General features: G+C 58.1%; 60 protein-coding genes (2 of these 60 only partly in view). 26 read left to right on the plus strand and 34 right to left on the minus strand.

Translation table 11 applies throughout. The features are described 5' to 3' along the window. From AB3X55_09105 to flgB, 4 genes are all read right to left on the minus strand, one after another. Positions 1-3,706, minus strand: partial view of a flagellar hook-basal body complex protein gene (locus AB3X55_09105; protein MEX0503739.1) — the 5' portion only. 470 nt of this gene lie to the left of the window's left edge; only the first 3,706 of its 4,176 coding nucleotides appear in the window; the start codon lies at positions 3,704-3,706; its stop codon lies off the left edge, out of view. A 78-nt stretch (positions 3,707-3,784) separates the two neighbouring features. After that, positions 3,785-4,480, minus strand: coding sequence for a flagellar hook assembly protein FlgD (locus AB3X55_09110; GenBank protein MEX0503740.1), 696 nt, complete (start codon positions 4,478-4,480; stop codon positions 3,785-3,787). Between the two features lie 17 nt (positions 4,481-4,497). Next, positions 4,498-4,914 carry a flagellar basal body rod protein FlgC gene (gene flgC / locus AB3X55_09115; GenBank protein MEX0503741.1) on the minus strand — a complete coding sequence of 139 codons (417 nt, stop codon included), beginning with the start codon at positions 4,912-4,914 and terminating at the stop codon, positions 4,498-4,500. Further along, positions 4,914-5,300, minus strand: a complete 387-nt coding sequence (gene flgB, locus AB3X55_09120; protein MEX0503742.1) for a flagellar basal body rod protein FlgB — start codon at positions 5,298-5,300, stop codon at positions 4,914-4,916. Before flgB ends, flgC begins: the two co-directional genes overlap by 1 nt. A 169-nt stretch (positions 5,301-5,469) precedes the next feature. On the opposite strand from flgB, the gene AB3X55_09125 reads away from it, so the two are divergent. Both AB3X55_09125 and AB3X55_09130 read left to right on the plus strand, forming a co-directional pair. Next, positions 5,470-6,603 (plus strand): hypothetical protein, encoded by a 1,134-nt coding sequence (locus AB3X55_09125; protein ID MEX0503743.1) that lies wholly within the window; start codon positions 5,470-5,472, stop codon positions 6,601-6,603. Continuing rightward, a complete protein-coding gene (locus AB3X55_09130) occupies positions 6,593-6,949 on the plus strand; it encodes a hypothetical protein (GenBank protein ID MEX0503744.1) in 357 nt (118 codons plus the stop codon). The genes AB3X55_09125 and AB3X55_09130 overlap by 11 nt, the downstream gene beginning before the upstream one ends. A 98-nt stretch (positions 6,950-7,047) precedes the next feature. Here the strand turns inward: AB3X55_09130 and AB3X55_09135 are convergent, their stop codons facing one another. The 7 genes from AB3X55_09135 to AB3X55_09165 all read right to left on the minus strand — a co-directional run bounded on the left by AB3X55_09135 (position 7,048) and on the right by AB3X55_09165 (position 11,241). Then, positions 7,048-7,476: a hypothetical protein gene (locus AB3X55_09135; protein MEX0503745.1), complete on the minus strand. Its 429-nt coding sequence runs from the start codon at positions 7,474-7,476 to the stop codon at positions 7,048-7,050. Between the two features lie 109 nt (positions 7,477-7,585). Further along, positions 7,586-7,894 (minus strand): hypothetical protein, encoded by a 309-nt coding sequence (locus tag AB3X55_09140; protein MEX0503746.1) that lies wholly within the window; start codon positions 7,892-7,894, stop codon positions 7,586-7,588. A 19-nt stretch (positions 7,895-7,913) separates the two neighbouring features. Then, complete coding sequence (gene flgM / locus AB3X55_09145; protein MEX0503747.1) at positions 7,914-8,210, minus strand: flagellar biosynthesis anti-sigma factor FlgM; 297 nt, start codon at positions 8,208-8,210, stop codon at positions 7,914-7,916. A gap of 36 nt (positions 8,211-8,246) precedes the next feature. Then, positions 8,247-9,050, minus strand: coding sequence for a flagellar basal body P-ring formation chaperone FlgA (flgA, locus tag AB3X55_09150; GenBank protein MEX0503748.1), 804 nt, complete (start codon positions 9,048-9,050; stop codon positions 8,247-8,249). Positions 9,051-9,054: 4 nt separating this feature from the next. Continuing rightward, on the minus strand, positions 9,055-9,504 hold the full coding sequence (locus tag AB3X55_09155) for a FimV family protein (GenBank protein ID MEX0503749.1): 450 nt from the start codon (positions 9,502-9,504) through the stop codon (positions 9,055-9,057). Then, positions 9,501-10,682, minus strand: a complete 1,182-nt coding sequence (locus tag AB3X55_09160; GenBank protein ID MEX0503750.1) for a flagellar assembly protein T N-terminal domain-containing protein — start codon at positions 10,680-10,682, stop codon at positions 9,501-9,503. The genes AB3X55_09155 and AB3X55_09160 overlap by 4 nt, the downstream gene beginning before the upstream one ends. A gap of 31 nt (positions 10,683-10,713) precedes the next feature. Next, positions 10,714-11,241, minus strand: a complete 528-nt coding sequence (locus tag AB3X55_09165; protein MEX0503751.1) for an LPP20 family lipoprotein — start codon at positions 11,239-11,241, stop codon at positions 10,714-10,716. Between the two features lie 389 nt (positions 11,242-11,630). Here AB3X55_09165 and flhA point away from each other — a divergent pair, with 389 nt between their 5' ends. The 5 genes from flhA to AB3X55_09190 are packed head-to-tail and all read left to right on the plus strand — an operon-like array spanning position 11,631 to position 16,922. Beyond that, positions 11,631-13,730 (plus strand): flagellar biosynthesis protein FlhA, encoded by a 2,100-nt coding sequence (flhA, locus tag AB3X55_09170; protein MEX0503752.1) that lies wholly within the window; start codon positions 11,631-11,633, stop codon positions 13,728-13,730. Between the two features lie 35 nt (positions 13,731-13,765). After that, complete coding sequence (locus AB3X55_09175) at positions 13,766-14,935, plus strand: hypothetical protein (protein ID MEX0503753.1); 1,170 nt, start codon at positions 13,766-13,768, stop codon at positions 14,933-14,935. A 41-nt stretch (positions 14,936-14,976) separates the two neighbouring features. Further along, positions 14,977-15,777, plus strand: coding sequence for a P-loop NTPase (locus AB3X55_09180; GenBank protein MEX0503754.1), 801 nt, complete (start codon positions 14,977-14,979; stop codon positions 15,775-15,777). Positions 15,778-15,779: 2 nt separating this feature from the next. Then, the gene (locus AB3X55_09185) at positions 15,780-16,502 is read left to right on the plus strand and encodes a sigma-70 family RNA polymerase sigma factor (protein ID MEX0503755.1); all 723 of its coding nucleotides are present in this window, start codon (positions 15,780-15,782) and stop codon (positions 16,500-16,502) included. 9 nt (positions 16,503-16,511) lie between these two features. Next, positions 16,512-16,922: a hypothetical protein gene (locus tag AB3X55_09190; protein ID MEX0503756.1), complete on the plus strand. Its 411-nt coding sequence runs from the start codon at positions 16,512-16,514 to the stop codon at positions 16,920-16,922. Positions 16,923-17,016: 94 nt separating this feature from the next. Here AB3X55_09190 and AB3X55_09195 read toward each other — a convergent pair whose 3' ends face one another. Continuing rightward, complete coding sequence (locus AB3X55_09195) at positions 17,017-17,796, minus strand: flagellar hook-basal body protein (GenBank protein ID MEX0503757.1); 780 nt, start codon at positions 17,794-17,796, stop codon at positions 17,017-17,019. A gap of 214 nt (positions 17,797-18,010) precedes the next feature. Here AB3X55_09195 and AB3X55_09200 point away from each other — a divergent pair, with 214 nt between their 5' ends. The 4 genes from AB3X55_09200 to AB3X55_09215 are packed head-to-tail and all read left to right on the plus strand — an operon-like array spanning position 18,011 to position 19,536. Then, positions 18,011-18,382: a hypothetical protein gene (locus AB3X55_09200; protein ID MEX0503758.1), complete on the plus strand. Its 372-nt coding sequence runs from the start codon at positions 18,011-18,013 to the stop codon at positions 18,380-18,382. Between the two features lie 13 nt (positions 18,383-18,395). Next, positions 18,396-19,025, plus strand: coding sequence for a tetratricopeptide repeat protein (locus AB3X55_09205; protein ID MEX0503759.1), 630 nt, complete (start codon positions 18,396-18,398; stop codon positions 19,023-19,025). 39 nt (positions 19,026-19,064) lie between these two features. Further along, positions 19,065-19,271 (plus strand): translation initiation factor IF-2, encoded by a 207-nt coding sequence (locus AB3X55_09210; GenBank protein MEX0503760.1) that lies wholly within the window; start codon positions 19,065-19,067, stop codon positions 19,269-19,271. Next, entirely contained in the window at positions 19,255-19,536 is a 282-nt protein-coding gene (locus AB3X55_09215; protein MEX0503761.1) for a hypothetical protein, read from the plus strand. Before AB3X55_09210 ends, AB3X55_09215 begins: the two co-directional genes overlap by 17 nt. Before the next feature lie 6 nt (positions 19,537-19,542). Here AB3X55_09215 and AB3X55_09220 read toward each other — a convergent pair whose 3' ends face one another. The 3 genes from AB3X55_09220 to ligA are packed head-to-tail and all read right to left on the minus strand — an operon-like array spanning position 19,543 to position 21,557. Next, positions 19,543-20,268, minus strand: a complete 726-nt coding sequence (locus AB3X55_09220) for a 4-carboxy-4-hydroxy-2-oxoadipate aldolase/oxaloacetate decarboxylase (GenBank protein MEX0503762.1) — start codon at positions 20,266-20,268, stop codon at positions 19,543-19,545. Between the two features lie 58 nt (positions 20,269-20,326). Next, positions 20,327-21,166, minus strand: coding sequence for a class III extradiol dioxygenase subunit beta (locus AB3X55_09225; GenBank protein ID MEX0503763.1), 840 nt, complete (start codon positions 21,164-21,166; stop codon positions 20,327-20,329). Further along, positions 21,159-21,557, minus strand: coding sequence for a protocatechuate 4,5-dioxygenase subunit alpha (ligA, locus tag AB3X55_09230; GenBank protein ID MEX0503764.1), 399 nt, complete (start codon positions 21,555-21,557; stop codon positions 21,159-21,161). The genes AB3X55_09225 and ligA overlap by 8 nt, the downstream gene beginning before the upstream one ends. Before the next feature lie 101 nt (positions 21,558-21,658). On the opposite strand from ligA, the gene AB3X55_09235 reads away from it, so the two are divergent. From AB3X55_09235 to AB3X55_09245, 3 genes are all read left to right on the plus strand, one after another. Further along, positions 21,659-22,579: a LysR family transcriptional regulator gene (locus AB3X55_09235; GenBank protein ID MEX0503765.1), complete on the plus strand. Its 921-nt coding sequence runs from the start codon at positions 21,659-21,661 to the stop codon at positions 22,577-22,579. A 136-nt stretch (positions 22,580-22,715) separates the two neighbouring features. Next, entirely contained in the window at positions 22,716-24,110 is a 1,395-nt protein-coding gene (locus AB3X55_09240) for a mannose-1-phosphate guanylyltransferase/mannose-6-phosphate isomerase (protein MEX0503766.1), read from the plus strand. A gap of 81 nt (positions 24,111-24,191) precedes the next feature. Continuing rightward, the gene (locus AB3X55_09245) at positions 24,192-25,370 is read left to right on the plus strand and encodes an aminotransferase (GenBank protein MEX0503767.1); all 1,179 of its coding nucleotides are present in this window, start codon (positions 24,192-24,194) and stop codon (positions 25,368-25,370) included. Here AB3X55_09245 and AB3X55_09250 read toward each other — a convergent pair whose 3' ends face one another. The 4 genes from AB3X55_09250 to AB3X55_09265 form a co-directional block, all read right to left on the minus strand. After that, the gene (locus tag AB3X55_09250; GenBank protein MEX0503768.1) at positions 25,371-26,171 is read right to left on the minus strand and encodes a class II aldolase/adducin family protein; all 801 of its coding nucleotides are present in this window, start codon (positions 26,169-26,171) and stop codon (positions 25,371-25,373) included. 29 nt (positions 26,172-26,200) lie between these two features. Then, positions 26,201-27,136: a ketopantoate reductase family protein gene (locus AB3X55_09255; GenBank protein MEX0503769.1), complete on the minus strand. Its 936-nt coding sequence runs from the start codon at positions 27,134-27,136 to the stop codon at positions 26,201-26,203. A 126-nt stretch (positions 27,137-27,262) separates the two neighbouring features. Continuing rightward, positions 27,263-27,577, minus strand: a complete 315-nt coding sequence (locus AB3X55_09260; GenBank protein ID MEX0503770.1) for a hypothetical protein — start codon at positions 27,575-27,577, stop codon at positions 27,263-27,265. Between the two features lie 31 nt (positions 27,578-27,608). Further along, positions 27,609-28,049: an SRPBCC domain-containing protein gene (locus tag AB3X55_09265; protein ID MEX0503771.1), complete on the minus strand. Its 441-nt coding sequence runs from the start codon at positions 28,047-28,049 to the stop codon at positions 27,609-27,611. A gap of 332 nt (positions 28,050-28,381) precedes the next feature. Between AB3X55_09265 and AB3X55_09270 the strand changes: the two genes are divergently transcribed. The 3 genes from AB3X55_09270 to gloB all read left to right on the plus strand — a co-directional run bounded on the left by AB3X55_09270 (position 28,382) and on the right by gloB (position 30,568). After that, positions 28,382-29,260 carry a sulfite exporter TauE/SafE family protein gene (locus tag AB3X55_09270; protein MEX0503772.1) on the plus strand — a complete coding sequence of 293 codons (879 nt, stop codon included), beginning with the start codon at positions 28,382-28,384 and terminating at the stop codon, positions 29,258-29,260. Positions 29,261-29,364: 104 nt separating this feature from the next. Beyond that, positions 29,365-29,805: a VOC family protein gene (locus AB3X55_09275; GenBank protein ID MEX0503773.1), complete on the plus strand. Its 441-nt coding sequence runs from the start codon at positions 29,365-29,367 to the stop codon at positions 29,803-29,805. Between the two features lie 7 nt (positions 29,806-29,812). Further along, the gene (gene gloB / locus AB3X55_09280) at positions 29,813-30,568 is read left to right on the plus strand and encodes a hydroxyacylglutathione hydrolase (GenBank protein ID MEX0503774.1); all 756 of its coding nucleotides are present in this window, start codon (positions 29,813-29,815) and stop codon (positions 30,566-30,568) included. A gap of 17 nt (positions 30,569-30,585) precedes the next feature. Here the strand turns inward: gloB and fni are convergent, their stop codons facing one another. From fni to AB3X55_09315, 7 genes are all read right to left on the minus strand, one after another. Beyond that, positions 30,586-31,638, minus strand: a complete 1,053-nt coding sequence (gene fni / locus AB3X55_09285; protein MEX0503775.1) for a type 2 isopentenyl-diphosphate Delta-isomerase — start codon at positions 31,636-31,638, stop codon at positions 30,586-30,588. Positions 31,639-31,644: 6 nt separating this feature from the next. Then, a complete protein-coding gene (locus AB3X55_09290) occupies positions 31,645-32,502 on the minus strand; it encodes a Brp/Blh family beta-carotene 15,15'-dioxygenase (protein ID MEX0503776.1) in 858 nt (285 codons plus the stop codon). Then, a complete protein-coding gene (locus AB3X55_09295) occupies positions 32,502-33,647 on the minus strand; it encodes a lycopene cyclase family protein (protein MEX0503777.1) in 1,146 nt (381 codons plus the stop codon). Before AB3X55_09295 ends, AB3X55_09290 begins: the two co-directional genes overlap by 1 nt. Beyond that, positions 33,637-34,554, minus strand: a complete 918-nt coding sequence (locus tag AB3X55_09300) for a phytoene/squalene synthase family protein (protein ID MEX0503778.1) — start codon at positions 34,552-34,554, stop codon at positions 33,637-33,639. The genes AB3X55_09295 and AB3X55_09300 overlap by 11 nt, the downstream gene beginning before the upstream one ends. Positions 34,555-34,572: 18 nt before the next feature. Beyond that, a complete protein-coding gene (crtI, locus tag AB3X55_09305) occupies positions 34,573-36,129 on the minus strand; it encodes a phytoene desaturase family protein (GenBank protein ID MEX0503779.1) in 1,557 nt (518 codons plus the stop codon). Positions 36,130-36,139: 10 nt separating this feature from the next. After that, positions 36,140-37,165, minus strand: coding sequence for a polyprenyl synthetase family protein (locus AB3X55_09310; GenBank protein ID MEX0503780.1), 1,026 nt, complete (start codon positions 37,163-37,165; stop codon positions 36,140-36,142). A gap of 101 nt (positions 37,166-37,266) precedes the next feature. Then, positions 37,267-38,055: a bacteriorhodopsin-like gene (locus AB3X55_09315; protein MEX0503781.1), complete on the minus strand. Its 789-nt coding sequence runs from the start codon at positions 38,053-38,055 to the stop codon at positions 37,267-37,269. A 521-nt stretch (positions 38,056-38,576) separates the two neighbouring features. Here AB3X55_09315 and AB3X55_09320 point away from each other — a divergent pair. Continuing rightward, positions 38,577-39,395 carry a lysophospholipid acyltransferase family protein gene (locus tag AB3X55_09320; GenBank protein MEX0503782.1) on the plus strand — a complete coding sequence of 273 codons (819 nt, stop codon included), beginning with the start codon at positions 38,577-38,579 and terminating at the stop codon, positions 39,393-39,395. Here the strand turns inward: AB3X55_09320 and AB3X55_09325 are convergent. Further along, on the minus strand, positions 39,380-39,994 hold the full coding sequence (locus tag AB3X55_09325) for a DNA-3-methyladenine glycosylase I (protein ID MEX0503783.1): 615 nt from the start codon (positions 39,992-39,994) through the stop codon (positions 39,380-39,382). The genes AB3X55_09320 and AB3X55_09325 overlap by 16 nt on opposite strands. A 32-nt stretch (positions 39,995-40,026) precedes the next feature. After that, on the minus strand, positions 40,027-40,764 hold the full coding sequence (locus AB3X55_09330; GenBank protein ID MEX0503784.1) for a sulfite exporter TauE/SafE family protein: 738 nt from the start codon (positions 40,762-40,764) through the stop codon (positions 40,027-40,029). 139 nt (positions 40,765-40,903) lie between these two features. Here AB3X55_09330 and AB3X55_09335 point away from each other — a divergent pair, with 139 nt between their 5' ends. Beyond that, complete coding sequence (locus tag AB3X55_09335; protein MEX0503785.1) at positions 40,904-42,541, plus strand: GMC family oxidoreductase; 1,638 nt, start codon at positions 40,904-40,906, stop codon at positions 42,539-42,541. On the opposite strand, the gene AB3X55_09340 is transcribed toward AB3X55_09335, so the two are convergent. From AB3X55_09340 to AB3X55_09365, 6 genes are all read right to left on the minus strand, one after another. Continuing rightward, entirely contained in the window at positions 42,538-44,517 is a 1,980-nt protein-coding gene (locus AB3X55_09340; GenBank protein MEX0503786.1) for an acetyl-CoA carboxylase biotin carboxylase subunit, read from the minus strand. The two genes, AB3X55_09335 and AB3X55_09340, sit on opposite strands and share 4 nt — an antisense overlap. A gap of 29 nt (positions 44,518-44,546) precedes the next feature. Further along, a complete protein-coding gene (locus tag AB3X55_09345; protein MEX0503787.1) occupies positions 44,547-46,079 on the minus strand; it encodes an acyl-CoA carboxylase subunit beta in 1,533 nt (510 codons plus the stop codon). Positions 46,080-46,184: 105 nt separating this feature from the next. Then, on the minus strand, positions 46,185-46,622 hold the full coding sequence (locus AB3X55_09350; protein ID MEX0503788.1) for a hypothetical protein: 438 nt from the start codon (positions 46,620-46,622) through the stop codon (positions 46,185-46,187). Further along, positions 46,615-47,427: an FAD-binding domain-containing protein gene (locus tag AB3X55_09355; GenBank protein MEX0503789.1), complete on the minus strand. Its 813-nt coding sequence runs from the start codon at positions 47,425-47,427 to the stop codon at positions 46,615-46,617. The genes AB3X55_09350 and AB3X55_09355 overlap by 8 nt, the downstream gene beginning before the upstream one ends. A gap of 108 nt (positions 47,428-47,535) precedes the next feature. Then, a complete protein-coding gene (locus tag AB3X55_09360; GenBank protein ID MEX0503790.1) occupies positions 47,536-48,105 on the minus strand; it encodes a TetR family transcriptional regulator in 570 nt (189 codons plus the stop codon). A 102-nt stretch (positions 48,106-48,207) separates the two neighbouring features. Next, positions 48,208-49,227, minus strand: coding sequence for a LacI family DNA-binding transcriptional regulator (locus AB3X55_09365; protein ID MEX0503791.1), 1,020 nt, complete (start codon positions 49,225-49,227; stop codon positions 48,208-48,210). 237 nt (positions 49,228-49,464) lie between these two features. Here AB3X55_09365 and AB3X55_09370 point away from each other — a divergent pair, with 237 nt between their 5' ends. The 7 genes from AB3X55_09370 to AB3X55_09400 all read left to right on the plus strand — a co-directional run. Then, positions 49,465-49,641 (plus strand): hypothetical protein, encoded by a 177-nt coding sequence (locus AB3X55_09370; GenBank protein MEX0503792.1) that lies wholly within the window; start codon positions 49,465-49,467, stop codon positions 49,639-49,641. 57 nt (positions 49,642-49,698) lie between these two features. Next, the gene (locus AB3X55_09375) at positions 49,699-50,847 is read left to right on the plus strand and encodes a TRAP transporter substrate-binding protein (protein ID MEX0503793.1); all 1,149 of its coding nucleotides are present in this window, start codon (positions 49,699-49,701) and stop codon (positions 50,845-50,847) included. 199 nt (positions 50,848-51,046) lie between these two features. Next, positions 51,047-51,559, plus strand: coding sequence for a TRAP transporter small permease (locus tag AB3X55_09380; protein ID MEX0503794.1), 513 nt, complete (start codon positions 51,047-51,049; stop codon positions 51,557-51,559). Between the two features lie 11 nt (positions 51,560-51,570). Further along, a complete protein-coding gene (locus AB3X55_09385) occupies positions 51,571-52,899 on the plus strand; it encodes a TRAP transporter large permease (GenBank protein ID MEX0503795.1) in 1,329 nt (442 codons plus the stop codon). Between the two features lie 12 nt (positions 52,900-52,911). Then, positions 52,912-54,219, plus strand: a complete 1,308-nt coding sequence (gene hisD, locus AB3X55_09390) for a histidinol dehydrogenase (GenBank protein MEX0503796.1) — start codon at positions 52,912-52,914, stop codon at positions 54,217-54,219. Continuing rightward, positions 54,212-54,973 (plus strand): SDR family NAD(P)-dependent oxidoreductase, encoded by a 762-nt coding sequence (locus tag AB3X55_09395; protein MEX0503797.1) that lies wholly within the window; start codon positions 54,212-54,214, stop codon positions 54,971-54,973. The genes hisD and AB3X55_09395 overlap by 8 nt, the downstream gene beginning before the upstream one ends. Next, on the plus strand, positions 54,970-55,521 hold the 5' portion of the coding sequence (locus tag AB3X55_09400) for a zinc-binding dehydrogenase (GenBank protein ID MEX0503798.1). The gene runs 432 nt beyond the window's last position; the window shows 552 of its 984 coding nt (coding positions 1-552); its start codon is at positions 54,970-54,972; its stop codon lies off the right edge, out of view. The genes AB3X55_09395 and AB3X55_09400 overlap by 4 nt, the downstream gene beginning before the upstream one ends.

Raw genomic sequence — 55,521 nt, forward strand, 5'->3', positions numbered from 1 at the left:
AATGCACCAGGTTCTTCGGGCTGACCAGCTTACCGGTCTTGTCGAAGGTCAACTCGCCTTCATCAATATAGAGCGGGTAATACCCCTCAACCATGTTTTCTGGCGGGTTGGTCACCACCTCGCCATTGGCATCGACATAAAGCGCCACGCCATCGGCATCTGTGGCCTGAACCAGATTGTAGATTTCCGGAACCGTACCAACACCCAGTGGCACATCATCAAGACCAAGACGCGCCGCGCCCTTGACCTTGATGGTCGAGTCCGCTCCGGTAGTGCCGGTTGCAAAGGTGAAGCTGTTGGTTTCACTGCTATAGGTCACTGTCACACCGCCGATGGTGTCACCGGTGGCCGGGTCGACAATCTGGTTGATCCTGGTCTGCAGCGCTTCGGCCAAGGTGGTGCCAACATAGGAGGTCGCCGGCACCTCGATGATGCCGCTGATGCCATTCACCGAAACGTTGAAGATATTGTCACCTGTCTGGGTCGACAGCTTGAAGACGTTGGTGAGAGGTTCGTTGGCGCTGGCCCCGACCGCGCGGGCAGGGGTGGCTTTCAGGCCGGTACCAGCAGAGAACAGGAAGCCGTTCTTCGTCTTGCCAACACCAAACAGCAGGTTATCGCCGTTGCCGATGATCGTGGCATCGACATCGTAGGCCTGAGCCACACGGGCACCGGTGGTTTCCGAGATGGCATAGCGTCCAACCTGAATGTTCGAGGCTTTTTGCTGTTCAGGTACGCCGATGGCACCATTGCCATCAATCGCCTCACCAGTTGTGCCACTGGAGATGGAGAAATTCTGGAACTCAGAATTGTAGGCCACCTTGATGCCATAGCGCTTATCGTTTGGCTGGATTTCCTCGCCAGTCGCCACAAAGGCGTCGCCATAGAGCACTTCACCACCACGGATTTGAACCCGCTGCGCGTTATCGGCATTGGTCAGACCCAGATTATTGGTACCAGTCTGGGTGGATGAACCATAGACCGAGAAGGAGTTGAAGTTACTGTCGGTACCCGAACCGAGAACCGTACGGTCAACCTCGAAGCTGAGCCGCTGATTGATGGAGTCATACCCCACATGTACGGGCGGATTCTTCTCATCAACCCAGTCTACAGACGATTTCGCAAGAACATCACTTGTTGCCGCGGTGGTGTTTACCGTCGCAGTGGTAACCCCGCCATCGACCGAAGAGCTGAGACCAGTTGCTGCACCCGCTACCAAGGTGAAGTCAGTGTTGTCGTCCCTCGACACAATCAACTTGGCAAGTGTTGCTGTCCCGGTATTGGTTGTGATCGAGGCGGTGTCTCGCCAATTGGACCCGCTGGTAGAATCGACAACATTTCCTAAAGCATCAAGGAACGTGAAAGAAAAGCCCTTCAAGTCGGTGAGTGCATCAAGCTTATCCCTGATGTCGTCCAGCTGCGCATTGGCATTGCCGGCACTGGAACTGAAGTCGGCAGTGGTGATGGTCAGGTTATTGGTGCCATCAGACCATGTCAGAGTGGTTGCACCGGCACTGCTAGATGTGCTGGCAGTAATCTCCATTGGCCGGTGAAGATTCTGAATGCCAAGAAATTCCAGGTTTGTTGCCAGCGTAGCCGGCGTGGTGGCAGCGGTCTCAGTTCCATTTTTGATCTTCCAGTCGCTGGCCACAAAGGCACCCTTTTCGGTGGCGGCGGTTGATCCCTGCTTTTCACGAATGACTATGCTCTGGCTGCTGTAGTCTTCAGCCGCACCCTTATAGACAGCGTGAGAGCCTTCGAAAAACGCCTCGACAGTCGGCTCGTTGTCAGACGGGCTGGTCAGCGCGAAGATCGAAGCAGATCCAGCGGCGATGCTGAAATCTTCATCGGCAACAGCCAACCCTGATGTGCTGACATCGATATATTTGTACCCATTCGCGTTGGTACCGGTCGATGAGATGACGAAGCTGCGGCCATTGAGGTCGCTGCGGAACTGGTCATCACCCGCCAGCGTGATCGAACGACCCTGTTCATAATTGGTCAAGTCGGAGTTCGGCGAGCTGTTCGTGTCGCCGATATAGATACGAAGACGGTTCTCGGTCGCCGCATACTCAATCAGGTTGGTTGCGTTACCGTTGATTTCATCAAGAACAGTATGGACGCTGAGTGCCGGGCGCTTGTTGTAAAATGAATGCACCATGTAGTGTGTGTCGGACGGGTCATCGACACGCTCGAGTTGCACCACTTGGTTATATTCATAGACCGAATTGATCTTTTCGCCGGTTGACTTGACGAATTGCAGTCCGCCAACACCAAGCGGGTCATCCGCGTACTGGCGGCCATATTCATTCAGCGTCTCGTTGATCCGAACCTGGGTATGCGCCAGAAACTCTTCCTTGGTGAAGTCCGGCGATGTACCGGTGATGGCGAAATCATCACCCATCAATTCAGTGACATAGCTGTCCGTGCCCAGAAGCTCGACCGAGATTTTGTTGGTCAGAGGCGTTACAGTGCCGTCCGCGCCAACCCGCTGGAAATCAAGCGTGATGGTATCATCGACATTCTGCTCGACCTGGAACTTGCGGTCATCGCCATAGGCAGCGTTGATCGCACGCTCAACCTCGGCAGCCAGCTGGTCGGCATTGTAGAGGCCGGGATTGATATCGATGCTGACCGGCTGGTCCGAATCATCGACATTCACGAGCAGGAAATCCTTGCCCCAATAGACATCAGAGCCGGTATTGCCAGCCTCTCGTGTGGCCTTGAACTGCATCGGATCGGTGACGATTTCGACAAGCTTGTCACCTTCCTCACCGAAGTCGAAGCTTGTCGATTCACCGCCGATTGATGCTGGCTGCGAAGGCACCAGGGTCTGCAGGTCATCCAGCTTGTAAAGCGGCGATCCCTTGCCCTCGATGAAGTAGTTGTCATCGGGGATGGATGTTGTCTGCTGGCCAAACCGGTCAACAAAGATCTGCTTGCCGGCATCGTCAACCGCGCTGACGAGATCCGGAGTGATGATCGTGTCATTGATCACCAGCCGGGTGTCGTATTTGTTTGTCGGGTCGTCGGCGGAGGCGGCCTGGGTCTTGATGAAATACACCGTGGCGATCGTCGGGTTACCGAGATCATCAAAGATGGTGATCGATGTCGAGTTGGTGAATGTCTCAGGGTCATTCGGATCGAATGCATAACCGTCCTGGAACTGCGGGCGGTCCGGCACCACGTCGGAGGCCGCATTCACGTTCACGCCAAGCTTGATGTTCGATGTCGCCTGCGGATCACCTGATGTCACCGGCAGCTGGAGCGGGACCGCACTGTCCAGATCCTTTGCCGTGACCGATCCGTCGGTGTTGACCGGATAGGTCAGCAGATACTGACCGGCCGAGTCGACAACATAACGGTCGTTATTGACGTTCAGTGAACCGTTTCGCGTATAGACCGTCTGGGCCGATGTCAGCGACGGCTTCAGGGCAAAGAAGCCCTGACCGGAAATCGCAAGATCAAGCGCGTTCAGCGAGGCGGCAATGTTACCCTGTGTGAACTGCTGTTTGATGCCCTTCAGGATCGTACCCGAACCAATTGACGACGAAGCGTTCTGCAATGGCGAGGTTGCGAAGATATCACCGAATTCGACCCGGCTTCGCTTAAAGCCGGTGGTGCCGACGTTGGCGATGTTGTTCGACGTTGCCGAAATATCGGCGGAGGAGCCGTTCAATCCTGTTAGTGCGGTATAGAATGACATTTTCTGCTCTCCCTGAGCCTCGCAAGGCTCGCTTCACTTCTCTGTTTGATCCTGTTGATCGTCAGTCTTTGTTGGTCTCTAGCGACGGAATTTGGACACGTCCGCGGCCCTAACTTCGCCATAATCGCGGACATCCAGCATCACGCCTGTGGCGGCGTCACCGGTTGAAGCCGCGAGAATTTCGGCAAACACACTTGGGGTCAGGCTTTCCATGCCCTTGCCCATATCGGCAAAGGCCTCGATACGAACGGCCTCACCACTGGCAAGCACCGATTCCGGAAGGTCGCTCCAGGCAAAGCCGACAAGGCCGGCCGGCTGGGCGCCAAGCTCCATCTGGTGAAGCACCTCACCATTTGCGTTGCTGAATGTCAGATTGGTAATGCCGGATGCCGAAGGCAGATCCAGCATGCCGTGGATCTGGCCGGACTCGTCAGGACGGGCATAATTGCCCGGGATCATGACCGAGCTGCCAAGAAGGTTGGCAGCTGTCGCGATCCGGAATTCTCCAAGCTGGTCGGCCATGCCGCTCAGCGTCGTATTCATGTCGGTGATACCTGTGACAGTCGAGAACTGTGCCATCTGGGCGATGAATTCGGCATTTTCCATCGGGGCAAATGGATCCTGGTTCTGGAGCTGGGTTGTCATCAGCTTCAGAAAATCACTCTGGCCAAGCGTATCCTTGCTGGCTTTCTTGCTGTCATCATCGCTGTTGACACCAATCTTTTTCAGAATGCTGTCAAGCTGCGCCTGGCTGGTTGGATCAATGGTGCTCATTCACGCTCTCCGTTGGCTTATTTGCCCATATTGATGGTTCGCATCATCAGGGCGCGAAGGGTCGTAACCACTTCAACATTGTTCTGATACTGGCGTTTTGCCTCCAGCATCTCGACAAACTCTTCTTCCACACTTACCGCCGCCGCATAGACAAAGCCGTCATCATCGGCCAGCGGGTGATTGGGCATGTAGGTTCGCTCTGGACGGCGGTCGGTTCTGGTGATTCCCGCAACCTCGGTTGTCGAAATCCCGGTATCCTTGACGTTTGCCGCATAGGTGGTTTCAAAAATCGGTTTCATCGCGCGGTAGGCGGTATCCTCCTCACCGCTGATGTTGCCGGCATTGGCAAGGTTACTGGCAATGGTGTTCAGGCGCACAAGCTGCGCCGACATGGCCCGACCAGCAACGTCGAAGATGTTGTTGATAGCTGCCATCACTCGCCCTTAATGGCGGACATCAACCCGCCGATCTTGTTGTTGAGGAATGTCAGAGTTGTCTGGTAGCGGATGACGTTTTCCGAAAATTCCATCTGCTCTACATTCAATTCCACAGTGTTGCCATCGCGCGAGGGGTTCACCGGCGAGCGATAGAGCATGCCTGTGGCATTGGCGTTCATGGCCACACGAAAATGACGGCCATCAGTGGCGCGCAGTGGCCCCACCTTCTCGGCCTTGTTGATCTCGGCCTGAAAATCCATGTCGCGCGCCTTGAAATTCGGTGTCGCGGCATTCGCGATATTCGAGGCAAGAACCTTGTTGCGCTTCGCCCTGACCTGGAGCGCAGTCGCATGGAGGTTCAGATAGTCACCAATGCCTTTCATCTAACTCTCCTTGTCAAGGGGCTGAAAACATTTCTGTTTCTCAACCGAAACTTTGTTTACGCCGACAGTCTGCGGGATCAAATCTGGTAAATAATTTAATCACCGCTTGACGACTTGCTGGCCCGTATTTTGCAATAACGATGCCAACTCAACGGCAGAGGATGAAAAAATGGTTGCATCCACCATAAGCAACAGCGGCGGCCCAGGTTCACCTACAGAACTGTCACCGGTGACCATCGCCGTGCGTGACAAGGTCATAGAGAAGTTCAAGGATCAGCCACTCAAGGAGATGAATGAGTCGCTCAAGATGCTGCTCGCAAACGAGCAGGATGAACAAAAGCGGCTTGGCATTCTGGCAGGGCGGGTCTTTATATTAAGGCAGCGCATTGCCGCCCTCGCCGAAACCGACCAGCAGCGAGTCGTTTCCACCGCATCCCCGGCACCAAAAGATACCGAAGCACCGGTTCAGGAAGACACAGAGGCCGGCGGCGATACAACAAGCGAATGGACACGGTTGCGCATCCTTGATGATTGTGAGGTCAATGGGGTCCGGTTCCCGAAAACGGTCATTATTGATGTCAAATCATCCGACGCGCAGCGCCTCATTGATAGTGGCAATGCCGAGCTGGTGGATGAACAGCCGCCTGGTGATGCCGCCCCGGATGCCGCCCCGGATACAGCTGGCGAAGCGGCGGGCGATGACGGTAGTGATGCATCGGCCATGCAGACCGAGCTTGAAAATGCCGAGACTGCTGTTGACGAGGCTGTTACAGAACCGGGCGCAGAGGACGACACCCGCACTGAAGAGGCAGATGCCGCTTCGACTGACACGCCGGCAGAAGACACACCGGCAGAAGAAGCCCCGGCAGAAGACGCCGCGGCCACGATGGAGGGCGAAGAAGCAAATGCCACAGAGGCAGATACCGCAGCCGAGCCACAAGATGAAGCCGCACAGGATACGGTTATCGAGACACCAAGCGCCGCCGAAGTCACGGCCGCGCTTGCAGCGCTTGGCTCGGGCGATGACAGTGCCGAAGACGCCGCCCAGACATCTGATGATACCGGTGACGGTGCCGATCCGGCAGCTGACGATGAAGCCGCGGCGGTTGCGGCAGAACTCGAAGCCGCCGCAGGTGCCATGACGGCGCCGTCGGCAGACCCGGATGCCGATGACACCGATGATTCAGGCAAGCCTGGCGGATGGTTTGAAGCCCAGCAGAATGCGGAAAAGGCCGCAAAGGCCGAGGCCGGCGACGATCAGGAGCCGGCACCGGAAGACGAAGGGCCAAAGGATGAAAAATAAACCAAAACCGGCAAGGCTGACATGCGCTGCCATCGCGCTTGCCGGTTTGGTGACTGCAGGATGTGATGACCTGTCCCGGTTCAAGCAGGAGCGCTATGAATGCAATTTCAACCAGCATGGGCTTGTTGAAATCGATATTCGGGACATGGAGGTCGGCACTGAAGTGGCTGTCAGCTTTACCGATGGTGCCAGGAAGATGCTGCTGACGGAAAGCAGTGACAGCAATTTCACGCTGACAAACGAACAGCTGGTCCTGCGTGTTGACCGGAAAAGCGGGACAGTGCGGCTGACGCGCGGGTCGCGCTATCTGAATATCAGCTGCAGCAAATCGGAATTTCGGATGTAGGAATTCCCCTGACGGGGACACAGATCATCTGACCCACACAAATGTCATGGACCGGGATCACGTCAAGCGTTATGTCAGGTGTGATGTCTGGCGTGATGTCAGGCCTTGCCACGACCATGAAAGGTGACGATTGCCTCTGCCTCTTCAAGCGACAGGCCGGTGGCATCGGCAACCGCTTCCTTTGTCGCCCCTGCCCTGGCCAGTTCGATGGCGCGGCTCATGCCAACCTCGCCACGGACATCGTCTGCAAGGCGCACAACATCCCGGCGCAGGGATTCCAGCGCCGCTTTGCTTTCATTCGTGGCGACAACCAGCTGTTCGCTGGCTTGCGTCATATCACGAGTGGCCTTTGCCTGAAGGTCGAGAAGCTGGTCATGTTCGTGAATTTGCTCTTCAAGGCGGGTCAGGCGTGATGACAGCCTGTTACGAAGCAACACGAGCTGCAGCCACATACCAAGTGTGATCACCAGCAGCAGGATGATCAGGATGTTCCCCGGCGTCAAAAGCTGGTTTGATTCGACCATCATGATCTCCTTATCCTCGCCCCAGGATTAACGCCCCAAGATGACTATTCCGGGCGCGACGCCACACCGGATGACGGCGCGGCTGTCGTCTGCCTCATCGAGCCTTGCCTCATCAAGGCACCCGAGACAGCGCCTCTTTCATATATTCGTCGAATTCGTCCGTCCAAACAAGCCTCGCCCTGGCCCGAGTTTCAAGCCTGGCAAGCGCCGTCGACAGACGTTGGATCACCGCCAGCTCTTCGGTTGACGGGCCGGCGGCCTTGAGATCGGTCACAAGCTCGGGCCAGCGTGCAGACATAAGCTGTTCGATTTCGGTATTTGCGGCAAGAAACTCGTCAGCATTGCTGACACGCGACAGCGCACGCTCAATCAATTGATTGAGCGTGCCCTCAAATTCCACAAGCTTTTCGTTCACAGTCATTGCGACGGCTGCCGCTGGCTCAGGCTTTCATTTCCCTGTACGCATCCATCAACGCTTCCGAAATGCGATCGACATTGATCGGATACTCTCCACGAGAGATCGCATCCTTGATCCGACGAACGGCCTCGGTGTTGACAGGTGGTGCCTCAGCGAGCTGTGCTACGGCTTTCGAGGACGCAGCACCGCTAACCTTAACGGTTTCTCCAGCTGGCGCTACCGGTGTCGGTGCGGCGCCGGCGCCCGAAGGACGTCCGTCTGCAGCCCGACCCTTGGTCAGCTCCATCCTATTGACTGTGGTTTTAATGGCGTCAACCATTTCATTGGCCTCCTCAGGAAGGGTAACGACGCAGCGTCAGCTATTTTTAGCAATCACCACGACTTTTTTTTCATCGATGACCTTGGCCATCACAGTCTTGCCGCTGCTAGCGTTCTGGACCTTGATCCAGTCGCCAAATTGTCCATTTTCAAGCGCATAGCCTACCATATCGACGCTAATTCCACCAGCGCCACTGGAAATCAGCACCTCGCTCTCTTCTTCAATCATGAAGGCGGGCATAAGATGGCGTGTCTGCAGGGGGCGTCGCGCTGAAAGTGGTGTTTTCATGCGTCTGCCAATCACGTCCGCAGCGGCAAAGAACACACCGCTGACATTGCGCGCCGGCACCGGAAACAAGGTGACATCATCGGGTGTGATCACATCTCCGCGTGCCATGCTGCGGGTCAACATGACGACATCGTATTCATCAGCCATACCGGCCTGGATGGCGGATTGCGGGGACACCCGGGTTCCTGTCAGCGACGAAATGGGTCCGTCGGTCTGCCGGCGTGGGGTGAATTCGGCAATTGGCACCGGTGCCGGCGTCGTTGTCAGATTGGTCCGGATCGCAAACTGCCAGCCATCTTCGACATCGCAGCGGACAGCAACGGTGTTCCAGCCGCCAAACAGTGGATCAATGGCTATCTTGCCCTTACAGGACGGGAATTTTCGGGTCGGGGACAGCGCCGGATCACCTTCGAGATAAACCTCCGCCAGCTTGTCGGTGATCAAGCGTGCCACTTCAACGCCCGACACAGGCTGGTCTGCCAGCGCAGCCTGCCCGGCCAGAATGCCGGCAAACCCCGCCATCGATGCCTGGAATAGAGAGCGCCTCGACATCTGTCTATCCTCCGATAAAGAAGATCTGGTCGCGGTTCGACCCACCGGATCCGGACGTGGTATCCTGAGGCTTGCCGCCAAGCACCAGATCCTTCATCTCGTTCAGGGAGGGAAGGTGCAACAGCTTGTCAGCATACAGAAAATTCGGATTACCCCGAACAAAGGCCGACCGGTTCTTCTTGACAATCGCCATCTGCACCACGGACAAATCCAGGCCGCTGCCAGCATAATGTTCGGTGATGATGTGAGACAGCGTTTCGTCGGGCATCACCCGGTGGCTGGCCGTATGGTTGGGATCACTGACAAAGATGTTGTCAGGGTTCAGTCCGGACGCCGCCGAGGCGCCACCATAGGTCGGATATTCAAGGACAACGATCGGCTGTGACTGTGCGACAGCCGCAAGCGGTGCCATCATCAGGCCCAGCCCGACAACCCCTTTGAGAAGCGTGTTCATTTTACTTCCTCCATGAATTCGACAGTGCGCCCGGCAAGCGCCGCCAGATCACGCCTGTCATTCAACGGCGTCAGGGTCGACGACATCACATCGACACCGGTAACACGCATGATCTGCCAGGGCGTATCGGTGCCGCTGGCCACCGCAAGGGCATTCTGGCGCATCCCATGATGACTGCCAACCGGTACGGTCAACCTGCCGTCGCGAAGCGCCAGCGTCGCCGTCAAAGGGCGGCATTGCAGATCGGCAACCATACCATCGACAAGACCCGCGACCGGGGCCGTCAGCGCGGCAAGAATGGCTGGCCGACGCGGCTGGCCAACCACATTGAACATCTCGGAAATCGACCGCTGTTTTGTGGTGACGGTATGGGTCACCTCGAACCTGTCGATTGGCGCGTAACTCTCTCCGGCAAGCACATGAACCCGGATCAGCATCGTCATTTCATCACGCCGCATCAACGCATTGCCGGCACGCCGGCCTGTCAGGATTATTTCCGGAATAACGGCGAAATCACCCTGCAGAACCCGCACAACACCCTTCGTCAGGGCGGTGTAATCATAGGTGTCGTTGATCCGTGACAGGCGGGCCGGGTCTAGCGTCACATCGGTGGCGCGGTTGGCGCTGACACCGGAATTGTGTTCGATGGCTGTGATGACAGTATTCATCACATCAACGGCCATGGGGCCTGCTGGAGCCGGAATATTCTCGGCAAGCGTGATGCGCGGTTTGAAGATGGTCATATTGACTGACCGCCGATGCAGGCAGGTGCCGCGTGGCAGATTGCCGACGGCGGCACGGATGCTGACCTCGTAATGCTGACCGTCAATCACCTCATTGGTGATTGTATAGTCAAGAATGCGACTTGCAGGGCGGATCACGAAATGATCCTCAAGCGTGGTGTCCGCCATCACGGCGGAAAACCCGTTGACGCTGGCCCCTCCCTCGAGCGCGGCAAGATAGAGCGCGTCTTCAAGCGCCAGCATGCGGGCTTCCTGCTCCATCGCGGAATCAAGGATCACGGCCCGACCGGTTGTCTCGGTAAACCGAAAGGCGGCAGCCTGACCTGTCGAGGCACCAAGAACAAAGAACAGGCACGCCAGTAGCGCAAGCAGCGGCACTTTGGCCAGGTCAAGCCAATGCCGCTGTTCAAGCCGTTCATAGAGATCCAGTATCACGACAATTCTCCGTCAGGCCGCTGCAACCCGTTCAGGCGATGCCGCGCGCGGTGCTGATCAGGTGGCCAATCATTTCCCGATCGATTTCGAGAACGATTTCATAGGTGTCTGACCCGGTCGGGTTGATCCGAACCGTGCGGGCGCCGCGAATGGTGCCCGACACAACACCGCGGAAGGTGTCGTTCTGAACCATCAGATCGATGACTGTGGTCGATGAATCAACCTGCAGACCGTGGATCTGCTCGGCAAGATCGCGCATCGCGGCCATGCGGGCCGAGCGGATCGCCATCAACCGTTTCTGGGCATCGGTACGTCCCGGCTGGGACGACACAACCGCATAGCCAACAGCGGTCAGGGTTGGCACCTGCTCGGCGTTGGCGTCGAACACCTCCTGAACAGCGGCAAGCTGATCGGCAGCCGACATATTGGCTTTTACCCCGGCATCCGCCTTGCGTGTGCCGCCAATTGTCTCGCAGCCAGCGAAAGCCAGCGCCGCGACGCACAATGCGGCAGCGGTCAGCTTACGGTGTGGCAGTGATGCAAATACTACTCGTGACATGGCCCGTATCATCCTTTCGACCTGTTTTGCCCGGCGCATCGCCTGGGCAGATGATTGTGTGCCCCGAGATGCAGATTTCATGCCATTGCGGGATTGTTGATCCTGAAGACAGCGTTATTTCGCTTAAAACCCCTGCTTTTGCGCGGTTTTTTTCGATTGGCATGGAACTTGCCTTACTTCCTTCGCGAATAAAAAGGCGCGGTGGCGTCATGGGCTGGCCCCAGCCGGAACCCGAAGACAGACAGTTTTACAAAGGCCAATAAAAACAGATGTTTGAGCTTGAGATTACAAAGGTGTTACGCGATGCGGGCGCAGCCGCCAGCCGGCGCTGGAATTTTGACACCCGTCATGGGCTCGACACAGGACGGCAGGGGTAACGCGTCATGGAAATGACACTTCAGCGACTGGGATTGGACAATTGGAAGAATGTGGCAAGTGGTGCGGTGCTGCCAATCGGCATCCTGGCGCTTGTCGCGATGATGGTGCTGCCACTTCCGGTATTCCTTCTTGATACCTTCTTTGTGTCCAACATTCTTGTCTCGCTGTTGATCCTGATGGTGGCGATGCACACCCAGCGCCCACTGGATTTTTCATCGTTCCCCAGCCTGCTGCTGATCGCCACCGTGCTGCGACTTGGCCTGAATGTGGCCTCGACCCGGGTGGTACTCAGCGAGGGACATAATGGTCCCGATGCGGCCGGCAAGGTCATCGAGGCGTTTGGCGAGTTTGTCATTTCCGGCAATTACGCTGTCGGTATTTTTGTCTTCATCATTCTGATCATCATCAATCTGGTGGTCGTGACACGCGGTGCCGGCAGGGTATCCGAGGTGTCCGCCCGCTTCACTCTGGACGCCATGCCGGGCAAGCAGATGGCGATTGATGCCGATCTGAATGCCGGAATTCTGACCAATGAAGAGGCAAAGCGCCGACGCGAGGAAATTGCCGAGGAGGCCGATTTCTATGGCGCGATGGACGGTGCCTCGAAATTCGTCAAGGGCGATGCGGTAGCGTCGATCCTGATCCTGGTAATCAACATTGTCGGTGGCCTGATCATTGGTCTGTCGCAACATGATCTGCCAGTCGATGTGGCGGCTGAAAACTATGTTCTGCTGTCGATTGGCGATGGTCTGGTCGCCCAGATCCCGTCGCTTCTTCTGGCCATTTCCACTGCCATCATCGTCACCCGTGTGTCGGCAACGCATGATATGGCTGAAAATATCGGCAAGCAGGTCAGCCTGTCACGCGCCTGGATCCCCGTGGCCGGCGTTCTGATGCTGATCGGGTTTGTTCCCGGCATGCCGAATATCATGTTTCTTGCCGCGGCGCTTGTCGCGGCCGGGGCCGGATACTGGTCCTACATGCGCGAGAAGCTGGCAGCCGCGGGACCAGCACCGGACAGCGCGCAGGCCGAGGAAGAAGACGCACGCCCTGACCAGATCAATCTTGACGAGATTGCCGACAACGCGCCGATCTCGGTCCAGCTTGGCTACGGGCTGATCGATCTTGTCGAGGAAGATGGAAGCGGCGCACTGACAAGCCGCATCACCGGCATTCGCCGGCAGGTATCGCGCGAACTTGGCTTTGTGATCCCGCCAGTGCGGATCCGCGATGATCTGACGCTTGATGCCAATGGCTATCGCATCCGGATCGGTGCCACCATTGTCGGCGAAGACAAAATCTATCCTGATCGCAAACTGGCAATCCCCGGGGACAACGCCCAGGTCAAGCTCGACGGCATCGAGGTCAAGGACCCGTCATTCGGAATGGATGCCATCTGGATTCCGACCCAGGCGCAACCGGAGGCCGAAGCACGGGGCTATGTGGTCGTACATGCCGAATCCGTCATGGCGACACATCTGTCACAGGTGCTGCAGAAATATGCCAGCCAGCTTGTCGGCCAGGATGATGTTCAGGGGCTGCTGGACAATCTGGCCCAGTCGGCACCGCATCTTGTTGAATCGGTGGTGCCAAAGCTGGTGCCGCTGCATAATCTGACGGCCATCCTGCGGGTGCTGCTTGACGAGCGGGTGCCGATCAGCGACCTGCGGAGCATCCTTGAAAATCTGCCGCCGCTGGCCGCACGCAATCTGAGCGCCATGGAGACAGCCGAGGCACTTCGCCCGGGTCTGGCCCCGCTGCTGATCCAGCAGATTGCGCCGCTCAACCAGGCACTGCCGGTGATCACGCTGGATTCCGATCTCGAACATATGTTGATCACCATGGTCCGCCAGAGTGGCGAGGAAGGGCTGATCCTGGACAACAATCTTGCCGAACAGCTGCTTCGCAAGATTTCGGAAAGCTCGGAAGCACTCAGCGCACAGGGACGGCAAGCCGTCATGGTTGTATCACCCGCCATCAGGCGTCAATTCTCGCAGCTGGTGCGCCAGCATATCGAAGACATGGCCGTACTGGCCTTCACCGAACTTCCGGACAGCCGGAAGATCGAAGTCGTTGCCACAATCAGTGGTGATGCCGGCAACGCCGGCTGATCCAGAGGCAAGACAGGACAAAGAGGGAGTTTGTCATGACCACCATCACAGTCACCGCCGCCGACACGGCACAGGCCATGGACAAGATTGTCGAGCGGCTTGGCGAGGATGCCTTGATCCTCGAGACAGTGAAACGCAACGGCCGGATCGAAATGGTTGCGACCGACGATCCGGAGGATTCCATGTCTCCGGCGACACCGGATGTACAGCCACCAGCCGCACCGCGCGCGCCGTTGGATCTTGAGATTGGTGGCGGTTCGGCCTTTACCGACCTGTTTGACCAGCAGATGATCAGCCGCGTCCGTGACCGTGACACCAAACAGACAAGCGCCGCCGAAAATCTGGCCGGAAGGGCCATTGAAGCCGCGGACAATCTTGAGGTTCTGACCGAATTGAAAAGCATCAAACGGATGCTGAAAGGCATGATGATCACGCGCCCCGAAGGGCTCGACATCTCGTTTGGTCACTCGGCGCCGGTGCGCCTCCATCAGGCTGGCTTTTCACCACAGGCGATCCAGGCAATGCACCATTATATGGCCGGGCTTGACGATGATGAGGCTGTCGTAGCCTTTATGGACGCGCTTGCCCGCAAAGTGGTGCATACGGATGTCGATTCCCTGTTCGGTTCGCGTCTGGTGCTTGTTGTTGGCAGTTCAGGGACCGGCAAGACGACGCTGGCCACCAAGATAGCCGCCTATTTCAAAGAACAGGGCATTTCCGAGCGGATGACGCTTGCCGCGGCCACCGGCCCGGGTGTCAGTGTGAATGAAGACATCAAATCCTATGCAAGGCTGCTCAACATGCGATCGCTGCAATGTGGCATCGGTGAATTGAAGGTGGCGATTCAGGAAACAAGCAATCGGATGATCGTCGATATCAACGCAACCCCGGAAGATGCCGAGGAAGCGGTGCGCGATGTGGTCAGGGTGCTTGGCGCTCACAAGGTGACCGTGGTTCAGGCCATTCCTGGAGGCAGCAGCGCGACAATGATTTCCCATCAATGCCGTCAATATGGCGGTCTGAAACCAATGATTGCCCTGACAAAGCTTGATGAATGCGAAGCCATGCCGGCAGAATTGTCGGCGCTTGCGCTTGAAGGGTGGGGTGTCGGGTTGCTGACAGGCACAAAAGCCATCGTCGGGGGAATTGCAATTGCGACCACGCCGATCTTGGCGCAGTATCTGCGTGAAAACGCAGACCACTGAGCCAGGCGCAGGAGCATAGAAAACAGGGAGACTCGGCTGATATGGCAAGGTCGATTGTGGTCGCGAGTGGCAAAGGCGGCGTAGGCAAAACCAGCATTTCGGTGAATCTCGGGCTTGCCATGGCACGCCAGGGACGCCGCACCGTTCTTCTCGATGCCGATTTTGGCATGGCAAATGCACACATCCTGATTGGCGCCAACCCGCAGAAGTTCATCATGGACGCGATGGATGGCGACGTACCGATGTCAGAGGTGCTGTGTGACGCACCTCATGGCATGAAATTCATTTCGGGTGGGACAGGTTTGCTGGAGATGCTTAATCTCGAAAAAACAAAGCGCTACCAAGCCATTCGCATGGTCGATGAGTTGCGCGACCAGACCGAGATCCTGATTGCCGATGCACCTGCCGGCGCCTCGGACAGCTCGGTATCCTTTGTTGCCGCCGCCGACCATGTTGTGATCGTTCTGGTGGGCGAGCCGACAAGCTTTCTCGATGCCTATTCGATGATCAAGGCGGCAAGTCTTGAGTCAAATGTGAAAAATTTCTGCATCGTCGTGAACATGGCCCGCAACGCCGAAGAGGCCCGCCAGCATTTCGAAAAATTCAACCAGACAGCGACACGCTTTCTGGATGTGAATCTGACATTTTCCGGGTGGCTGCCCCTGTCTGAGCGGATGCGACGTGCGGTTGTGAAGCGGCGTCCGATCGGTCTTGACGGGACGGACTTGCCGGAAAATATCGCCTTTCAGAAGATTTCAAAATCGGTCCTTGCATCACCGCGAAACCTTCATGGCGGCATCCGTTTCTTTGCTGATGAGGAGGCAGCCCTGGCTGGAACCTGATCATGCGCAACCAGTATCTGGAACAGAAACCCGACGTTGAAGAGCTGATCACCAGCCATATGGAGCTGGTGCGCCAGATCGCGTGGCACATGCGCGGATCGGTACATGCCTCAACGGAAATCGAGGATCTGATCCAGATTGGCTATTACGGGCTGGTGACAGCAGCGCAGAACTACACACTGCGCGAGGGCGCAACCTTCGCCAGCTATGCCGGAATTCGCATTCGGGGCGCAATTGTCGATTTCCTGCGCAAAAATTCCAATCTCTGCCGAACCACCATCGAGATGCAGAAAAAGGCCAACAGGGCCGAACGCGAACTGCAATCCAGACATGGGCGCAAGCCGACCACGACCGAGATGGCCAGCGAGATGGGCATTTCAGAAACCGAAATGCAGGAATGGGAACAGGCGTTCCAGGCCAACGTCCATCAATCGCTGGACAGCGTTTACGATGAATTTTCCATCTGGTTTGTGTCATCTGAAAACACACCGGAGGACAATATCAATGAAGAAGAGCTTCACGCCCAACTCAAGGAAGCGCTTCGCACCCTGCCTGAGCGTGAGGCGCTGGTCATACAGCTCTATTATGTCGAAGAGTTGAATGTCTATGAGATTGCCGAAGTGCTGGAAGTTACGACAGGCCGGGTATCACAGATCAAGAAGGCTGCCGTGACCCGGTTGCGGGAATTCCTGCAGGGTCGTGAAAGCCTGCTGATTGCCGGTTGACGACGACCGATGGGCGGCGACTGGCATCAGACAGACCAGATCGTGATGGCGGTTCAGACGGCCGAACTGCGCCAGGCGGGAGTCAATCACGCGCCTGAACTGCACCTGTCCTGCAACCTTGTTTCGATTGCACGCGGGCAATGCCTGCTGACACTCGTTGAACGTGACACCGCCGCCGGGACGCAGATCGGCAGCCTTGTGATAGAGGTCGACCGTCCGATGATGCGTGGCTCTGCCGGGATCCCGACAGCTTTGTTTGCGTCAATATGCGAACGGGTGGCGGCAACACCGCCCCGCCCCGTCTCGCTGACCCTTGATCTTGACACGCAGCTGGCTGTCAGCATCAAGGGCGATCTGCGGATCGATGCCGAAAAGACAATCGGCATTCAAGACATGGCTGTCAGCCTGCCGCTGAAATAACCGTCACAATTTTACAGATGTCCGGCATGCTGGCCTGCCACCGGCAGACCCGATGATCAGGCCGGCAGGCGGACCGCTTGTCAGCCCCGCGATGTTAGCCGATCAGCCGTTTTGTCACGTCGGCGGCAGACTGCATCAGCCTGCTTGAGGCGCTGAAGGCCTGTTGTGACTTCATCAGTTTCGTCAACTCGTCGGTGATGTTGGTGTTCGAAGCCTCGAGATGCCCCTGGATCACCTGACCAAAACTCTGGGTCATCGGGTTGCCAATGATCGGCGGACCTGATTTTTCAGTATCCTTGAAATGACCACTACCGATGGCTTGCAGGCCACCGAGATTGGCGAATCTGGCCAGCCCCACCTTGCCATTTTCGAAAATACGGCCATCGCCGTAAGTCAGCTTGATTGATCCGTCATTGGCAATCGTGATGGTATCAAGAAGCGTCTGCCGTCCCTGATCATCCACCAGCATCGGTGGAATCACGATCGGATCGCCATTGGCATTGACCACCTGCTTCTTGTCCAGCGTGACAAGCGTGCCATCGACTTCAAGCATGAACGACCCATCACGGGTAAAGGTGACTTCGTTATCCTCGGGATGTCTGGTGACAAACATGCCATCACCGCTGACGGCGATATCCAGCGAATTGTTCGTTACCTGCAGGGATCCCTGCTTGCTGTCCTGGCGGCGTGGCTGCTCATGAATCACGCCATATCCGACATTCAGCCCGGGAATGGGAATATCCTCAGCATAGGAATCAAGAAAACTGCCGTCGCTGCGTTTGAACCCGGTCGATCCGGAATTCGCTATATTGTTGGAAATGATGGCGATATCGGTAGTTGCCATCTTCATTGCGTTGCGAATCGTCGAAATCATGATGTCCCTCGTCGGCTTTTGACCGGGATAACTATTCAAATTCCATACCAATTCGCTGCGTTTTGATGTTTTTTCCCGCTTTGACCGCGCCCTGTGGCCATTTGCCGAGGTTACAGGTTGCGATTCCGGTCAGAAATGGCATCATAAGAGGCATCTAATTTATTTCTTCAGCGGGACGAGGGCCCGCAGCTGGCGGTGTGCGGAGTGGTCTGAGATGTCGGGTAATGCATTAGTTCCGGTGAATCCGACGCGCCCTCCGGCTATCAGGCGCGCCTCTCCGCGCTATAATCTGGTGTCCGAGAATGTGACATTCACCAGCCGCGACGATGTCCGCGAACGCCTTCCTGACATTCTCGGCAAGGCGCTGGCACTGATCTGGCTGGACAAGAAATTTTCCGACATGTTTGCCCGCAACCCGCAAGCCGTTCTTGAGGCCGAGGGCATTTTTCTGCCTGAAAACATGGCCATTGAGTTCCAGAAGCCCGGCACCGACAGGCCGCGGATCGTCGTGTATGAAAAGCGGCCAAACTCCAATTTCAAGCTTCGCGTCCTGTATCTGCAGCTTGTGATGATGGCAGGTCGCTAAGGTGACATCAGCGATGCCGAGAGCGTGGCGCCTGCTGATCATCAGTGTGATATCTTCCCTGATTGCCATCCTGCCGGGACCGGTTCTGGCCCAGATCGATACCAGTACCGCCACGTTCAACGAAGCGGTACAGGCGGTAAAGAACAAGAATTACCGGCATGCGGTAAAGCTGTTCTCGCTACAGGCGGAAAACAACCAGCATGATGCGCAGTACAATCTTGCGCTGCTGATGCAGGCTGGCAAGGGCACACCACAGGATTTCGCAACCGCCCTCACCTGGTCCTGGACGGCACAGCTTGGCGGAATCGAAGCCGCCGAAGAGCTTTCGGACGAGCTGACCGACTATCTGCCAGAGGGAATCATTGAGGAGGTGCGCAAGGCGGTGGCGGCCCGTATCAAGTCGCGGATTGATGAAGGTGACCCGGCGGCAATACCCCAATTTGCGACCTATCATCTGGTGATGCTTGAAGAACCCGATTACGAAACGGCCTATGTCTGGTTCTCGATTGCCACCGCGCTGGGTCTGGAGGGCGCGATGGTTGCCCGCGACGAGGCGCGCGAGAATGTAGATGAAGAGAAAATAGTCGAGCTTCAGCGCAAGGCTGGCACGATTTATGAATCGCTGGATGTAAAGCTGAACTAGCGCCTGTCAGGTGCCGATATATGGCCAAGGAGGCTGAATATGGATGTGAAAGTACACTGGATTATCGACGGCGTTGCCGAACTCGACGTCGAAACAATGGAAGAGGCCGAAACGAAGGTCAACGATCTGCTTCGTGACATCGTCGCCAAGAACCCGAATTTCGTGGAAATCCTCGGTGCCCGTGCCGTTCAGGGCAAGGCCTATTTGCCGGGCTCGGAAGATGACATCGATGCCCAACAGACCTGACCGACGTCATTTCATACGTTTGGCCGGCGCCGCCGTGGCAATTCTTGCCGCGCCACCGGCACTCGCGGCGGGGCGCACCTACAAGTCACAGAAAGAAGACAACCGCGTCCATCGCGAGCTGTGCCGGTTGCGGAAACGTGAATATGTGGACGGTGGGACCAATTGTATCTATGCGCGCCAGAGTGGCGGCAAGGATGCGGTGATCCGCGTCGACGGCTCGAAGGTTCGCTGCCAGTCAGAGTATCAGTGCAAGCGCGAAAAGTGAGTGCGGTCAGCGGCCCCGGCAATCAATGCCGTTGAAATCGCCAAGCGTTTCAAGATCATCGACATAGACAAGGCCGGCCTCGGCAAGCCGTTCGCGCATTCCATAGATATCCAGACCGAGATCACCGGCAGCAAGTCGCTGACGCTTTGCTTCCTCGCCGTCAATGCGCGCCTGCGCCTTTTCCATCACCGCCTCGGCATTGGCGCGCGGGACAACCGTCACACCATCATCATCCGCCGCGATGACGTCGCCGGGGAACACCAGCTGGCCAGCGCAGATGACCGGCACATTGACCGCACCGAGCGTGTTCTTGACCGTTCCCATTGATGAGACTGCCCGTGACCATACCGGGAAATCCATCTCCTGCAGGTCGGCGACATCCCGGACACCGGCATCGCTGATCAGCCCTTTTACCCCGCGGGCCTGCGCCGAGGTGGCCAGCAGATCGCCGAAATATCCATCTGTGTTTGGCGATGTTGTGGCCAGCACCAGAACATCACCCGGCTGACACAGTTCAATGGCCACATGCACCATCCAGTTGTCGCCGGGTGCTGCCAGAATTGTCACCGCCGTGCCGCCAATCCTTGCGCCCGGATAGATGGGCCGCAGGGCCGGATCGAGCAGGCCGGTCCGTCCCTGTGCCTCATGAACCGTCGAGGCGCCCGCCTGGCCAAGGCTGGTGGCAAGCACCGGATCGGCACGCTGAATATTCCTGACCGCAACATGTTTCATCACTGTCGTCCTCTCGCGGCGTGACGCCGACCCCTAACGCCGGCCCGTCCGGCAACTCTCAGTCATTTTCCAGAATGATACCACCATAGGCGGTCGCCGAGACAGGAATATGATACAGTCTGCACACTTCGCGCACCTTTTCGTTCAGCGCGCCACGCATCACATTCCACATGATCATCTCGATCCCCTCGGACCCGGCCTCGCGAATGAAATCGGTATGGGTCAGGCGCGTGTTCGCCATCGGATCATTGACCATGTTGTCCAGGAACATCCTGTCGAAATCCGGGTTGACGACGCCGGCACGCTCACCGCCAAGCTGATGCGACAGACCGCCGGTCCCCCAGATGCCAACCGTGATATCATCGGGATAGCTGTCGATGGCACGGCGAATGGCCTGGCCAAGCTTGTAGCAGCGAAGCGCTGTCGGTTGAGGATGCTGAATAACGTTCACGCAGAGCGGGATCACCTTTGTCGGCCAGACATCGGGCTGGTCATAGGCAATCGACATCGGCACCGTCAGCCCGTGATCCACATCGAAATCTGCTGTCACCGCCATGTCGAATTCATCCAGTATCAGACTTTCGACAAGATGCCAGGCAAGTTCGGGATGGCCTTCGACATCCGGCACCTTGCGCGGACCCCACCCCTCATCGGCAGGCCTGAAGCTTTCGGCGACACCCAGCATGAAGGTGGAATAATGATTCAGCGCCATCGACGTGGCATGGTCATTGAACACAATGATGGTCACATCCGGCGTGTTTTCGGCGTGCCATGCGCGCAGTGGCGCAAACCCCTTGAAAAGCTCGGCCCAATAGGGCTCGGCGGTCTTGCCGTTATCCAGTGCCGCACCGACACCTGGAACGTGCGACGTTCCCATGCCACCAATAAGTCTAGCCATTTTCAGACTCCCTTTTCGAGCGGTTGCCGTCAATCGGGCGGCCCCCATTGATCATCATTTCCTGGAATTCATCGAAGGTCATTGGTGGGGACGACATCTTGCCGTACATGACCTGTGGCGGCTGTTTGTCGTGGCTCACGATCTTGAAGGTGTAGTACACATTCGCGCCGAGCTGCAGCAGGCGGATATAGTCGCGGTCAAGGACCGCCTGACGCTGCTCGTCGGTCATTGGAAATTTCTGCAGATAGGCCATCTCGTCACGGGCGAATTCCTCACGGCATTCAGCCTTGTTCAGAGACATGCAGAACATGTTCAAATGATATCCCTTGCGGTAACTGCGGCTGTCGAGAACATAGGTTCCCGGAATGTCGTCATAGTCACGGCTGATCATCACGCCCCTCCTGCTGTTCACAGGGTGTTGAACCCTTGTTGGCCTCAACAGTAGCTGTTATGTTTTCCGGCACAAACAATTAATTTTTGAACTGTTCGTTCATGAAATGGAACATTGACGATCTTCCGGCTTTTGTTGCGGTGGCCGATCTTGGTGGCATTTCAGCCGCAGCGCGCCATCTGGGAGCCCCCAAATCAACTGTCAGCCGCATCATCACGCGGCTGGAGGATGATGTCGGCCTGCAATTGTTCCTTCGCGACACAAGGGCGTTACGGCTGACGCCGGACGGCACACAATTCTATCGCCATGCGCGCCGTATACTGGATCAGGTGGAATTCGCCACGGCTGAGCTGGCTGGCTTGCGTGAGACGCCACGCGGCGAACTGATCGTGGCGTTGCCGATGGCGTTCAGCCGGGAAATCGTGGCGCCCCATCTTGCCAGCTTCCAGAAAAGATATCCCGACATCCAGCTGGATATTCGCATTGGCAGCACCCAACCGGACCTGCTGCGCGATCAGATCGACCTTGCCGTCATTGTTGGCGCTGCGCCCGACTCCGATCTGATGCAACAGCGGCTGATCGAAACACCGCTGATCTGGATTGCCAGCCCGGCCGTTGCAGCAACCCTGCCTTCATCCTTCGAGGCAGAGCGGATCGGCGACATGATCACCGTTGTGGAAACCCGCTATGCCGGGGGCACAATCAAGGTGGGTGTGCCCTTGGGCGGGTTTGCCGAGGTAAAGCTTGATCCGGCCAGGCTTCTGCAGGTCAATGACCCGTTGATTGTCCGGGACATGGCAGCCACCGGATGCGGCCTGTGTTTTGCACCGCGGATCTATTGCGAGGCCGGGCTGGCCGATGGCAGGCTTGTGCAGATGTATGCGGACTGTCTGATTCATCAGGAATCCAGCCTGTCTCTGCTGTTTCCCGGCCATCGTCTGTTGCCCTTGAAGGCCCGCGTTTTCATCGATTTTCTGAAAGGGGTGTGCGGCCATCGATCCACATCCGTCACCATATCATGACCCATTTATCTGAATTATTTATCCGAACTTCTCTAAAACCGGACCAGGATATGGTAGCTTTTCACAGGATCGTTTATCAGAATCTTTGCCAGCACCGCTGTTGTCACGGCCTAGCCAGGAACACCTGTATTCTATCATGACCATCAGACCTGTCATTCTTTCCGGGGGATCCGGCACACGGCTGTGGCCCGCCAGCAGACGCTCGCTTCCCAAACAATTCATATCCTTCCCGGCAATAGGCAGCCTCTTCGGGCATACGCTTGACCGCGTTGCAAGGCTGGCGGACAGCCACAGGCCGATCATCATTTCCAGTCGGCAACACGGATTTCTATGCCGACGCGAAGCAGACAGAGCGGGCATAGAGGCCGACTATATTCTGGAGGAAACCGGTCGCAACACCGCGCCGGCAATCTATTTTGCCGCCCTTGCATGCGACCCGGACGATATTCTGCTGATCATGCCGTCGGATCACTGGATTGATGATATCGATGCCTTTTCGTCAATGGTGGCCCGTGCCACCGCGCCCTGCACGGCAGGACGTTGGGTAACCTTTGGAATCACCCCCGCCACGCCGGCGACAGGCTATGGTTACATTGAGGTGAAGGATCGCAATGAGGAAGTGATGAATGTCGCCTCCTTTACTGAAAAGCCCGACCTTGCCACCGCACAATCCTATCTTGAACAGGGCCGTTATTTCTGGAATTCGGGCATCTTCATGGTGACAGCCCGAACCTGTCTTGAGAGTTTTGCCGCGTTGCAGCCTGATCTGTGCCACCTTGCCGACAGGTGCTGGCAGTCACGGATTGTGCAGCATGACGAGACGATCCTGCCGCCCCGGGATCTGCAGTCCGTACCTTCGATCTCGGTTGATTATGCCATCATGGAACAGCAGGACAACATCGCGCTGTTGCCGTTTACCGGCAACTGGAATGATGTCGGAAGCTGGGACAGCCTGTCTTCGCTGATCGATGCGCAGACACCGGAGCCCGCAGACCCTGACCGCACCATCACTGTGGAGACAAGCAATACATTCATTCATTCCAGCGGCCGCACAATCGCCGCGGTGGGTGTCGAAGACATCATCATCGTGGATGATGATGACGCGACGCTGATTGTCGGCAAGGGTCATACCGAAAAGGTCAAGGCTGTCATCGACCAGCTGATTGACCTCGGCAATCCGGCTAGCACGGAACACAGCTTTGAATACCGGCCATGGGGCATGTTTGAAAATCTCCTCGACAGCAAGGTCTGCAAGGTCAAACGGCTGACCGTTGACCCTGGCCAGCATCTGTCGCTGCAATATCATCACAAGCGCTCAGAGCATTGGGTGGTGGTAAGCGGCACCGCAACCGTGCGGTGTGGCGATGAGACAATGACACTGGATGCCGGCCACTCCATCGACATTCCGCTTGGCACCCCGCATGCGCTTGGCAATGACACCAGCGAGCCGGTGATCGTCATCGAGGTTCAGATGGGAAGCTATTTCGGCGAGGATGATATTGTCCGGATCAGCGATCCCTATAATCGCTAGTCGTCTTGGCGGCGGGGTTGCGCCTTTCAACAACCCCCCTAAGCTGCTAGGGGTTCCAGAGCGTAATGTTGGGGTAGATTGATGTTCAATCCTGCAGTTTCAAAGCTTACCGCGCCGCCTGTATCCGTGGTTCAGGACTGGCGTGCCGCCTATGATGGCAGTCGCGGTGAGATGATTGATATGAGCCAGGCAGTGCCGGGATATGCCGCGCACCCCGACATGATACATGCTCTTGAACGGGCGGCTGCGGAAACCGAGGCGGCGCGCTATGGCCGGGTTGAAGGCGACTGGGACCTGCGGTGTGCCTATACGGCGCATCTTGGCACGGTCTATGGGCATGATGTTGCGCCAGAAACCGTCCATATCACATCAGGATGCAATCAGGCATTTGTTGCAGCGGTGCTGGCCGTCGCCGGGCATGGCGATGAAATTCTGATGACGCGACCATGCTATTTCAATCATGAATCGGCGCTTGGCATGCTGGGGATCGGGATCGGCTATGTGGATTGCCATGCCGACAACGGTATGCTGCCCCGTCTTGAAGACATCGAGGCCGCCATCTCGGCAAACACCCGGGCAATCGCCATCGTGTCGCCGAACAATCCCTGTGGTGCGATCTATCCGCCAGCCCTTCTTGACGATATTTTCGACCTTTGTCGAGCAAGAGGAATCTGGCTGATTCTGGATGAAACCTATCGTGACTTCCTGCCGCTGGACGCCGCGCGGCCCCATGATCTGTTCCGCCGGGATGACTGGCAGCAGACACTGGTCCAGCTTTACAGCTTTTCAAAATCCTATTGCATGCCCGGCCACCGGCTTGGCGCGGTAACCGCAGGGGCCGATTTCGTTCTGGAGCTTGCCAAGATCATCGACAACATCCAGATCTGTGCGCCGCGCGCCGCCCAGATTGCGGTGACGCCGATGCTGACGGCCCTGACCGACTGGCGGCAGTCGAACCGCGAGAGAATCGCCGCCCGCGCAGCTGTGTTTGAAGAGGTGATCAACGCGCTCGATGGCTGGACCCTGCTGAGTACAGGCGCCTATTTCGGCTATGTCCGGCATCCATATGCTGGCCGTCAGGCGTCGCTGGATGTCGCCAGGCGTCTGGCGCGCGATGTCGGGGTGCTGACAATCCCCGGCACATTCTTCGGCGACGGTCAGGATGCCTTCCTTCGCTTTGCATTCGCCAATGCCGGCCGCGATGTTATTGCCGAACTGCCGGATCGATTGACCGTATTCGAGCGCAACCAGTCCCGTTGATCAGTGTTTCCAGCCAGGATCAATCCTGTCGAGCATGCGCCAGAAGGCCGGCCATTCGGGGTGCCGAACAGCAGCGCCAGCCTGCGCGTCACCACCTTCGAATTGCTGACGCGTATGTCGCATGATGTCATCCGGGATATAGCTGATCTGCGCACCTGACGACATCGTACGCAGCATGATCTCGGCGTTGCGGATAAACAGCTGATGCCGGACAAACGCCCAGGCAACATTCGGCCCGGCGGTCAGAAGACCATGATTCTTCAGCACCAGCGTATGGTTCTTGTCACCCATCGCGGCCGTCAGGGCTTCCTGCTCGGCCTCATCCAGCACAATGCCACTGAAATCATGATAGCCGATGCGCTCAAACAGCTGGCAGCCCTCCTGCATCATCGGCACCACCTCGACATTGAGCGCCGCCAAGGACTGGCTGAACGGCTCATGCGTATGCATCACACAATGCAGATCATCCGGCCGGGCCTTGTGGATGGCGGCGTGGATTACATAGCCGGCGCGGTTCACCGGCCAGTTGTCGTCCGACACCTTGTTGCCATCCAAATCAACACAGGTCAGGTTTGACGCGGTGATTTCATCATAGGTCAGCCCGAAGGGATTGATCAGGAAGGTGTCCGTTCCGGGAATCCGCAGCGTTATGTGATTATAGACGACGCTGGTCCATCCGTAGAAATGCGTCAGCCTGTAGGCGGCGGCGAGATCGACCCTGGCATGCCATTCGGCATCGCTCATGCCCTTTGGGGTGTCGGGATAGGTTATTCCGAGTGGAATAGGCGTGGCACCGGACATCACAGCATTCTCCTCAATCCTGACGTTCTTCAGTCCTGACTATACTGTGCCTCGCGCGCATGGACGAGCGCAAGCAATGTCTGGTTGCGGGGCGTTGCCACACCATGCAGCGCGCCAAGGTCAACAACGGCCCCGTTCAATGAATCGATTTCGGTCCGGCGCGACGCATGAAAGTCGACAAGCATCGACGGCTTGTGGGTGCGATGCTCACGCTGGACAAGGTCGAGCGTCTTCATCAAGGCATCACGGTCAACCTCAACCCCCACAGCGGCGGCCACGTCACAGCTTTCCATCGCGGTCGCCACGGCAAGATGGCGCAATTCGTCGGAGTCCAGCACCGGACCGGGTGTCAGATCAAGCAGCGCACACAGGCTGTTCATGGCACAGTTGAATGAAACCTTTGCCCAAATCACACGATCCACATCGGGATTGACCCTGGCCTCGATACCGGCCCCATTCAGCATCTCGGCTAGCTGTGTCGCCATATTACCCGTAACCGGGTCATCACCGGCAGCACAGAATTGTGACAGGTGCGCGCCATGCGACTCCACGATACCGGGTGCCACAATGTCGGCTGGTGCCATGGTTGTTCCATAGATCACATGCGTCATGGGCACGAACGCGGCAAGACGATCGGCATTGCCAAGGCCGTTCTGCAGGCTGACAAGTCGCGTATCAGGGCCGATCACGGGTGCCGCCGCGTCGAGCGCGGCATGTGTTGATCCGGTCTTGGTGAAAACAATCACCATGTCGGCAATGCCGGCTTCGGCGGCGTTTTCCGCATCGACAATCCGGGGGGAAGCCGTTGTCTCACCCCCATCCAGTCGCAATATCAGGCCGCGATCACGAATGGCGTCGCGATGCGCGTGATTGCGGATCAGCATGGTCACATCCTGGCCATGTGCCGCCAGCGCGCCACCAAAATAAGACCCCAGCGCGCCAACGCCGACAACCATGATCCGCATACCCTTCACCTCCAGACAGTCAGTGTCCCGCAATGGCGCAATGGGAGCAAGCTGAAAGCTGGTTCAGGCAAAGCCCCGTCGGGGGGCTGCTATGTCAGATGATTATCCGTGCAGTCATCACTGACCCTACATCGACACCTCGTGTATTTCCGCCACCTCGATACTGCCATCACCGATGATCGGACAGGTCTTGGCCAGCTCGATCGCCCGGTCGATGCTGTCGGTCTGGATGATTGTGTATCCGGACAGGGGATTTGGACCACCATTGTCATGCACCCCGGTCGCGGACACTGTCCGTGACATGCCGACCGGGTTGCCCGGATCGATGACAACATCGCTGATACTGTCAAACCAGCTATACCAGCGTTCGATTTCGATTTCTGTTTCCTTGGGTGTCTCGGGTGTTTTGCCGCCGTGATAGGCGAATAGATAATGTGGCATGTTTGTCTCCGGTCTGTTGTCAGTAACTGGTTCAGATAAGTGGAAAGAGAGGCCCGATCCGGTCCAGTGACGAAGCCCAGCCCTGATGATGAAGGCGTGCGGACTCGGCATCTGCCAGACCGGTCTGGTGCATGGTCAAAATCGTGCTGCCGCCGAGACCGGGGCGCACAGCCAGGCGCACATGGCTTTCATGTCCACGCAGCCCGGTTTCGCGGTCATGCCACGCCCAACTGAGTTCAACACTCTCTGCCGGTGTGACATGCACCACCTCGCCCGATACAAGATGTCCGCCAAGATCCGGCTCGATCATCACCGAGGACCATGGTCCGGGACGGGTGAAATCAAGATGATATTCGCCCAATGTAACCCCTTGCGGTCCCCACCAGAGTGGCACGCAGTCAGGCGCCGTAATGAAGGTGAAGACCCTTTCCGGCGAGAAGGGTATCGACTTTTCAATGCTCAGGTCGGTCACGCGGAATCCCGGTTGCTGTGAAGAGTGGCGGGCGCATCAATTCCTGACGGGCGCGAATACACTTGGCCAATATGGCGGCCAATATGGCGGCCAATATGGCGGCCAAGATTTGCCACGACACCGTCGCGATAGAGTAACGTCACTACAGAGTGTCGCGCTCAGGCAGGGTTGACAGGCTGATCACAGTGTCACCGGGTTAACAACAGGCGGAAAATGACAAAGCCGTGAACAGCCGCCGCCGGTCGCCATGACGGGTCGGCTGTGCTGGACGATGTCGGGCTGGCGCGCTAGAACGAAGGTCTGCCAGATGCTGGCGCCACCCCTGTTTTCACATGAGCAAGGAAGAACTCTCCGTGCCCTTCAGCTCGATACCGGCCAATGATGTGCTGTTCCTGATGACAGCAGGGTTGCTTGTCACCGGCATCGTGGCCGGCCTTCTTGCCGGACTGCTTGGTGTTGGCGGCGGCATTGTGATCGTACCGGTCCTGTTCCTGCTGTTCAGCTATCTGGACGTTCCGGACAGCATCATCATGCATATGGCTGTGGCGACCTCGCTGGCGACCATCATTCCCATCTCGCTGTCGTCAGCGCGTGAACATTATCGCCGCGGTGCGGTTGATCTTGACGTGTTCCGCCACTGGTCCCCCTTCATGCTTGTTGCCGCAGGTCTGGCGGCGGCGGTCTCCGGCAATTTTGATTCGCAGTATCTTCAATTGCTGTTCGGCGGCATTGCCATCTATGTCGCCCTGACCATGATCCGCGGCAAGACATCGGCCGCCGACGCAGCGCCGGACACATCACGGATTGCCGACGCGGGGCGCGGCATTCGCGGCGGCATCATCTCGGCGCTGATTGGCGCGGCGTCATCCCTTATGGGCATTGGCGGCGGCAGCATAGCCGTGCCGGTTCTGAGCGCGCTTGCCCTGCCGGTCCACCGGGCTGTCGGCACGGCGGCCGCCTTTGGGTTTCTGATCGCGGTTCCCGGCGCGCTTGGCTTTATCTGGGCCGGCCTTGGTGTCGATGGCCGGCTTCCCTTCTCGCTCGGCTTTGTCAATATACCGGCCGCGATCATCATTTTCTCGACAAGCCTGTTCACGGTGCCGCTTGGCAGCCGCATCGCGCATGCGCTGAATCCAAGGGGACTTCGCCGGGCCTTTGGGTTTTTCCTGCTGCTGAGCGCATTGAACATCCTGAGCGGTGTGATTGCCTGACCAATCGGCGACAGCCGGTCGCCAAGGCGATGGCTGGACGCACCACCGGGCGGCGGCGTATGCTTGGGGCATCGCACTTCAACAGACCGTAAAGCGGGGCCGTCATGCGTTATCTTCACACCATGGTCAGGGTCACCAATCTTGATGACTCGCTCGATTTCTATTGTAACAAGCTCGGGCTTGTCGAAACCAACCGCAAGGAGGTCGAAGCGGGACGCTTTACACTTGTCTTCCTCGCCGCGCCGCAGGATGTCGACAGCGCCAGGGCAACCCGCGCACCGGAAGTCGAATTGACCTATAACTGGGATCCTGAAGATTATGACGAGGGACGGAATTTCGGCCACCTTGCCTATTATGTCGATGACATCTACGCCACCTGTCAGCGGCTCATGGATGCCGGTGTGACGATCAACAGGCCACCGCGGGACGGCCGCATGGCCTTTATCCGTTCACCGGACAACATCTCGATTGAATTGCTTCAGGAAGGCGAGGCGAAAGCGCCGGCCGAGCCCTGGGCATCAATGGAAAACATCGGGTCATGGTAGGTTTGTGATGACACTGGAACTGCATCAGTTTGCCTATAACCAGGACAATTACGGTGTCCTGCTTCATGACAGCGACACCGGCGAGACGGCGATGATCGATGCCGGCGACGCCGCAGCAGCACGCGCCGCGCTTGCGCTCACGGGCTGGCAATTGACACAAATCTGGATCACGCATCACCATGGCGACCACACTGACGGTCTGCATGACATTGCCGCCGAGACAGGTGCCGCCACCTATGGCCCGGCTGGCGTGTCCGGGGTGGCGCATGTCCTTGCCGACCGGGACAGTTTCGTCTTTGCCGGCAGACAGGTCGACGTCATTGCGACACCGGGCCATACGCTGGATATGCTGAATTTCCACCTCGCCTCGGAACGGCTTGCTTTTACCGGCGATACGCTGTTTGCCATGGGATGCGGGCGGCTGTTCGAGGGTGATGCCGACATGATGTGGGCCAGCCTGACACGGCTGATGGTGCTTGATGATGACACCATCATCTATTGCAGCCACGAATATACGGCTGCCAACGCCGCCTTCGCGCTGAGCGTCGACCCGGACAATCCGGCATTGCAGCGTCGTGCCGAGGCGGTAACAGAATTGCGGACAGCGGGTCAGCCAACCGTGCCGACAATCATGGCACTTGAGAAGGAAACCAACCCCTTTCTTCGCGCCGGCGACCCGGCAATCCGCGCATGGCTGGGGATGGATTCGGCACCGGACAGCGCTGTCTTTGCCGAAATCAGGCGCCGCAAGGACAATTTCTGACCTTCGGTCAATCCGGGCTAGCGCGGGGACACCCGCCCGGACACCGCACCGAGTCCGGCAAGGTCGGGTGCGCCGGTCAGGAACATGGCCAGACGAAGCTGGTCCATGAAGCGGTTCATCACAGTCATGGCGGCATCGCCGTCCGGCGGCTGTACGCCATCGACTGTCAGGGCCCGCAATACCGGCCCGGCCATCGAGGCAAACGCCGCGCCAAGCCATAACGATCTTGCCACATCAAGGCCGTGGCGAATGCCACCCGAGGCGATCAGCCTGCCATCCGGACAGGCTGCGCGAACAGCACAAAGCGCGTCAACAGTCGGCAGCCCCCAGTCAAGAAACGGATCAAACAGCGCCGCATCATCGCGGCGGGCCACCTCGATGCGGGTCCAGTTGGTGCCTCCAAGGCCGGCGACATCGACAGCATGCACCCCAACATCGAACAGGCGCCGCCCCACATCCGGCCCGATGCCGGCGCCAACCTCCTTGACCATCACCGGCACGTCCAGCTCGCGGACACAGCTTTCGATGGCGCTCAGCACATGACGCCAGTCTGTCTGCCCTTCGGGCTGGGCTGCTTCCTGAAGCGGGTTCAGATGGATGAAGAGGGCGTCGGCCTGCAGGTCGTCAACCGCCCGTTTCGCCAGATCAATGCCGCCCGGCATCGCCAGCTGCACACCGCCAAGATTGCCAATCAGGGGAATTGACGGCGCATGAGCGCGCAGCATGGCCTGTGACCGGCCGGCCTCGAGGCTGGCACGCTGCGAGCCGACAGCCAGCGCGATGCCGGCCTGCTGGGCAAGATCGGCAAGTGCCAGATTTATCGCATCGGCATGGGAGGTGCCGCCGGTCATGGCCCCGATGAATAGCGGGGCGCTGACCGGCCTGCCAAGAAACTCGGTCGAGATGTCGATGGAAGCAAGGTCGCATTCGGGAAGCGCACAATGGTCAAGCCTGACCCTGTCAAAGCCGGCATCATGACCTGACATGGCAAGGTCACTGGCGGCAAGCCTGAGATGTGCATCCTTGCGTTTGCCTGTCGCCGCCAAAGGGCCGTTTGCATCATCCGTCATTGCGTATCACCGGTGGAAAAATTTGCGTCGCATGCTGCGGTTTGTGCGGCGATAGATCCCGTCAACAAGGATCATGTGCGGCACTGTCAACGCCGCCAGACCAATGAAAACAACACGCAGAACAACCGGCTGGGGATCGCCCGCATCGGCAAGCCACCAGATTGCCGCCGCACCGGCAAGCCAGCTTCCGACAGTAAAGATTGCCGCCTGAAACGTCACCGCGGCAAGCGACATGTGCTGACGAAGACTGGACAAGATGCTGGCAATATGCCGCGCCGAATGCACACAGCAGAAATAGACCGCAAAGCCGACAAGCGGCGGTGTCAGGGCAAACAGAATTGCCAGCGCGCAAAGTTCCAGCGCCGTGGCGCGCCACCGGCGATGCCACAGTGCCTGCGCAAGACAGACAACAAGCGAGGCCCCAACAACAACCGTCAGAATATCAAGCCCCTGCCAGACGAGGGTGGTATCGCCGCTGGTCAGATAGGCAAAGATCACATCAACCTCGGCCCGGTGCATCTGGCTGATGCCGGTAACAACAAGGCCGCCATGCGCCACCACCTCGGCACCACGAACCCAGCCTGCACCCTGACGCGCATCACCGGCGCCGAAATGAAGCATGCTGATAATCAGAAAGCCGAGCAGACTCACCGTCGGTGCAAAGAGCCAGGCCGCGATGACCAGCCCCGCCATCGCAACATACAGGACAAGGAACCGGACAAACAGCACCGCCCTGCGCGAAAAGCCGAGATGTACGGCAATCGCACCATCAAGTGCGCCATGCGGCAACCCGATCAGCACCACCGCACCAAGCGCGACAAGATCAAGCGGTGCCATGGCCATGATGCCGTTCATGATATCCATCACGCCGCACCCGCATATTTCACGCCAGCGCCACTGGCCGTAACCAGCCTCAGGGCACCTCGAAGAAACGGAAGTTTCGGCATCGCCATGACAACCTTCAGACGCAGCGCCCAGTCGGCCTCGCCATTGAGGAAGCGCACAAATTCATCACCTGAAAGCGCCTGTCCCATGCGCAGGAACAACTCTGGCGCTCTTTCCGGCCAATGGCGAAGAACCGTCAACAGGACCGCATCCATGGCAAGGTCGACAGCCTGATGAGGCGGGGTCACCGCGAACCGTCCGGTTGCCCTGGCGGCTGCAATGGCGCTGTCGATCTGGCGCTGAATGAAGATGAATGCATAGCCGCTTGATGGCCTGATGGCACCGCCATTGCCGCCAATGCCGGGAATGGCAGGGTCACGCTGTTGCAGTCTGCCAAGCGGAATGACACCACGCTCGCGGCGTATCGTTTCAAAGCTGGCCAGGCTGTAATGCCGGTCCAGATAGGTGTGGATTGCCGTCAGATAGAAATCCTCATCCAGCGTGTCCGGTGAAAACAGGGTTGATTCGACCAGAGCTTCGGTTGGCGAGAATGGTAGCAGATAGATAAAATGCATCCCGCGTGACTGGTCGACGCGGAAATCCATCAATATCGCCATATCCGGATCAAAGACAGGTGTCGATGCGCGCACTTCAAGACCGATGAAATGCTGCAGCATCATGCCGCGCGGCACCGGCGGGGGACGGCTGTCAAAGTGCTGGATGTCCGTACCGGCAGAAGATATGCCGTCGCCAATCTCGGATGACGCCATCATGGCGACACCGGCTTCTTTGGCTCTGGCCTCGCAATGCGATATCCAGTCACTCCGCCATAGTGCGAAATAGGGCCGCTGTGACGAGGCCATGACAACCCTGTCATCGGCGCTCGCTATGGCCCAGCGAGACCATGACCTGCGCGCCAGACCCATGGCTGTCTCGAGACCCGGCCCACCCCAGAATCCCCATATATGCTCGGCCGCGGCAGGCGCGCCGGCGGGCCGCACCAGCGTGATGTCGTGATCCGGCAATTCACCGGCCCGCGCCGCAAGCGACAGCGCCGCACAGCCGTCACCAAGGATCCGGATGGACCGCCTTGGGCTGCCAGACAACATGGTATCAGGCGACATAGGGAAGCCCTCTCAGAGCCATATGGAGCCGGTGGTCATGCCGCGCCTCGACAGCGCCCATGCGCGCACCAAGACTTGCCAGCGCCACCACCGAACATCGCAGCTTTGTTGGCTTGCTTGTGACCTGTCTGCCCGCATGCCAGGCATGTCCCGCGGCACGAAGCTGAACGCCGATCTGGCGATAGACCCGCGCTGCAACGGCAATCGAGAGATGGGCCCGCCAGGGAAGATAGCCATAGCCCTGTGCGCCACTGGCATAGAATGCCTCGGCCATGTCCAGCAGCCGTGACACCGCTGCCGTGACATCATCATGGACAGCAGAACCGGGGCTGTCCGCAGCGACCAGAATGTCGGTCGGTGTGGCATTGCCGACCCAGTCGCCCGGAATATAGCGGCGGTTCATCCCCGCATCCTCCAGAACATCACGCGCGATGTTGGTCAGCTGCATGGCAATTCCCAGATCGATGGCATGGGCGCGGGCAGCCGGGCTATGGCAATCCAGGACATGACACATCAGGAGTCCAACCGTTCCCGCCACCCTGTAGGCATAGCGCAGCAACGCCGCCTCGTCGGCAAGCGCCACCATATCAACCTGATCGTCAAGCAGACCATCAATGAGGGCAACAAGAACATCATCCGGAAAGTTCTTGTCCGCCATCAGGGGCAAAAAGGCACGCAGCGCGGGATCGGTACCTGTCCGGCCAGCGACAAGGTCATCACGGATCGACAGCAGGCGGGCCGGTCCATCCTCGATATCCCCGTCAGCCATGTCATCGAGAAGCCGGCAGAACGCATAGAGATTTGCCGCATCGCGTCCCATGCGCGCGCCAAGAAACCGGCGCGCCCAGTAAAAGCTCTTGCCGTTGGCGGCAAGGGATTCTTCGGATGTCAGGCTTTCATTCGACATCGGTGCCGGCTCCCGCCGTCAGGCTGGCTGTGCCAGTTGCTGGCTGGCGGCCGCCTGCTCCTCTTCCTCGATCAGTCGTTCAACCACCTTAGCAGAACACAGCACGCCTGGCATCCCCGCACCTGGATGTGCGCCGGCAGCGGCAAAATACAGGTTGGGAATGTGGGGATCCCGATTGTGATAGCGGAACCAGGCCGACTGGATGAAGATCGGCGCGATGGAGAATCCAGCCCCATGCATCGATCTGTAATCATTCCTGAAATCCTCGGGAGTCATCCAGAAATCATCGGAAATCACCGCCGAAAGATCTGGCATGATGGTACGCTCCAGCGCCTCGACTATGCGATCCCGAAGCGCTGTTCCCTCTGTTGACCAGTCAACATCGCCAAGCAGGTTTGGAACCGGGCACAGCACATAGAAACTGTCACATCCCTCCGGCGCAAAGCTGGGATCTGTCGCCGTTGGACGATGAAGATAGAGCGAGAAGTCGTCGGCCAGGATCTTGCGGTCGAAGATATCGGCCAGCAACTCGCGATAGCGTGGACCCATCCAGATGGTATGGTGCGCCACATCCTCATAGGTGCGCCTGGTGCCGAAAAACAACACATAAAGCCCCATCGAATATTGCGTCACGCTTTCGGGCAGGGCGCGCTTGGACCGCGTTTCCTCCGGCAGCATCTGCTGATAGATGGTTGGCGGATCGCCATTACAGATCACCCGATCGGCTCGAAACTGGCGGCCCGTTGTCGAGATCGCGCCGGTGGCGCGCCCGCCCTGCATGGTAATGCGCTCTACATCAACCCCGAGTTCAACCGCGACACCAGCGCGTTCCAGCAGCCTGTGAAGCTGTTCGACGAGACGCCCGGTGCCGCCCATGCAAAAGAACACGCCCCAGCGCCGTTCGAGGTAATGTATCAGGGCGTAGATCGAGGTTGTGGTGAACGGATTGCCGCCGACAAGCAGCGGGTGGATGGAAAAAGCCTGCCGCAACAGCGGATGCCGGATATGGCTGTTCACAAGCCCGGCCACAGTGCGGTAGCTGCGAAGCCGCAGCAGGGCCGGCACCTGCGCCATCATCGCGGTAAACCGTGTAAAGGGACGGTCGGCGAGCTTTTCAAAGCCGATGGCAAAGATCCGCCGCGACGTTTCAAGCAGGCCGGCATAGCCCTTTACATCGTCGGGCGAGAACCGTTCGATCTCGCGGTTGGTATCCTCGACGCTCGCCCGATAGTCGAATTGCTGACCATCATGGAAATGAAAACGGTACCAGGGGTCCAGTGGCCGAAAATCGAGATGGTCTTCGCGGGATTCGCCAAAGAGTTCAAACAGCTCGTCAAACAGAAAGGGGGCGGTAATCACGGTTGGTCCGGCATCGTGCCGAAAGCCGCCACGTTCAAAGACCTGGGCCCTGCCCCCGATGGCCTGAAGCCTGTCGACAAGCGTCACGCTGTACCCCCGCGCCCGCATCCGAAGTGCCGCCGCAATGCCACCAAAGCCAGCACCGATCACAAGCACGTCGTCTTTGGGTGCAGGTGCGTCTGTGGTGGAGGGGTGCGCCTTTGGGGCCGGTGTCATAGGTGCCGTTTCAGCCTTTGTTCAGAGATGCCACTGATTTCAGGCATACCTGCTGCAGAAGCTGTTGTATAGGCGTGATGACGGCGACAAGCTCTGCCGGGAGTCGCCCGGCATAGTTTGTGGCGTCGTCAAGAAGCGCGTCCATACGGCGCGCCGCCTCGCCAAGCGCCGGGGAGCGCCGCAATTCGTCAACCCAGCTGTCGAGCCCTTCGACGGATCCGCTCGCATACCAGCTGTCGAAATCCGCCCTCATCCCGGCATCAAGCGATTGGCGGAACAATACGACAACGCCGTTCGGCGCCCGCCGCCCAAGGTCGGACCCACATGTGTTCGCACCATCACTGCCGGAAAAATTGAGAATGTCATTGGCAATCTGATAGGCGTTGCCAAGAGCGCGGAAACAATCACCGATCGTCGGTGCCGCGCCGCCATGAAGCGCCATCGCCGCAACACCTTCCAGCGGCGCGGTCAGCAAAGGTGCTGTCTTGTCGCCGGCACCCTGCAGATAATGCTCCCAGTCCCTGACCGGGCGCACATCGAATTCCCGTGCCTCGCCAATCGTGGTCGTCTTCATGTGCGTTGCCAGTATCTTCACCAGCATCGGTGTCTGCGAGCGCTGCGCCGCCTCGGCGGCAAGTTCGAAAGACAATGCGACCAGCCAGTCACCGAGGGTCAGCGCAACATCACGGCCATAGACAGACCAGACGGCCAGCCGGCCGCGACGCAGCCTGTCGCCGTCACAGATGTCATCATGGATCAGCGAGGCATTGTGAAGCACCTCGATCGCCGCCGCCCAGTGAAGGGCTGCCGGCCTGTTGACTTTCAGGGACTCGGCGGCGCGGAGCGCCATCTTCGCGCGCAGCATCTTGCCCGGGGCGGCAAAGTGATGCAACGCGGCGTCGGCAAGCGGCTGGCCAGGCTGGGGCATGCGCTCGATAATAAAGCCGTGGATGATTTCCGAAATCGACTGCGAAACAGGAATGCCCGCACCGGTGTCGGCATAAATCTCGTTCGCTGGTGTGGACAGATCAGTCATATGCACCGTCTTTGCTTTGTTCCACGAAATGAGACCGGAAATTCGTCAAATCTATTGCTGGAAGGGGCAGCGCAGGGCGCTGCCCCTAACAAGTGGGTAAGTTAGGCTTTGGCTTCGGACTCGGTGACCGCAACGTTCCAGATGATCACACCGAACGCAATTTTGTTCAGTACGTCTGCAAGGTTGTAGATCACGTTGAGCGAATCTGCCGAACCAGCCGGATCACCGGTTGCAAGGTAGCCATAGAAGTAGCCGAGCGGATAGATGGCCCAGCCAATGGTTACGATCCAACGCATGGTGGAAAATGCCGACTTGACCGACTCTGGTGCCTGCTCTGCAGAAAGCTTGCCGGCTTCACCAGCGAAGATTTCGTACAGGATGTAGAACCAACCGACCATGCCGATCACGAAACCAAGCCACACATTCATGTAGCCGGCTTCACCAGCATAACCGCCGACCAGCATGATCAATGTACCGATCGTCAGACGCCAGAAAATGCCCGAAGAGACATTCGCGATGGCGCGCAGGATCAGATAGAATTCAATCATGAGAAGCGGAACGGTGATCAGCCAGTCGATGTAACGATACACCGTCGGCGTTTCACCGGTAGATACCCACACATCGCGCATGTAGAAATAGTGTACGGCTGCGACCAGGGTCACGAGACCGGACACGGTAAGCGATGTCTTCCACTTACCTTCTACCCGCTGTGTTTCGATGAAGAAGAACGCGGTTGAAGCAACCAGCGCCATCGAGATCAACCAGAAGGAGATGCCAACAAAGTCGTTGGACTCCAGGTTGCCACCAGCGGCAAACGCTACTGTGGGTGTGATGGCCAACGCCGCCGTAATCAGCGCCGTTTTCGTGGCCTTACCCGAGAAGAGTTTCATTTTGTACCTCCGTTAACGAAAAGGCACGGACGAATCAGGTCGCGCTCGCGACATTATGACCCACCCGTAACGGCACCAGAATATTGAGACAAAGTGGCGCGGCGCAATTGCTAAGCTGCCCATTTTTGGAGACTGGGAAAAGATCGGCTTTTTAATTAATTAAATCAGTTGCTTGCGCTTTGAAAAACAGTTTTTCTGTTTACGCAAGATTGAGCCGTGATTTTACATAAATTTACATTAAATTAATCAAATTCAATATGTTGACTATGAATGACAAAAATTGGTGATTTTCGGGGGGCGAGCCTGATTTCACTCTGAAACACGTCATCAACGGACCGGCTTGGGTCGCTACGGGATGGTTTGCCCCCTGCCACCCGGCCTGTTTCAGGACCGTGACAGGGGTATTTGTCTCTCGTCAGGCGGCAACTATTCCCAGCGCCCCTTCAAAGCATTATCCTGTCACGAATTTGTCGTGTAAGACTGGTAAAGCAAACGGCCAAAGAAGCAATCGGATATCGGGAATGCAAACGTCACCTGTCGTACAACCTATTTTCAGCTTTGCCGATGCTGAGATGGGGCCGATTTCCAACGCTGTGATCAGGTCAATAGAGCGGTTCAGCGGCCAACCGAAGATCCGCCAGCTCTATTTCGACTATGTCGATGAAAACAGGCCCTATGCCAGGTTCTGGGCCGATGCGCTGCAGCGCCTCAATATCGAGATCGACCTCCGGCGTGACGCCGGGGCAATGATCCCCAGCAGCGGGCCGACGCTTGTTGTGGCCAACCATCCCTATGGCGTCATCGACGGTCTGGTGCTGTGCGCGCTGATGGCTGAAGTGCGTTCGGACTACAAGATCATCACCCACCGGGTGCTGCGCCAGGCCCCTCCGACAATGGACAAGATCCTGCCAATCGATTTCGACGAAACCGAGGCCGCCCTTGCCACCAATATCGAAACCCGACAGCAGGCTGCGGAATATCTGCGAAGCGGCGGTGCCGTCATCATCTTCCCGGCCGGCGCGATCTCGCTGGCGCCGAAACTGGTCGGCGAGGCCTATGACAAGGAATGGAGACCCTTTGCCGCCAAACTGGCGATGCAGCCGGACACGGTGACGGTGCCGTTTCTGTTTGATGGCCAGAATTCGCTGTTGTTTCAGGCGGCGCGGAAAGTCAGCCTGACGCTCGCCTATTCATTGATGTTCCGTGAAATCTGTAAATTGATGGGCACCACCGTGTCACTGACAATGCGGCGGCCAATAGATGTCAGCGAGCTGAAACAGGTCGGCAACCGCATGGCGGTGACGCAGCATCTTCGTGATCGCACCTACGGCGTCCTGTGACCACGGCGTGCCGGCTGGTCATGGCACCAGCATCCCGCAACGTGATCATTCACCATCCCGACCCCCTGCATGAAGGCATAGATGATTGTCGTGCCGACAAAGGTGAAACCACGCGCCTTCATGTCGCGTGACAGCCTGTCACTGAGCGGGGTTGATGCCGGCACGTCACCGATCTCGGCAAAATGGTTGATCTGTGGCCTCGCATTGACAAACGACCACAGGTAATCGGCAAACCCGGTCCCGTCCCGGCGCATCGCCAGAATGGCAGCGGCGTTCGATCTGGTGCTGGCGATCTTCAGCCGATTACGGACAATCCCCGGATCCTCGCGCAACCTTTCCAGCTCGTCATCAGACATCGCGGCGACACGATCGATATCGAAATTGTGAAAGGCACGCCGATAGCCGCCTCGTTTGCGAAGCACCACATCCCAGCTGAGACCGGCCTGCGCGCCCTCAAGCGTCAGCATTTCAAACAGATGTCTGTCATCATGGACCGGCACCCCCCATTCGGTATCGTGATACCGGGCCAGCTCGCTCTGGCCGGGCCGATTGCCAAAGCAGCGGCGACGCCCGTCGGGTGACATCAGATGATCGGCCATTGAACCCTCTGTTCCCGTTCCGGCTGATCAGCCTAGGCGACAAGGGTGCGAAACAGAAGTGACAATCCCGAGAACAGCATCAACAGAATCAACAGCCGCCGATAGCCATGGTCCGACATCTTGCGGAACAGCCACAAACCAAGTCCGGCACCGATCGCGCCTGCCGGCAATGTCAGCACCAGATTATAGAGTACCGGCCCGCCATACCCGCCATCCAACGCCAGCAGCACGGTTGCCAATGTCAGGATCACCATGTTGAAGGGCTGCAGAATGCCGCGCTGTTCCGCCTTTGGCAAAGGCCGCATCGCCAGCCACATCGATGGCAGCGCTCCGGACAGGCCTGCCATCGCACCAAGAATACCCCCGAGGAATCCGATGCCGGCCTCGAGCGCCAGCCAGCGACCGACGATCGACGGCAGATTCCGCCGGAAGGCAAAATAGCCGCCATAAACAAGCAGCATCGTGCCAACCAACAACGACAGGAGCCGCGTATTGATCAGATCAAGCGCCACCAGCCCCAGCGGAATGCCGACAAGTGCCGGCACGAGAAACACAGCAAGGCGACGCAGATTGATGCTGCTGCGCACCTGCCACATTCCCGGCACGCCGGTGGCAATAGAGTTCGCCAGCGCGATGGCGACCGCCTCTCGCGGCGGCATCACCTGCAGCAGCCAGCCAAGCGCAAACAAGGACGTGCCAAATCCGGCAAGCCCGTTCACAAAGCCCCCGCTCAGACCTGCGGCGATGAGGCAGACAAGCACAATATCCATCGAGGCGACCACCAATTCCAATGCCGAATGCCGGCCAAGACTACGCCCTAATCATCGACCTGTCATGCTGAAGCACCGGTGCCGGGCGGACCCTTTATTTGCAGTTGCCGCAGCAGGGCAAACGCGGCACCATCACGCCATGTCTGAAGAAGTTCACGATGCGGATTTTGTTATTGTCGGGGGCGGGTCGGCAGGCTGTGTGCTTGCCGCACGCCTGACCGAGGATCCGGCGATATCGGTAGTGCTTGTCGAGGCGGGCGGCGAGGACCGGAACCCGCTGATCCATATTCCCGCCGGCTATATCAAGACCATGGTCAACCCGGCCATCAACTGGATGTTCGAGACCGAGCCGGAACCGGGATCGGGCAATCGCAGGATCAAACAGCCGCGCGGCAAGGTTCTTGGCGGATCGTCGGCCATCAACGCCATGCTCTATGTTCGTGGCCAGGCAGCCGACTATGACGGCTGGGCGCAGCAGGGCAATCCCGGGTGGAGCTTTGCCGATGTGCTGCCCTTTTTCCGGCGTGCCGAACATTGCGAATTTGCCGATGATGAGGATGAGTTCCACGCCCGTGGCGGGCCCCTGAATGTGGCCGCGCTTCGTAACCGCTATGAGGCGCTCGACCTGCTGATCTTGGCAGCGCAATCCTGCGGCTATGCGCATAATCCCGACTATAATAGCGCCAGCCAGGACGGGTTTGGATATTTCCAGGTCACCCAGAAAAACGGGCTTCGGTTCTCGGCCAAGAAAGCCTATCTCGACCCGGCGCGGCGGCGGCCGAATTTGCGGGTCATGACAGGGGCGCATGTCACCGGGCTTGTCTTTGCGGCGGATGCGGCCTCGCACCCCCATGTGACAGGCATTCAATGCCGGCAGGCCGGTCGCGACATCACCATAACAGTCAGGCGCGAGGTGATCCTCAGTGCCGGCGCTATCCAGTCACCGCAGATTCTCGAGCTGTCCGGGATCGGTGAACCCGATCTTCTTGCCAGCCACGGCATCCGGACGCGGCACGCTCTTCACGGCGTCGGGGCAAACCTGACCGACCACTATATCTCGCGCCTGTCCTGGCGACTGAAAAGCGACATGTCGCTGAACAAGCGGGCGCATGGTCTTGGCCTGGCGCTGGAGATCGCGAAATACGGACTGACCCGCCGCGGCATGCTGTCGATGCCGGCAGGCATGCTTGCCGGGTTTGTGCGCAGCCGCGACGGGCTTGCCGGACCTGACATCCAGTACCACATCGCGCATGCCAGCTTTGCCAACCCCGAAAAGCGCCAGTTCGACAGTTTTCCCGGCATGACCTTTGGTCCTTGCCAGCTGCGCCCGGAAAGTCGCGGCTCTGTTCATATAGCCGGCCCCGACCCGATGGCACCGCCGCTGATCCGGCCAAATTACCTTGGCACCGATGAGGATTGCCGGGTGCATGTCGCGGGCATGCGCATTGCCCGCCAGATCATGGAAAGCAAGGTGATGCAACCGCATGTCGACCATGAAATGAAACCAGGGCCCGGCGCGGCGGACGATGCCGAGCTGCTGGCCTATGCGCGGGCCACAGGTGTGACCCTCTATCATCCGGTTTCCACCTGCCGCATGGGCCCGGACCCGGCACGCGGCGATGTTGTCGACCCGAGACTGCGCGTTCACGGCGTCAAAGGGTTACGTGTTGTGGACGCATCTATCATGCCGGCGCTTGTATCCGGCAACACCAACGCACCGACAATCATGATTGCCGAAAAGGCCGCGCAGATGATCCGCGAGGATGGGGCGGTCTAGCTGTCAGCCTCGGCAAGGTCGAGCGCCATGATCAGATCATCGACGTTCAGATTGTCACCGATGGCGACCTCGATCGAGCGTACGGTACCAGCGGCCTCTGAAGACAGGACGTTTTCCATCTTCATCGCCTCGATAATCGCCACATCCTGACCGGGGCGGACTTCATCACCAACCGCGACAAGCAGTCTGGTGATCTGGCCCGGCATCGGCGCTGTTATTTCGTCCGCGCCGGCACCTTCATCCGGTGGCGGCATGTGATCAAGCATCGGGGCGAACCGTGCCGGCAACACCGTCAATGCCAGCCTTGCGGACCCCCGCGTCAGGGTAATCCGGTGACCAAGCTGGCGCACCTGAACAGCGACGGGTTCTTCATTGATTGTTCCATCGAACAGATATACCGGGCTCTGGATGCGGCCCGATATGACAATCGTCCTGCCATCAACGACAAGAATGGCAGCGCCCGTTGTCAGCTTGTTGACCTCGACCATCATTCGCTGGCCTGTCTGATCTATGGCCACGAATTCACGGCCTGGTTCGGCAAAATGCCGGTCCTCGTCACGCAGCGCGGCAATCGCCACCGCAAGTCCGGTCAGACCGGGTGCCGCCGCCTTGTCAGGAGGGCCCGCCGTGAAATCACCGTCGAATTCAGCCGCGATGAATCCTGTTGTCAGGTTGCCGCTCTGGAATGAGGCATTCTCCAGCACGGCGGAAAGGAACTGTCTGTTGCTGGCGATTCCATCGATCTCATAATGATCAAGCGCCAGATGCAGTCTGGTGATGGCGGCATCGCGGGTCGGCGCATGCGCCACCAGCTTGGCAATCATCGGGTCGTAATACATCGAGATCTCGCCACCTTCCTCGACCCCTGAATCAACGCGCACGCTCTCGCCAAGCGGTTCGCGATAGCGGATCAGCTGGCCGATCGACGGCAGAAACCCGCGCGCCGGATCCTCGGCATAGACACGGGCCTCGATGGCCCAGCCATTGGCCACGATGTCATCCTGGGTGAGTGACAGCTTTTCCCCAGCGGCAACACGGATCATCTGCTCGACAAGGTCGAGACCATAGACCATTTCGGTCACCGGATGTTCCACCTGAAGGCGCGTGTTCATCTCGAGGAAATAGAAATCCTGATCCGCGCCGACAATGAATTCCACCGTACCGGCAGACCGATAATCCACAGCGCGCGCCAGATCGACAGCCTGCTGGCCCATGGCGGCGCGGGTCTCGGGCGAAATGAACGGGCTTGGCGCCTCTTCGATAACCTTCTGGTGACGGCGTTGGATCGAACATTCCCGTTCACCGACATAGACGACATTGCCATGCTGGTCGGCCAGAAGCTGGATTTCGATATGGCGTGGCTGAACGACAAATTTTTCAATGAAGACACGTGAATCACCAAAGGCGGTTTGCGCCTCGCTCATCGCGGCCCGCATGCCATCCGGCAGGTCATCGGCGCTTTCGATAACGCGCATCCCCTTGCCGCCGCCGCCAGCCGACGCCTTGACCATGACCGGATAACCGATCTCTTTAGCCGCCTTGAGCGCGGTTTCAACATCCTCCACCGCGCCGGGCGTACCGGGGACGACCGACACGCCGGCAGACTCTGCCAGCAGCTTTGATTCAATCTTGTCACCCATCACCGCGATGGCTTTTGGTGCCGGCCCGATAAAGCTGACCCCCGCCTCTTCGACCGCGGTCACGAACGCTGCGTTTTCCGACAGGAACCCGAATCCGGGATGAATGGCCTGGGCACCAGTCTGCTGCGCCGCCTCGATGATCCGATCAGCGCGAAGATAGCTGTCAGCTGACGCCGCACCGCCAATATGCACCGCCTCGTCCGCCATCGTGACATGGGGTGTGCCGGCGTCGGCATCGGAATAGACCGCCACCGTGGCAATGCCCATTTTCTTTGCTGTGCGCATAATCCGGCAGGCGATTTCGCCACGATTGGCAATCAGGATCTTGTCGAACATGGTATCGGGCCCCGGCCTTTTGCTGCGGATCAGAGAGGAAGATTGTCGTGCTTGCGCGCCGGGTTTTCCAACTGCTTGTCTGCCAGCATTGCCAATGCCCGGGCAATGCGACGGCGTGAATTTCGCGGCATGATGATGTCGTCGAGATATCCACGGCCGGCGGCAACAAACGGATTGGCGAATTTCTCGCGATATTCATCCGTCTTTGCGGCAAGCTTGTCAGGGTCTTTGGCATCCTCGCGGAAAATGATGCGCGCCGCGCCTTCCGGTCCCATCACCGCAATCTCGGCGCTTGGCCAGGCATAGTTCACATCGCCGCGAAGATGTTTCGAGGCCATCACATCATAGGCACCGCCATAGGCCTTGCGGGTGATCAGCGTGACCTTTGGCACCGTCGCTTCGGCATAGGCGAACAGCAGCTTTGCGCCATTCGAGATGATGCCACCCGTCTCCTGGGCCAGACCCGGCATGAAACCCGGCACATCGACAAGTGTCACCAGCGGGATGTTGAACGCATCGCAAAAGCGGACAAACCGTGCCGCCTTGCGCGACGCATTGATATCAAGACAGCCTGCCAGCACCATTGGCTGGTTGCCGACAATGCCGACGGTCCTGCCGTCGATCCTGCCAAAGCCGACAATGATGTTGGCGGCATAATTCGTATGGATTTCAAAAAACTCGCCATTATCGACAATCTGCAGCACGACCTGACGCATGTCGTAGGGCATGTTGGCATTGGCCGGAATAATCTGGTCAAGCACCGCCGAGGGGCGGTCAATCGGGTCATGACAGGCGATGACAGGGGCATCTTCGCGGTTCGACAGCGGCAGAAACGACATCAATGCCCGCGTCTGCATCAGCATTTCGACATCATTTTCGAAAGCGCCATGCGCCACGCCGGATACCCGGCTATGCATCTTTGCCCCGCCAAGTTCCTCGGCTGTCAGATCCTCATGGGTGACGGTCTTCACAACATCCGGCCCGGTGACGAACATATAGCTCGACCCTTCGACCATGAAGATGAAGTCGGTGATGGCCGGCGAATAGACAGCGCCGCCCGCACACGGCCCCATGATCAGCGAAATCTGCGGCACGACGCCGGATGCCAGCACATTGCGCTGGAACACTTCGGCATAGCCGCCAAGCGAAGCGACACCTTCCTGGATGCGCGCGCCACCTGAATCATTCAGCCCGATCAGCGGTATGCCCGTCTTGATGGCCTGGTCCATGATCTTGCAGATCTTGGCGGCGTGCGTTTCCGACAGTGACCCGCCAAGTACCGTGAAATCCTGGGAATAGACAAAAACCGGCCGACCACCGATGGTGCCATAGCCTGTGACCACCCCGTCGCCCGGCACCTTCATCCCTTCCATGCCGAAATCATGGCACCGATGCTCGACAAACATATCCCATTCTTCGAATGAGGCATCGTCAAGAAGAAGGGTGATCCGCTCGCGCGCGGTCAGCTTGCCCTTGCCATGCTGGGTATCAATGCGGTGTTGCCCTCCACCAAGACGGGCCTTGACGCGCTTCGCCTCAAGTTCGGCAAGAATATCAGTCATCTGAAAATCCCGGAACAACGGTCATATGGTGGCACAAGCTTATCGGAAAGCCACCGCGCGGATCAATTGCTTTCCGGCGTGCCCGCCGGATGGCGGCCCTTCTCGTCAGACACCGTGCGAGCGGAGCGCACTTTTGCGTGCCTTGTTCCAGTACCGGAAAAACCTGCCAAGGTCCGGAGCCTCGGAAAGGATGACGAACGCGGTATCGTCAACCAATTCGACCGCTACATCCGGTATCGCGCTGCGGATTGTGGCAAGCTGACCTATGAGCGCCGGATCAGGCGTCGCCGGAACAAGCAGACGGCTGGCACCATATGCGGCAACCAAACGCGGCATCAGATCGGTGGCGTCACCCTCGTAGATGTCAACGCCAAGCTCGACCAGCGTTTCATAGATGAAAAGCTGACGCCGTGCCCCGACATGGCCGGCCGTAAATCTGGCACTGTCCCAGATGAACAGGGCCGGCGCGTCGCGGTCGGCCATCGTGAAGACGGGATGCGTGAGTCGCAGCGCGCCTTCATGCAACCAGATCAGGTCAGTCATCGCGATGCTCCAGATTCGGGAACAGCAGGTCGGTCAATTGCTCATAGGAATAGGCCAGCACCCTGTTGTCGGACATTCGCGTGTTGATGTCATGACCGGTATATTTGGCGACATTGTCGAGGTTGAAGATATAGGGCTTTTTCGAGAACGTACTGGCAACCCACTGCCAGGACAGGTTGTTGCTTGCCGGGTCGGCATCAAGGAGATGTTCAAGGAACCAGGCCGCACCGGCCTGCCAGCGAACGCGCCGCCAATGCACGACATAGGCCGCCAGATACATACGGGCGTGATTGTGGAGATAGCCCGTCTCATGGAGCGTGGTGATGAACTGGTCCAGACAGGCCACACCGGTCCGCGCAGTGATGATGTCATCCGGCAGCTCGGCGTCATATTCAGCCGCATCAAACCCTGTCTTGTAGGGTTCGACATCGGTCCAGATATGGTCGGGATGCGCCAGATAGATCCGCTGCCAGTAATCCCGCCAGGCCAGCTCCTGAATAAATTTTTCCGCCTGACGCGGCTCGGCCACTCTGGCAAGCGCCATGTTGCGAACCTCATCAAGGCTGAGGATCCCATGACGCAGATAGCAGGACAACCGTGTCACCGCGCCGTCAAGATGATTGCGGCTGGTGGCATAGGCAACCGGATCGATGGCGGCAAGCAAGGCCTCGGCGGCAGCGCGGCCACCTTGCGCGATGGCAGCGCCAGCCGGAGCGGCGACGGATTGACCGGACAGCGCGGCCACCAGCGATGACGGCATCTGTGTACTGGCAAGGGCCGATGGGGGATTTGCATGGTTTGTCATGGTGCCGAAATGGGTACCGGCACCGCGAAATCAACCACAGGCAACCCACAATCACCGATCAGGCCGGTGCCGAACGGCTTCCAGCACCGAGGCCCAAGCCCGCCAAAGTCATTCCATTACGGTGTCCCTATCGACGATCTGCTGGAGCGCCGCCGCAAGATGGTCACGACGGTGGATACCGGCACCACCCTGCAACGCGTCGACAGCGATAATCCGCTTCATGAGATCATACCCGGCCATCGTCGCGAGGATCAGTCCGGCGCGGGCGTGCCTGTCGCCCCCTTCAAGGCGGCTTGCCAGCGGCGCAATCACCTGTGTGTCGAGGGCTGCCTGCAATGCCGGCGCACAGCTTGGGCTGGCGGCGGTGCGGATCAGTGCCAGCATCGGATCAAAACCACGGTTCGCCCTCATATCCATGAGATTGGCGGCCCGGATGCCGAACTCCGACATCGGGCCGTTCACCAGCCCACCGATATCGAGCATTGGCGGCACCGCCGCCAGGAACAATCCTTCCTTTGACCCGAAATATCTGCCTATCAACGCCACATTCACCCCCGCCAGGTCGGCGATGGCGCGAAGCCCGGTGCCGTCATAGCCATGGTCGGAAAACAGCGTGCGCGCAGCCATCAGGATGGCGTCGGCGGTGCTGGCTGATATTGGCGTTTTTCCACCCTGCATGGCTTCATTTTATACGGTCGTTTACTTTTGAACATAGAAAAAATTAAACGACCGTTTACAAGCGCGACTTCGACGGTATCAACCTGTCTGTGATGTTTGGCGTCACTTCGACCTGGAGAGCGATCCGCGGATCTCTACAGTGGCATCGAGTTGCGTGGTGCGGGGAAATGGCCGACCCTCGACCATATCAACCAGAATGCTTGCGGCGCGGGCGCCCATCTTTCGATGCGGAACATGCACGGTGGACAGTTCAGGCTCCACGATCCGGGCTATTTCTATATCGTCGAATCCGGTGATTGAGATATCGGCCGGCACATTGATACCCATCTTCTGCGCCTGCCGTATGGCCCCGACAGCCAGCACATCATTGCCACAGAAGACAACGCTGGGTGCCTGGACATCCTTCATCAGTGCCTCGAATGCCCTGGCCCCTGTTTCAATTCCATAGTCGGTTTCAATGATATTGAGGGTTTCCGGGGGAATGCCCGCCTCCTCCATGACGTGCCTCACGGCCAGAACCCGCGCCCGTGCCCGGTCGTTTGTTGCCGTTACCGCCGAGATCATGCCGATGTTCCTGTGCCCAAGGGCCAGAACCTGCCGGGCGAGCGCGCACATTGCCGCAAAATTATCAAAGCCAATCGACGGCAGGATGGCATTCGGATCATGCGCCCACGCCACAAGCGCCGGCACATCGCGCGACCGGAGATAGTCGAGAATCGAGCTGCTGCGATCATGACCGATCAGCAGCAACCCATCGGCACCACGCGCGATCAGAGCCCGGGTCTGTTCTTCCTCGACGTCAGACTTGTAGGATGAGCTGGCGACCAGAAGCGTATATCCCTTTTTTCGCAACTCATCCTGGAACGCCTGCAGTCCACGGGCAAAAATGGCGTTTTCCATGGTCGGGATGATGGCCCCGATGGTGTTGGTTCGCTTGGCAGCCATCACTCTTGCGCCAAAATTCGGCGTGTAACCGAGCGCATTCACCGCGTCATTGACGCGATTGCGGGTCGCCTCGCTGACCTGTTCCGGTGAATTCAGACATCGCGAGACTGTGGCCGTCGACACAGCAGCCCGCCTCGCAACGTCATCCAATGTTGGTACGGAACGAGTCGGCATCAGGATCCTAATATATAACGCAATGCTTCATCCATTGGCTGCCTGAGAGTTTACGGACCGGGTCCATATCAAAACTGAAACCTGTCCATGATCAAAGCCCAAAATGCGGGTTTCGCCAATAGCGGGCGACGAAAATCAAAAACATCCCCATTCATGTAAGCCCTTACATTTAATCCTTGCCTTTTATCAATGTAAGCGCTTACGGTTTTATGGTGATGTCATGAAACGAGGAGGCAACACATGCTGCCAGTGGCGTCAACGTTGGCATTTGGAATCTTCGCACTGAACGTCGTGATCGGGTCTGTGACCCGCGCACCATTTATGAACGATGTGTCTGAGATGCTGGTCTTGCTGACGGCAGTGATCCTTTTTGTTGCCGCTATATTAACGAACGAAGCCAAAAGCAAAGCCCAATAGCAAAGCCCAATGGCAAAGCAAGGCAATCTGACTAGGCTCGTTTCAGGAGGAAAGAAATTGAACGACGATACACAAGAACTGAAATCTGTTGAGCGCCGCAACTTCTTGAAGCTTGCCGCAGGCGGCAGCTTCACCGCAGCGCTGATTGTTGGCGCCAATGGCATGCTGTGGTCGAAAGAGGCCATTGCGCAGACTGCCGCTGAAGAGCGTGAACGTGAAAAGGCGGCCGACCATGTGATGACCGTTGCCACAGCCTATGTGCTTGGCGCGTCGCGCAGCTATCCGATCCTGCAGCTGGACCTCAAGGAAAACATCCAGAATGCAACAAATGGCAAGGTGTATGTGAAACTTGCACCCGGAGGCCAGCTTGGCGCTGGCGGGGCGCTCGTACAGAAAGTGCAGTCGGGAACAATCCAGGCGGCTCAGCACTCGCTGTCCAACTTTGCGCCATTCGCATCCGCAGTTGATCTGATCAATATGCCGTATCTGTGTGGCTCGAACCAACGCTTCACGAACCTTGTGCATTCGGACTTCTGGAATAGCGAAGTGCATCCCAAGGTCGAGAAGAACGGCTTCAAAGCCCTGTTCTATGTCAATATCGACCCGCGCGTTGTTGCCGTTCGCAAGGGTGGCTCCGGTGCCGTCATCACGCCTGGTGATCTGGCTGGTGTGAAGTTCCGCGTTCCCGGTTCCAAGATGCTCCAGCAATATTATCGGATGGTTGGTGCCAACCCGACGCCGGTCGCCTGGGGTGAAACACCGTCCGCCATCAAACAGGGCGTTGCCGATGCCCTGGATCCGTCGGTTGGCGCGCTGTATGTGTTTGGCTTCAAGGATATCCTGAGCCATGTCACATTCACGCAAGCCGTTCCGGACAGCCAGGTATATTCCTGTAATCTGGAATGGTTCAACAGCCTGCCATCGGATGTACAGGAAGGCGTCATGTGGGGGTCGCAGATGACCGGCCATATGAACCTTGCGAAGGTACCGTCCGCCCGCGGCTATGCGATGTCGGAGCTTGCAAAGTCTGGTGTCCAGTTCCACTCGCTCAGCGACGATCAGCTTGCCGAGTGGAAAGCTGCCGGTGGCTATCAGCGTGCCGAGTGGGACACATTCAAGAAAGAACTTGCGGGATCAATGGCCAATTTCGGCAAATTGGAAGACGCCGCAAACACACAAGGCAAGTACTACGTACACGACGCCTAAGACCAATGGTGGGCACAAGGCCATTTTGTGCCCACCAATTTGTTTTTCACCTTTTGACGGCTGGGGCTGATTGCCCGATCCACACTGGGTCGCTAAAACTCCATCCACACCGCCTATCAAGGGCAACACCCTCGAGACCACCTCTTTCGAGAGAGTCTGAGCCAGACAACAGACAAGGCACCTGCAAAGGGACATATCCATGAATATGCTGCGCCTTCTAGATCGCAATGCTGAACGCTGGTTGCTTCTGGTCTTCTACGTGATGCTTGTCGCCACAATGGCGGTTGAGGTACTGCGGCGCGAGGTCTTTGCCTACTCCTCGATATGGGGTGAGGAAATCGTCCGCTATTCCTTTATCTATCTTGCCTGGATCGGTGCTGCGGCCGCGGTCAGGGAGCGCGCGCATATCCGGATTGACGTGCTGCTGAATTATCTGGGGCCGCGCGCCAAGGCGCTGATATACATCCTTGGCGACCTGATGATGATGGGGGTGGCCGTCATCGCCCTTTACTGGTCATTCGAGACCGTGTTGGTTTCAGCCAAATTCGGATCGGTCAGCCACGGCCTGAGAGTGTCCATGGTGTGGTTCCTGATGGCGGTGCCGATTGGTTTCGCGCTCATGATCTGGCGGCTTGTGCAGTCGCTTCGCAATGATATCAACAGTCTTCGTAACGGCACGCCGGTTTATGAAGGCGACAAACTTTTTGACTGAGCAATCTGGCGATGTTGTGGAACACACTTAATCAGACGGTAGAGCTTGGCTGGGACTTTTATCTTCCGGTCATCCTGTTTGTTGGCCTGATCGCCCTGGCGATCCCGGTCTGGGCCGCCATTGGCGTGGCGGCAATCACCATGTTGCTGATGTCCGGCGACCTGCCTCTCAGCCTTGTTGGCGAGAGCCTGTTCGACGGCATTGATGCGTTTGCCCTGACCGCCGTGCCGCTTTTCATACTGACCGGCGATGTTCTCGTCCGCGCGGGCCTGTCACGCAAGTTTCTCGACGTTGCAGAGGCGCTGACCTGCTGGGCCAAAGGCGGCTTTGGATCGGCGACTGTTCTGGTCTGCGGCATGTTCTCCGCCATTTCAGGGTCTGACGCGGCGGGGGCCGCCGCGGTCGGGCGGATGACGATCGAAAGGCTTGTCGAGTCGGGTTATTCGCGCCCATATGCCTGCGCACTTGTGGCGGCCGGTGCCTGTACGGGGATCCTGATTCCCCCCTCGATCGCCTATATCGTTATCGGACTTGTGCTTGGCATATCGGCATCCACACTGTTTCTGGCCGCTGTCATTCCCGGGCTTGCGATCCTGACGGCCATCCTGGTGACAAATATCATCATGAACCGCATACACGCCTATGAACAGGGCGGCCTGATCACCTTTTCCGAATGGTTCGCCAGACTGTCGGCTTCGGTGAAATCGGGATGGTACGCATTCATTGTTCCGGGAATCATTTTCTACGGCATTTTTTCCGGACGGCTGACACCCACCGAGGCGGGCGCGACAGCGGTGATCGTCACCATCATCATCGGCTTCATCCTGGGAACACTGAAGCTTTCGGATTTTCCGGCAATGCTGGTCAGTTCGGCCAAGGTGAACGGTGTCATCCTGCCTATCATCGCCTTTTCGCTGCCTTTGGCACAGGCACTTGCAATCATGGGCGTGCCACAGGGATTTGTCGGCGCCGCGACCTCGCTCACAGATGATCCCTATATGCTCATCCTGTTGATGATCGGCATTCTGATAGCAGCCGGTTGCGTCATGGAAACGACGCCGAACATCGTCATTCTCGCACCGATTCTCAAGCCACTTGCCGACAATATAGGCATGAACGAAATCCAGTTCTGCGTGATGATGATCACCGCGCTCGGCGTTGGTTTCATCACCCCCCCATTGGGGCTGAACCTGTTTGTGGTGTCGGGCATTACCGGTCAGTCCATCCTCGGCATAGCCGCACGCGCCGTGCCCTTTGTTCTTTGCATGCTTGTCGTTGTGTTGCTGATTGCGTTCGTACCGGCAATTTCGACAAGTCTTCTGCCTGAAATTTACCAATAGGGTTTCCAGACGATGACACGTATATATCTGAAAGAGTCACATCGCACATCGACGACCGACGCATCGGATGTCACGGCGACTGTTCAGAAAATTCTCAGCGATATCGAGGCTGGTGGCGATGCCACAGCGCTGGAATATGCCGCAAAATTCGACAAATATGATGGCAATATCCTGCTGACAGAGGACGAGATCGAGGCCGCGTGCAAGCTGGTGCCGGAAAAACTGAAGGACGACATCCGTTTTGCGCACGACAATGTCCGCCGTTTTGCCGAGCAGCAGAAAAAGACCATCGCCGATATCGAATATGAAATCGTGCCCGGTCTGGTTGCTGGCCAACGCGCCATACCGGTGAACGCCGCCGGCTGTTATATTCCCGGCGGCCGTTACAGCCATATCGCCAGCGCGGTGATGACAGTCACCACGGCCAAGGTAGCGGGCTGCAAGTCCATCATCGCATGCTCGCCACCACGACCGGGCGTCGGCATCGCCCCTGCCATCATCTTTGCAGCCCGCATCTGTGGTGCCGACAAAATCATGGCCATGGGCGGGGTTCAGGGTGTTGCATCGATGACCTTTGGCCTGTTTGGCTTGCCAGAGGCAAATATCATCGTTGGGCCCGGCAACCAGTTTGTTGCCGAGGCAAAACGGATTCTCTTTGGCCGCGTTGGTATCGACATGATCGCTGGACCGACCGACAGCCTGATCCTTGCCGATTCAACGGCCGACCCCATGATTGTGGCCACGGATCTGGTGTCGCAGGCCGAACATGGCTACAACTCTCCGGTATGGCTGGTAACAGATGACCGGCCACTGGCGGAAACAGTCATGGAACTGGTACCGACACTGATCGCCGACCTTCCCGAAACAAACCGTGAGAATGCAACCGCGGCATGGCGCGACTATGCGGAAGTGATCCTGTGTGCAGACCGCGAGGAAATGGCAGCCACTTCCGATGAATACGCACCTGAGCATTTGACGGTGCAGGCCCAGGACCTGGACTGGTGGCTGGACCGCCTGACATGCTATGGTTCGCTGTTCCTCGGAGAGGAGACAACCGTTTCCTATGGTGACAAGGCATCGGGCACCAACCACGTGCTGCCAACATCCGGCGCGGCCCGTTACACCGGGGGATTGTCGGTTCACAAATACATGAAGATTGTGACCTGGCAGAAATCCACGCGGGAAGGCGCAAAGCAGATCGCCGAAGCGACAGCCCGTATTTCGCGCCTTGAAGGAATGGAAGGTCACGCCCGCGCAGCCGATGTCAGGCTTGCAAAATATTTTCCGAATGAAGTTTTTGATCTGACCGCGAATGACTGACCCTATCAGCCTCTTTGATCTTTCCGGCAAGGTTGCATGTGTTACCGGTGCCAGCTCCGGCATCGGAATGCGCGCCGCCGATACATTGCTGGCGGCCGGCGCGCGGGTGGTCGGCGTGGCGCGTCGTGAGTCACGTCTGGCACAATGGCAGGCACAACATGGACATGATGCGGCCTTTGTCGTCGCGGATGTTGCCGACCGGGACCATCTGGACAGGTTGAAGACCGACATCAGCACACCGTTCGGTGCGCCGGATATCATTGTCCACGCGGCGGGGGTCAATTTGCGTCAACCAGCCGATGACGTGACAGCCGAGGGGTGGGATGCCACCATTGCGCTCAATCTATCGACACCTTTCTTTCTCAGTCAGGCGCTGGTGCCGCACATGCAGGCCAGAGGGTGGGGTCGAATTGTGAATTTTGCCTCTCTACAGACGTTTCGTGCCTTTCCCGGCGGCGTTGCCTATGGCGCCAGCAAAGGTGCCATCGCGCAGCTCACCCGCGCCATGGCCGAAGCCTGGTCGCAGCATGGCATCACCGCCAACGCCATCGGTCCCGGCTTCTTTCCCACTGAACTCACCGCCCCTGTATTCGCCGACAGCGAGCGCGCCGCACGCAATGCCGCGCAGACATGTATGAACAGGAATGGAGAGCTGAAAGATCTGGACGGGCCACTCTTGTTTCTGTGTTCCGATGCCTCGAGCTATGTGACGGGGCAGGTTCTGATGGTCGATGGGGGGTTCACGGCAAAATGAAGGCTCTTGTTTATGAAGGCCCGGAAAGTCTGGGATTCCGCGACGCTCCAGACCCGGTTCCACAGGATAACGAGGTGCTTGTCCGGGTCAGTGCCTGCGGCATCTGTGGATCCGACATGCATGCCTATCTTGGACATGACGAGCGCCGTCCGGCGCCCCTCATTCTGGGACATGAAGCAGCGGGCACCCTGTCCGGCGGCAGCCGTGACGGCGAGCGGGTGACCGTCAATCCGCTTGTCACATGCGGCAGCTGTGCCGATTGTATGGCCGGTCGCGACAATCTTTGTGCCAGCCGGCAGATCATTTCCATGCCGCCACGCCAGGGCGCATTTGCCGAATGGCTGACGATGCCCGAGACAAATATAGTCACGGTTCCCGATCATGTGCCTTTCGAAAAGGCGGCCCTGGCCGAACCACTGGCCTGCTGCTGGCACGCATCACGCCTTGCAACCACGCTTGTGGCGGCGCATGGAGCATCGGCGCTGGTTATTGGCGGTGGCACCATCGGTCTTGGCAGCGCTCTCAGCCTCGCCAATTTCGGTGTAGAG

Source organism: Alphaproteobacteria bacterium LSUCC0719, assembly GCA_040839025.1.
In the GTDB taxonomy this organism is placed as follows: Bacteria; Pseudomonadota; Alphaproteobacteria; order Puniceispirillales; family Puniceispirillaceae; genus UBA8309.

Excerpts from the sequence above, each read along its gene's own strand:
- AB3X55_09110 (MEX0503740.1), bottom strand. The coding sequence starts at position 4,480 with ATGAGCACCATTGATCCAACCAGCCAGGCGCAGCTTGACAGCATTCTG.
- flgC (MEX0503741.1), bottom strand. The coding sequence starts at position 4,914 with ATGGCAGCTATCAACAACATCTTCGACGTTGCTGGTCGGGCCATGTCG.
- flgB (MEX0503742.1), bottom strand. The coding sequence starts at position 5,300 with ATGAAAGGCATTGGTGACTATCTGAACCTCCATGCGACTGCGCTCCAG.
- AB3X55_09125 (MEX0503743.1), top strand. The coding sequence starts at position 5,470 with ATGGTTGCATCCACCATAAGCAACAGCGGCGGCCCAGGTTCACCTACA.
- AB3X55_09130 (MEX0503744.1), top strand. The coding sequence starts at position 6,593 with ATGAAAAATAAACCAAAACCGGCAAGGCTGACATGCGCTGCCATCGCG.
- AB3X55_09135 (MEX0503745.1), bottom strand. The coding sequence starts at position 7,476 with ATGATGGTCGAATCAAACCAGCTTTTGACGCCGGGGAACATCCTGATC.
- AB3X55_09140 (MEX0503746.1), bottom strand. The coding sequence starts at position 7,894 with ATGACTGTGAACGAAAAGCTTGTGGAATTTGAGGGCACGCTCAATCAA.
- flgM (MEX0503747.1), bottom strand. The coding sequence starts at position 8,210 with ATGGTTGACGCCATTAAAACCACAGTCAATAGGATGGAGCTGACCAAG.
- flgA (MEX0503748.1), bottom strand. The coding sequence starts at position 9,050 with ATGTCGAGGCGCTCTCTATTCCAGGCATCGATGGCGGGGTTTGCCGGC.
- AB3X55_09155 (MEX0503749.1), bottom strand. The coding sequence starts at position 9,504 with ATGAACACGCTTCTCAAAGGGGTTGTCGGGCTGGGCCTGATGATGGCA.
- AB3X55_09165 (MEX0503751.1), bottom strand. The coding sequence starts at position 11,241 with ATGTCACGAGTAGTATTTGCATCACTGCCACACCGTAAGCTGACCGCT.
- flhA (MEX0503752.1), top strand. The coding sequence starts at position 11,631 with ATGACACTTCAGCGACTGGGATTGGACAATTGGAAGAATGTGGCAAGT.
- AB3X55_09175 (MEX0503753.1), top strand. The coding sequence starts at position 13,766 with ATGACCACCATCACAGTCACCGCCGCCGACACGGCACAGGCCATGGAC.
- AB3X55_09180 (MEX0503754.1), top strand. The coding sequence starts at position 14,977 with ATGGCAAGGTCGATTGTGGTCGCGAGTGGCAAAGGCGGCGTAGGCAAA.
- AB3X55_09185 (MEX0503755.1), top strand. The coding sequence starts at position 15,780 with ATGCGCAACCAGTATCTGGAACAGAAACCCGACGTTGAAGAGCTGATC.
- AB3X55_09190 (MEX0503756.1), top strand. The coding sequence starts at position 16,512 with ATGGGCGGCGACTGGCATCAGACAGACCAGATCGTGATGGCGGTTCAG.
- AB3X55_09195 (MEX0503757.1), bottom strand. The coding sequence starts at position 17,796 with ATGATTTCGACGATTCGCAACGCAATGAAGATGGCAACTACCGATATC.
- AB3X55_09200 (MEX0503758.1), top strand. The coding sequence starts at position 18,011 with ATGTCGGGTAATGCATTAGTTCCGGTGAATCCGACGCGCCCTCCGGCT.
- AB3X55_09205 (MEX0503759.1), top strand. The coding sequence starts at position 18,396 with ATGCCGAGAGCGTGGCGCCTGCTGATCATCAGTGTGATATCTTCCCTG.
- AB3X55_09210 (MEX0503760.1), top strand. The coding sequence starts at position 19,065 with ATGGATGTGAAAGTACACTGGATTATCGACGGCGTTGCCGAACTCGAC.
- AB3X55_09215 (MEX0503761.1), top strand. The coding sequence starts at position 19,255 with ATGCCCAACAGACCTGACCGACGTCATTTCATACGTTTGGCCGGCGCC.
- AB3X55_09220 (MEX0503762.1), bottom strand. The coding sequence starts at position 20,268 with ATGAAACATGTTGCGGTCAGGAATATTCAGCGTGCCGATCCGGTGCTT.
- AB3X55_09225 (MEX0503763.1), bottom strand. The coding sequence starts at position 21,166 with ATGGCTAGACTTATTGGTGGCATGGGAACGTCGCACGTTCCAGGTGTC.
- ligA (MEX0503764.1), bottom strand. The coding sequence starts at position 21,557 with ATGATCAGCCGTGACTATGACGACATTCCGGGAACCTATGTTCTCGAC.
- AB3X55_09235 (MEX0503765.1), top strand. The coding sequence starts at position 21,659 with ATGAAATGGAACATTGACGATCTTCCGGCTTTTGTTGCGGTGGCCGAT.
- AB3X55_09240 (MEX0503766.1), top strand. The coding sequence starts at position 22,716 with ATGACCATCAGACCTGTCATTCTTTCCGGGGGATCCGGCACACGGCTG.
- AB3X55_09245 (MEX0503767.1), top strand. The coding sequence starts at position 24,192 with ATGTTCAATCCTGCAGTTTCAAAGCTTACCGCGCCGCCTGTATCCGTG.
- AB3X55_09250 (MEX0503768.1), bottom strand. The coding sequence starts at position 26,171 with ATGTCCGGTGCCACGCCTATTCCACTCGGAATAACCTATCCCGACACC.
- AB3X55_09255 (MEX0503769.1), bottom strand. The coding sequence starts at position 27,136 with ATGCGGATCATGGTTGTCGGCGTTGGCGCGCTGGGGTCTTATTTTGGT.
- AB3X55_09260 (MEX0503770.1), bottom strand. The coding sequence starts at position 27,577 with ATGCCACATTATCTATTCGCCTATCACGGCGGCAAAACACCCGAGACA.
- AB3X55_09270 (MEX0503772.1), top strand. The coding sequence starts at position 28,382 with ATGAGCAAGGAAGAACTCTCCGTGCCCTTCAGCTCGATACCGGCCAAT.
- AB3X55_09275 (MEX0503773.1), top strand. The coding sequence starts at position 29,365 with ATGCGTTATCTTCACACCATGGTCAGGGTCACCAATCTTGATGACTCG.
- gloB (MEX0503774.1), top strand. The coding sequence starts at position 29,813 with ATGACACTGGAACTGCATCAGTTTGCCTATAACCAGGACAATTACGGT.
- fni (MEX0503775.1), bottom strand. The coding sequence starts at position 31,638 with ATGACGGATGATGCAAACGGCCCTTTGGCGGCGACAGGCAAACGCAAG.
- AB3X55_09290 (MEX0503776.1), bottom strand. The coding sequence starts at position 32,502 with ATGGATATCATGAACGGCATCATGGCCATGGCACCGCTTGATCTTGTC.
- AB3X55_09295 (MEX0503777.1), bottom strand. The coding sequence starts at position 33,647 with ATGTCGCCTGATACCATGTTGTCTGGCAGCCCAAGGCGGTCCATCCGG.
- AB3X55_09300 (MEX0503778.1), bottom strand. The coding sequence starts at position 34,554 with ATGTCGAATGAAAGCCTGACATCCGAAGAATCCCTTGCCGCCAACGGC.
- crtI (MEX0503779.1), bottom strand. The coding sequence starts at position 36,129 with ATGACACCGGCCCCAAAGGCGCACCCCTCCACCACAGACGCACCTGCA.
- AB3X55_09310 (MEX0503780.1), bottom strand. The coding sequence starts at position 37,165 with ATGACTGATCTGTCCACACCAGCGAACGAGATTTATGCCGACACCGGT.
- AB3X55_09315 (MEX0503781.1), bottom strand. The coding sequence starts at position 38,055 with ATGAAACTCTTCTCGGGTAAGGCCACGAAAACGGCGCTGATTACGGCG.
- AB3X55_09320 (MEX0503782.1), top strand. The coding sequence starts at position 38,577 with ATGCAAACGTCACCTGTCGTACAACCTATTTTCAGCTTTGCCGATGCT.
- AB3X55_09325 (MEX0503783.1), bottom strand. The coding sequence starts at position 39,994 with ATGGCCGATCATCTGATGTCACCCGACGGGCGTCGCCGCTGCTTTGGC.
- AB3X55_09330 (MEX0503784.1), bottom strand. The coding sequence starts at position 40,764 with ATGGATATTGTGCTTGTCTGCCTCATCGCCGCAGGTCTGAGCGGGGGC.
- AB3X55_09335 (MEX0503785.1), top strand. The coding sequence starts at position 40,904 with ATGTCTGAAGAAGTTCACGATGCGGATTTTGTTATTGTCGGGGGCGGG.
- AB3X55_09340 (MEX0503786.1), bottom strand. The coding sequence starts at position 44,517 with ATGTTCGACAAGATCCTGATTGCCAATCGTGGCGAAATCGCCTGCCGG.
- AB3X55_09345 (MEX0503787.1), bottom strand. The coding sequence starts at position 46,079 with ATGACTGATATTCTTGCCGAACTTGAGGCGAAGCGCGTCAAGGCCCGT.
- AB3X55_09350 (MEX0503788.1), bottom strand. The coding sequence starts at position 46,622 with ATGACTGACCTGATCTGGTTGCATGAAGGCGCGCTGCGACTCACGCAT.
- AB3X55_09355 (MEX0503789.1), bottom strand. The coding sequence starts at position 47,427 with ATGACAAACCATGCAAATCCCCCATCGGCCCTTGCCAGTACACAGATG.
- AB3X55_09360 (MEX0503790.1), bottom strand. The coding sequence starts at position 48,105 with ATGCAGGGTGGAAAAACGCCAATATCAGCCAGCACCGCCGACGCCATC.
- AB3X55_09370 (MEX0503792.1), top strand. The coding sequence starts at position 49,465 with ATGCTGCCAGTGGCGTCAACGTTGGCATTTGGAATCTTCGCACTGAAC.
- AB3X55_09380 (MEX0503794.1), top strand. The coding sequence starts at position 51,047 with ATGAATATGCTGCGCCTTCTAGATCGCAATGCTGAACGCTGGTTGCTT.
- AB3X55_09385 (MEX0503795.1), top strand. The coding sequence starts at position 51,571 with ATGTTGTGGAACACACTTAATCAGACGGTAGAGCTTGGCTGGGACTTT.
- hisD (MEX0503796.1), top strand. The coding sequence starts at position 52,912 with ATGACACGTATATATCTGAAAGAGTCACATCGCACATCGACGACCGAC.
- AB3X55_09395 (MEX0503797.1), top strand. The coding sequence starts at position 54,212 with ATGACTGACCCTATCAGCCTCTTTGATCTTTCCGGCAAGGTTGCATGT.